Here is a 57,671-nt window from a genome sequence, read left to right as displayed (position 1 = left end):
AAATTAAAAGTTCATCTTCAAAGTGAAGATAATTTCTTATATCCTAATTTATTAAATAGTGGGGATTCAAAACTTAAAACTATTACACAATCCTATATAGATGAAATGGGAAATTTAAAATCAGTTTTTGAAGATTATAAAAACAATTTTAATACTAAAAATAAAATTTGTGCTGACATAAATGCCTTTAAAATAGAGACTAGTAAGATACTTAATGCTCTAAAAAATAGACTTAATAAAGAAGATAATAATTTATATACTTTATTAAAATAAAATGTTTTAGAATATTTAAAAATACTATAGAATCTTATTAAAGATTTATAAAACTAAAAAATAAAGTCCCCCTGAGCCATATGACTTATCGGGGACTTTTATCTTATTAAGAATTATTCTTTTCTTTTTTATTCATTTTTCTTAAACAAAAAGCTACTATAATTATGAAGATTATCATGTTAACTATATTTAAGTAAAAGGAAACACTACTTCCATTTAAATTATATTGATCAACATATACTCCTTCTTTCCAAACACTTAAGTTAGAAATGATTACAGAAAATAAGGAATTAATTAAAATTATAACAGCATCCATATTTCTTTTATTTGTTTTTAAAACTAAATAAAAGAGATTAAATATTAGAAAAAGTAATGATAAATTAATATATACCCCGAAATATTCCACACCATTCACCTCTTAATTATTAATTCTCTACTCCCTTAATGGTAAATTAATAGTCATCTTAGTCCCTTCATTTATCTTGCTTACAACATCTATACTCCCCCTATGCTCCATTACTATCCACTTAGCTATAGCAAGGCCAAGGCCTGTTCCTCCTGTCTCCTTAGTTCTAGACTTATCAGCACGATAGAACCTATTAAATATATTAGGTAAGTCCTCTGGAGCTATACCTATCCCTGTGTCTTCTATGGTTATATGTGCCTTATTTTCACTTGATATTGATCCTATGGTTATACTTCCTAAGGGTTTAGTATACTTTATGCTATTATCTATAAACACTCGCAATGCTTCCTTTAATAATTTAGCATCAGCAAATATTTCTATATCCTTATTCTCATGACAATTTATATTGTGTTTATCATCTATAAGCCTAGTTTCCTTTACTACCTCATCTATTAAAGTTTTTAAATTAAAAGTCTCCTTATTAACCTTTTGGGTATGCTTATCTCCTCTAGCAAGGAATAATAATTTTTCTACTAAGTCCTTCATATTTTCTGCCTCAGACTTTATGGCATCTATGGATTCTTTTAAAACCTCTTTGTCTTCCTTTCCCCATCTATCCAAAAGTCTTATATAACCCTGTATAACAGATATAGGGGTTCTAAGTTCATGAGAAGCATCTGATACGAACTGATTTTGTGACTCATAGGATTCTTGTATTCTATCTAACATCTCATTAAAGGTTATAGCTAAATCCTTAAGTTCATTTTGTGATCCTCCTATATTTAGCCTTGTATGAAGTTTATTGATTGTAATATTTTTTACTGTAGAATTCATATCAGCAATAGGCTTTAATATCTTTTTACTTCCTTTAGAAAGCTTTATCATTGATACTAATATAGATATAACTTCGAGAATGCCTATAACTAAAATAAGTATGGGTATTTTTTCTAATCTTTCTGATAGATTATCCCACACCTTAAGTGTTACCCCCTCTGAAGATAGATCTATATCCCTTTGGTATACGTAGTTCACATTAAATATATCTTGATTTATATTAACATTGTTAACATTCTTAGCTTTCTCAATATATGTATGATTCTCTATAGGAAATAACTCACTTAAAGTATAGTTCTTCTTATATTCACTATTTGATATATAAAGGATTTCTTTTTCTTTAGATAGAACTTCTACATTTAACCCACTTACCTTAGTTATTAAACTAAGATTATCTTCCTGTATATTTTCTACATTCTTAATACTATCAACTATTAAATCATAATTTCTTTTTATATTAATATCTGATGTATAACCCATATATACTATGCTAGATATTACTATAAATATATTTAAGGTTACCAATGTACCTATAATCCTCAATATATACATAATATTAAGTCTTAAAACTATGGAAAATCTTAATTTAGTTATAAAATTCTTATATGCTTTCTTTAAAAAACTAATTACTTCATTCCATATATATATAATAATCTTTTCTAAATATTTTATTATTTCTTTGAAATCAACTTGAGAGTTATTCATCTTTTATAACATACCCTACCCCTCTTATAGTATGAATTAGCTTTATACTATATTTATCATCAATCTTACTTCTTAAATATCTTATATATACATCCACCACATTTGTGTCTCCCAAATAATCATAGCCCCATACTTTTTCAACTATTTTCTCTCTAGACAATACGCGTCCCTTGTTTTCTAAAAGATAGTGTAATAAATCAAATTCACGTTTTGTAAGTTCTATTATTTCATTTTTAAATGTAACAATATATTTATCTAAATCTAATTTTAAGTCATTAATCTTAAGGATATTATTACTTATAACTTCACTTTTCTTTTTCTTAAGTGCTACTCTAATCCTTGCTAATAACTCCTCTATCTCAAAAGGCTTTGTTACATAATCATCAGCCCCCATATCAAGTCCTGTAACCTTATCCATAGTATCATCCTTAGCTGTAAGCATAATAACTGGAGTTTCTGAGGTCTCCCTAAATCTCCTTAACACCTCTATACCATTCATAGAAGGAAGCATTATATCAAGAAGTATCAAATCAAACTCTCCTTCTCTTGCCTTAGTAAGTCCCTCTCTTCCATCATGGACCTTAAAAGCTTCATATCCTTCATAATTTAGCTCTAATTCTAAAAACCTTGCTATTTTAACCTCATCCTCTATTATAAGTATTTTTCCTTTCATATACCCTTCCTCCAAACCTAAAAATAATTTTAATCTACTATCAAAGTATTCTATCCTTATTAAGAAAACTATTATCCGTACTTAAAACCTACAATAATCTATAAATATATATAAATTAATAATATCAAAAAACACACTATTTCTATATAAGAATTCTCTTATAATTAGTGTGCTTTTATACTTTTTTATACTCTTAAGTTTGTTAGGGTTTCTAGTTCTTCAATTAATTACTTTACAAACTCTTCTTTTATATGATCTGCTGTGTTAGACATTTTATTTAAAGTATCGTTTACCTTAGTATTATCAACATCTTCCCCATGAACTCTAAATTTATGGCCTGTAAATAAAGCTAATATTAATAATGGTATTGATATATATGGTGCTATTATAATAATTATTGCAGATATTGTTAAGGATAATTTTAATATAACATTATCTCTCTTTGTCACTGTTAAGTAATTTCTATTGCCTTTCTTTATCCATTTTTTACACCAACCTATAAAACCACAAGCTACCTTTGAAAAACTTTCTCCATTATCCTTATTTTCTTCTTCTTTTTTTATCTTTCCATTTTTCTCTAAATAAAGTATAGCCTCTAATATATCCTCATTACTATTTTCTAATGCTTCCTTCGCATCCTCATAACTTACATTAACTCTTTTTCTTAATTCATCAATTTGCTCTATTGTTATCATAATTAATACCTCCAAGTTTTAATTTTATTTTATCTCTTTAACTTAATTTAATTATAAACTCAGAAGATTATAGCCTTCTTAGTGAAACATTAGAATTTCATTAGAAAATAAAAAAGACTTTCTAATTTTTCTTAGAAAGCCTTTTTAATAAACTCTATATTTATTTAGTTTCTAAAAGGTCCTTATGAGGCCATGCCTTTTGTCCCTTTTCTAATATATATATTCTATCTTCTTTTATACCCTTTTCTTTTAAGTAAGCATGAGTTTTTTCTGCTCCACCAGCACCACCTGGACAAACTATAACTATAGGTGCAGTTGATTTTTCTAAATTAGGTATTTCTTTATCAAGTTTTTTCTTATCTTCATCAGTTTTTACTGGATACGCATATGTAGGAATTGCTCCCTTTATGTGATGTTTATTAAATTCATCCTCAACTTGAATATCTAAAAGTATCATATCCTTCTTTTTCTCTATGCTTTCTTTAACTTGATCTGCTGTGTAATACTGAAACCCTTTTCCTTCTTCCTTCTTTTCTTTAGATGAACATCCAACAAGTACTACTGATGTTACAAGTAGTAAACTCATAATTAATCCTAAAAATTTTTTCATTTTTCTTCCCCCATATATATGTAATTTTTAGTTTTTATACCAATGCTATTATAACATATATACTCTAAGATTCTTATTTGAATTATTAATAATAAGGAGCATGTCTATTATTATTTTATATATCTAATCTATATCTTAATATTTCTTCTATATATAGTTAATTTATATATCTTCCTAAATCAAAATGAATTATATGCTTTCTAAGTAAATACTTAACTTATTCATTGAAAATATGTTTGAGTTGCTTTGGGTTAAAAAATGTGTATAAATTAACCCAAAACCTATAACTCTTATTCATATATCCCTTATACCCTCTGTCCAAATAAAAAAGATTTACTACAATTATCATACATTTAGTAGTAAATCTTTTTATAGGCTATGATTCCTTTACATAACTATGTTCTTTTCTTCTCCATTTATCCATGAATATACATTATCAAACTCTATGTTAGCTCTCTTTATCATAGATTCCTCTGAAGCAAAAGCTACATGAGGTGTAACTAAGGTGTTTCTTGAACTGAATAAAGGATGGTTAGACTTAATAGGTGGTTCTATTTCAAAAACATCTATACCAGCCCCAGCTATATCCCCATTATTTAATGCTTCTGCAAGAGCTTCACTATCTACAACAGGGCCTCTCGCTACATTTATAAGTATTGCACTTTTCTTCATTAGTGATATTCTTTCTTTATTTATAAGCCCTTTAGTTGCATCATTTAATGGTACATGTAAAGAAACTATATCACTTTTTGAAAGAAGTTCTTCAAGAGTAACATACTCTATTCCTAACTCCTTTGCTCTCTCAGATTGTGATCTATTATACCCTAAAAGTTTACAGTTAAAGGCTTTTAAAATTTCGGCAGTTCTAAGTCCAATAGCTCCTGTTCCAACTATCCCAACTGTCTTTCCATTTAATTCGCTGCCTACAAGTCCTACCTTCGTTCCTTCTTTCCTTGTTACTTCATCACATTTTATAACATTCCTTAAAAGGGACAGTATCATTCCTATAGTTAATTCTGCTACCGCTTCAGTAGCGTAACCCTGAGCATTGGATACCTTTATTCCTCTTTCTTTGCATGCTTCTTTATCAACATGATCTACCCCTGTGAAAGCAACTGCTATGTATTTAAGATTTTCTACTGATCTTATAACATCTCCATTTAAAGGATTATTAGCAATCATAAGAATATCTGCATTCTCTGCTCTTTTTTTAAGAGCCTCAGTATCCTTTTCTACAGTATCATAAGCTATAAACTCATGTCCCATATCTTTAAGCTTACTAGCCAAACTATTTAATATTTCCTTACTTATTGCTAAAGGCTCTAATAAAACTATCTTCATATCACTTATCCTCCATATAATATAAAAAATATACTTCTACATATAATTATATCTCTTTTATAAAGGAATGCTAAGGGCTAAGTAAATATTTAACATAATAAAAATTTTAATATATACCTCCTAACTTATTAAGAATTTCTATATAATATAAGGTGAAAATAAATTTTTATTAACAAAGGAGCAATTGATGATTTTTTTAATGTCTTTACTAAGTTACTTAATAGGATCTATTCCTAGTGGTTATCTACTTACAAAGCACTATAAGGGAATAGATATTAGAAAACATGGAAGCGGCAATATAGGTGCCACTAATGTAACTAGAGTATCTGGATCAAAACTTGGAAACATAACAAAGGTTTGTGATATTTCCAAGGGACTTATTCCAATTTTAATAGGTGATATTCTTATAAGAACTAATGCAATAACTTATAATCGTGATATTCTTCTTAGCACCTTATGTATATGTGTAATCTTAGGTCATAACTACACAATATTCTTAGGATTCAAGGGAGGCAAGGGGGTAGCTACAACTATAGCTTCTTTTGCCTATGTTTTACCACTTGAAACACTTATAGCTCTTGGTTTTTTCTTTGGTCTTAAGGTAGTTACAAAAATTGTATCAGTTAGATCCATGGTTTTTGGATTTATTTTATTTATATCTACAGTGATTCTAAAAGGAAATTCAATATATTCTTATGTGACATTTATTGCTTTTATCTTAATCTTAATAAGACATAAAGCTAATATAATAAGGTTATTAAATGGAGAAGAAAAGTAAGGTAAAAATAGCCTGTACAATAATTTATATACAAGTTATTGTACAGGCTTCCTTTTTCTTTGTTTTAACCCTTATCTTTTAATTTCATCTTAACCCTTAAAGCTAAATCTCATTATATATATCCATAATCTAACATTAAATTATTCCTTAAATTTTTCTTCAGTAACTTTAGAAATCATGGTAAAAAATTTTTTGGATAAGTTTAGATTTTACTGTGGATATCTATATTAAATTTTTAGAAAGTATATTTTTTATTACAATATTATTTTAAGTTATAGACTTATTTAGTTCATGTTAGGGGTAAAGCTACAGTATCCTATTTCATCACACTTTGTTTTCATTTCATCCCATAAGCCTTCTTCCTTTATAGCCTCAATTGCTGAAGGGTAGAGAATATAATTTTCTTTAAATATATGATCTCTAAGATTAAAGATTATATATTTACTTAAATCATCTAATCTTTCTTTAAAACTTTCAAATCCTATATATTCTAAACATGATACTAGCTCCTTAAGCTCTCTTTTCTTTGCTCTTAAATCATCATGTTCCATTCTCATTATTCTAGTTGGTCCAGTAATTTCTCTCTTCTCCATTTCTAAGAAAAGTACATCCTCTTCTCTCTTATGGTGCTTTTCTGCATCTAGTATATTATCTGCTAACCCCTCTAATTCCTTAAATTCTTTTCTTTCTTTATCATAAGATTTCATATTTTGAATAATTGAATTTACCTCTTCTAAGTCTTTTAAAAATTCTAGTATTTTCTCATGCTCTTTTATCATAGTATCAACTACATGACCTGTCTTAACCTTATCTTTAACTTTAGTAAGTTCATCCTTCAACACTTCCATGTGAATATCACATAAATGTCTTAGGTCTTTTGGATCCATTCCATCATCTATTAGATTTTGCTCTGCTATTGAAAGCTCTATGGGATTTATATTACTAACTATATCTATTGCTTCCCTTTTAAGTTCTTCTGTAACTCCATGTATATTAAGCTTCTTAAGTACTAATGTTAATTCCTCTATTTTATCATTTCTCATAATTAATCCCTCCCAAATTAAACTCAATTACTATAAAAGTTATTTCTTTAAGTCCTTATGTTATTTTTAATTATATATATCTCCCTCTATTTTTTATGTGATTTAAATCAAATTTAGATAATTTATATAATATATCTTTAGGCATATTATTTCCTAGGCAAGTTAAATTCCAAGATTAAACTTATAAAGATTTTACCTCCCCCTTATGTTGAATACATACTAATTAAATTGAAGTTAGTTTTATTTAATTAATACTGACAGGTTTATGTCAGTATTACTATGATAGTATTTATTTAAAACTATCATAGGAGGTCTATTATGGATATTAAAGAAGCTATACTAACTAGAAGAAGTATTAGAAATTATGAGGATAAGGAGGTTTCTGATGAGTTAATAATAGAACTTTTAAAAGGAGCTATGGCATCTCCTTCCGCTAACAATAAACAACCTTGGGAATTCCTCGTGTTAAGGGATAGAGAAAAAATGGACAACATAATTGATATAAATCCTGAGGCTACTCCTCTTAAAACTGCTAATGTAGCAATTGTAGTTTGTGGAAACTTAGATGTGTATAAAGGTTATAAGAAAAACGTAGATTTTTGGATTCAAGATTGTGCAGCTGCAACACAAAATATTCTTTTAATGGCTCATGGGAAAGGTCTTGGTGCTGTATGGATAGGTATCTACCCTGCCACTCCAAGAACTGAAGATGTTAGCTTAATACTAAATCTTCCTGAAAATATTATTCCCTTGTCTATAATCTCTATTGGATATCCCCTAAATAAGGTTGAACCTTCTAATAGATATAACCAAAGTAAAATACATTATAATATTTGGTAAGCTATACTTTAATATTAGTTATTAATTCTAAGAATATATGCTCTGTAATTAGTTATCCATTAAATATGCTATAATAATCTTATTCTATGTGATATTTAACCATTAATTACATCTTATACTAATAATATTGGTTTATTTAGATTAATATAAACACTAAAAATATTTTTATAAATATATTAGCTACGACTTATGTATGGAGGGAAGATTATGAATAAAACTGAAAGATTAATGGCTATTATTCTAGCACTTAAGGACAAAGAAAAAATCACTGCAAAAGAGCTTTCTAGTATATTTGAGGTGGATATTAGGACAATCTATAGAGATATGGATGCTTTAGGTCAGATGAATATCCCCATAACCTCTAATACAGGTGCAGATGGTGGCTATACTCTTTTAGATCATTACTTTATCCCTCCTATAATGTTTAACAGGGAAGAAATTTTTGCACTACTTTTAGCTAAAAAAGCCATTGGGATAATAGATATCCCTGGATATAATGCTCATTGCAACTCAGCTTTTCTAAAGCTTGAAAGTTTAATTTCTGGTGAATTTAAAAAAGATCTCGAAAATATATATGAAAGAATAGTACTAGATATAAATTCTAAGGAAAGTTCTCTTAAAAGCTATAATATATTTGATTCTTTAGAAAAAGCTCTTAAGGAGAACTTCAAAGTCAAAGTATTTTTCCATATTGATATTACTATTCAAGGGAAATCCTATGAGGTTATTCATCCTTATGGAATCCTCTTTGAAAATAGTACATGGTATATTGTTGGTTTCTCAGAGTCTAATAACTCTGATATACTCCTAAGAATTGATAGTATAAAGGATATATGTGTACTAAATGATACTTTTATATTACCTAAAAATTTTAGTATGCAGGATTATTATAGTACCTGTTGCTTTAAAAATGCTACTAAAAACCCTAAAAGCGTCTCTATAAAACTAAAAGTTTGTAAAGATCTCTATAGTGAAATTAAGGATTTTGCCTTTATTAAATACGGTAATGTTGTTGAAGGCAACGATTGTTTTTATGTAACAGTTAAAACCAGTAACATAGATACATATATATCCTTAGCCTTTAAATTCTTTAAAGGTATAGAAATTATAGAACCCCTATGGGTTAGAGAAAAGTTTAAGGAACAACTTGTTATATTAAATAAGACCTATGAACTTTAACTTAACTATATTAAATATACTTTTTAAATATAGTTAAGGAGACAGGAATATGAATTTAAAAATTAATTCTCTTTACCAATCAATAGATAAAAATCAAACAATAATAAGTAAAAAAACAACAAATTGAAAACTTTAATTTAAAAACTGATGATAAAAAAATTAGTAAAGAAAAAGATGCAAAATTATACAATTTTGCATCTTCTTTATAATACCCATAACTTCTAATAGATTAAAGATAATAACCTAAGAAATAGTTATCTACTATTTAGTTTATTACAATACACTTCTATTCCTTGACTTAAAAAACTCGCAAGTCCTTCTCCAAACTTATCAATATTTTCAGTAAATCTTAGATCTGATATATATAATTCCCCTAATCCTCTAAAGATTTCTGGAGTACAATTATAGAAGTTTTCACTAATATGCATTCTCCACTTATGAATAAGTTCTTGAACTTTATCATCTTCTGGATCTTTATCCATTAAAGCTGCAAGCTCTCTATATATACTGTTCATATCTTCAGTAATTCTTTCCCAATCAGTTTTAGTATATTTAGACGTCTTCTCTTCACTTACTTTATAGGCATCAGTTCCACCATACTTTTTTCTCGCTTCCTCCTTATATTGTTTTTTATGATTTTCTACCTCACTTATGTCAAAGCCTTTAAACATTTCATTCTTACTCATTATAAACCCTCCTTCAATTGATTCTATGGTTTTATCTAGGGATTCTATTATTCCATCAAGTCTTTTTCTTTTATCTAATAGTAGTTTTTTATGAAGTGTTAAGGTATTCTTTCTATCATAATCCTTGCTATTTAATATATCTCTTATATCATTTAGGCTAAAGTCCAGCTCCTTAAAAAATAAAATTTCTTGTAGTTTTTGAAGCTCTTTTTCTGAATAAAGCCTATAACCTGATTCTGTAAAACTTTTTGGCTTTAGAATACCTATTTCATCATAATGATGAAGTGTACGTACACTTACTCCTGTTATATTAGATACTTCTTTAACCTTATATAGCATAAATAAAAATCCCTCCCTTACTTTCTTATAATAATCTATAACGTAATGTTAGAGTCAACACACTTTTATATTTTTATTCTAGTTATTGCTAAATGCCTATATAATAAAGCCTTGGTAATACTTTCATGAGTATTTTATGAAAATAAAGACACAATAATTACTGAAGCTAATTAATCTAAGAAAGAAGGTATTTATATGAAAGCAAAAGACTATGTAGATCAAGTACACGCTCAAATTAAAAGTGCTGAAACATCATTAAATCAAGCATATGAAAAAGCTGAAAAATCTGAGAATAAATCAGTAATACAAAACGCTTTATCTTCATTACAAACTGCTTGTGATAACTTAAATAAGTACAAAGATTAATAATCTTATGTATAAAATATGTTCTACAAACTATATGATATTATTTAAGCTATACTATCATATTTAAATGACGTTGGCCTCCCCTTAATTATTTCTTGAAAAATAAAAAAAGGTGTAACACTTTACCTAAGTGTTACACCTTTTGTGTATTTATTTCTAAGTATTTATTTCTAAAGTTTACTTAAAAGCTGCCTCTACTTCTTTAATCATCTCATTAGTTGACCCAAGTCCACCTGGGGATATATACCAGTATTCTGCATTTAAAGGTATAATTTTGCTATTTTTATATGCTGATGTAGTTTTTATCAGATCATTTTCCATAACCTTACTCATTGACTTTTCTCCACCTACAACAACTGCCCCTCTATCAACTACAAACATATAATCTGGATTCTTTTCAACTATATATTCAAAAGAAACTTTTTGTCCATGAGTAGCTGTGTCTATGCTTTCATCAGCTAGTGGGAATCCAAGCTCCTTATGTATAAGGCTAAATCTTGAATCCTTACCATATACACTTAAAGCACCATTGTTAACTAATGTTAATAATGCCTTTTTTCCACCTTCACTAGCCTTTTTGTTTATAGAGCTTATAGATTCATCTATCTTTTTAAGTTCTGATTTTACGAAATCTTCCTTAACAAAAATCTTTCCTAACTTTTCTAGGTTACTCTTGAAAGATTCCATATACTTTCCATCTTCTATATTAAGATATATTGTTGGAGCTATTTTATTAAGCTCTTCATATACCTTAGATTGTCTTCCTGATATAAATATTACATCTGGCTTAAGCTCATGTATTTTTTCAAAGTTTGGTTCAAAAAGTGTTCCTGCATCTAAATATTTATCATCCTTAAACTTTGAAAGAGATGCTGGAAGGTTTGACTTCGGAAGCCCTGCTATTTCTATTCCCATCTTATCTAAAGAATCCACAGTTCCATAGTCAAAAGCTACTATTTTTTCTGGTTTCTTGCTTAAAGTTGCTTCTCCTAATTCGTGAGTAATCTTCATTTCTGCAAACTTTGGCTCTTCCTTTTTATTATCTTTAAGTTTAAAGAACCCAACTCCTGCAATGATTACAGCTATTAAAATACCAACTATTATACCTGCTTTTTTATTCATTTCATTCACCTCAATAAATTTTTATTATTATAGTTTTATTAAACTTATAAATTATACTTTTACATATATTAAAGCCTTTAACTTAATTACTTGTACTAGGCTAAGTCTCTAATATTATAGAACCTTGACTCCAAGGATTATAATCTCACTAATATAATTTAACTACTTCAAAAAGTTGCTTAATTAATTACTAGAAGTAGATACAAATCTTTTGGCTATCTATATCTTCTATCCTAAAGTCCATTTCATATATGTCCCCTAGTATATTTTTATCAATAATACTACTTGTATCTCCCTCATTAGCTATTACTCCATCCTTTAAAGCAACTATATAATCTGAATAACAGGATGCAAAATTAATATCATGTATAACTAAGATTACAGTTTTATTAAGGTCCTCTACTAAGTTTCTTAAGACCCTCATTATCTGAACTGAATGTTTCATGTCTAAATTATTTAATGGTTCATCTAACAGTATATAATCTGTGTTCTGAGCCACTACCATAGCTATATATGCCCTTTGCCTTTGTCCTCCACTTAATTCATCTAGGTATTTATCCTCTATATCCTTAAGCTCCAAATATTCTATGGCCTCGTTAACATACTTCCAATCCTCATCTTTAAGATTTCCCTCGCAGTATGGAAACCTACCAAAGCTTACTAGTTCCTTAATTGTTAATCTTATATTTATGTGGTTTGATTGTTTAAGTATAGATATTTTCTTGGATAATTCCTTATTGTCCCATTGACTTAATTCCTTGTTATCTATAAAAACCTCACCCTGATCCTTATTAATAAGACGGCTTATAATAGATAATAAAGTACTCTTACCAGCACCATTGGGTCCAATAAAAGAAGTTATCCTTCCCTCCTGTATCTTTAGTGATACATTATCCACAACTTTTTTATCTCCATATTTTTTTACTATATTTTTTATCTCTATCATGCCTTACTCTCCTTTAACAGCAGATACATAAAGTAAAGTCCTCCAATGAAATTTATAATAACACTTAAGGTTGTACCAAAATTAAATAATCTTTCAGAAATAAGTTGTCCGCCTACCAAAGCAATAATACTTATTAAAATTGAAGTTATAATTAAATATTTATGCTTATAGGTTTTCATATACTCATAGGTTAAATTTACAACAAGTAACCCTAAAAATGTTATAGGACCGATTAAAGCTGTTGATATGGATATTAATATTGAAGTTACTATAAGCATCCTTTTTACAACTTTATCATATGAAACGCCCAAGTTTATTGCCTGCTCTCTTCCTAAAGATAATACGTCCAATACCTTAACATAATCATAAACATAAGCTATAACTATAAGTATTACTATGACAGAAATAAGTAGAATTTCTGTATGTATATTATTAAAACTAGCAAACATCTTATCCTGTATTATTAAAAACTTATTTGGATCAATAACCATCTCGATAAACGATGATAGGCTTTGAAATAAGGTTCTAAATATTACCCCTGTTAGTAATAAGAAAAAAATATTTTTCTCATCACCTTTAAACAATACTTTATATAAAATCATTGAAAAGATCACCATAATGCTAACGGATATAAGAAAATTAACATTATTATTCATCACAAATACATTACTAGCTCCAAATGTAAAAACTACAAAGGTTTGTACAAACAGATATAGGGAATCTAATCCTAATATACTTGGTGTTAATATTCTATTGTTAGTTATAGTTTGAAATATCATTGAAGAAAAGGCTATGGAGGTTGCTGTTAAAACTATAGCTAGTACCTTTAATGCCCTTCTAGGTAACACATAATCTAAATTATTTTTATTTACTCCTAAAAGCATAAATATTCCTATAAGTATTAATGAAATAACTATTAAAAAAACTATTTTTCTTTTATGCTTCATGTCCATTCCTCCTAATTAAAAGATAAAGGAATATGGCACTTCCTAATACCCCTACTATAAGTCCTATAGAAATTTCATAAGGGTAAATAACTAGTCTTCCTAATATGTCACAAGCTAAAAGAAAAACCGCTCCAAGTAAGGCTGTATCATAAAGACTATTCTTTAAATTATCTCCTTTATAAATAGTTACTATGTTAGGTATTATAAGTCCTAGGAATGGTATTTTTCCTACGGTTATAACTACAACAGATGATATTAATGAAACTATTATAAGTCCTATATTTACAACCTTATTGTAATTAAGCCCTAAGTTTTTAGAAAAATCCTCTCCCATACCTGCTACAGTAAATTTATTAGCATAAAAGAAAGCTACTATTACCAAAGGAATACTTAAATATAAAAGTTCATAATTTCCCTTAAGTACCATAGAGAAATCTCCTTGTAACCAAGTAGAAATACTTTGTATAAGGTTATGTTTATAAGCAAAAAATGTTGTAATTGAATCTATTATATTTCCAAACATTATCCCTACAAGAGGTATGAAAATTACATTCTTAAACTTTATTCTTTTTAAAATTCTCATGAATATGAATGTACCTGCTAATGAAAATACAAAGGATACTAACATCTTTTGAATAGGGCTAGCTGAAGAAAATAACATTAATGATACTAAAGCTCCTAGCTTAGCACTATCTATAGTAGCTGAGGTATCAGGAGATACAAACTTATTACGACTTATTTGCTGCATAATAAGACCTGCTATACTCATACTAACCCCTGCTACAATAATACTGATAAGCCTTGGTATTCTACTAATTATTAGAACCTTGCTCTTAGTATCATCAGGATTAAATATATCTAAAAAGTTCATTTCCTTTACTCCAATTAATATGGAACAAATGGATAAAATAATTAATGCCAAAATTAAATATCGCTTTTTCATAAGTCCTCCCCTGTATACGTAACCAATATTATGTTTGACACCTCCATCCATCCATTGATATAATCATTTACATAAGCAAATGCTTTTGATATTCATTATCATTTATATTCTACAATTTTATTTTTTAATTAATGTACACTATATTTATATCTTTATAACTATATTGGGATAAATTTAAAAGGAGTGATGGTAATTGTTTCGTTAATGATCATATCTCTTCCACCATGGAAAAATTCTTTCTATGTACTAATATTCCTATAAAAGCATTTAACTTTAATGGAGAATTAATCCACTCTATTGGATACAATAACTTTTTAGAAGACGTATTTGATAATAATGGTATTTATGAAAGTTTAAATATTAGAACTCTTAATTCCGAGGAACATTATGTAATAGACGTTCCCTCTCTAGAAGGTGTTAGCTTCACTAAGTTTGCTGTTTGTCCCAAGAATATTCACAGGGGGTTATATGTTATAGGTCCATATGCTTCATGTAGTGCACGCCACATAGGAATCTTGTACAAGCCTTCTTGTTGTATGCCCCACCTAATCTCTTTGCTAAGAAACATAGCCTGGGATAGTAATTATATGAAGCAAAAAAGACTTATATCTGAGCCACCTTATGGTTTATATGTTAAAAAGGCTCTATCCTTTATTGATGCTAGGTATAATGAGAATATAACCTTAAATGATGTAGCTGAATATCTTAACATAACCAAATGTTACTTTTGTACTATACTAAAAAAAGAAACTGGGAAGACATTCTCTAGGCTTATAAATGAAATTAGAATAGAAAAAAGCAAAGAATTACTAATAAAAGAAAACTTATCTATATTAGATATTTCTCTTTCTGTGGGATTTAATAATCAAAATTATTATAGTTCAATGTTTAAAAAGTTAAACAATAAAACTCCTATTGAATTTAGAAATGAAAGCTTAAATAGTGTAGTGTCTTAATTTTTTATATATATAATTGTAAAAAGAAATTATATATACATTATTCTTAGTAATATATCTATTAGCTGCAGCAATTATATTTTCATATATATAATTTCTTATATTTTTATCATAACTTTTATAGCTCCATAATAATAAATCCCTAAATGTAAAGAAAAAAGGCTTAACACCAATATAACTATAGTGTTAAACCTAAACCTTAAATTTATTAATCTATATTTAATTTGTATATATTATAATAAAATATTATTCTATAGGCCCATAAGTATCATTATCTAGGATTATTAAAGCCCTTGTAAGCTCCTCTACATGCTCCTTCTCATCTTTAGTTATGTCTTTTATAATTCTATTTATAACTTCATCTTCTATTATTTCTGTTAAACTATCATAAAGAATTATAGCCTCTAGCTCTGCCTTTATAGCATCTCTTATAAATACTAGTATGTCATGACTACTTGCCTTTTTCTTATTTTCTGTTTTGCATTTTAGCTTATTTTTTATTACAACATGCTCCTTAGCTTCTTGTTGCAGTTCTTCCTCTTCCTTATCAATTCTTCTTAAAGCTTCTAGAAACATGCCATAGTGCCTTTTCTCATCTTCCATTATATGATGAAATAACTCTCTAACATCTTTATTTTCAGTAACTCCTATAAAATAGCTATAATCATTTATCGCCACTACTTCGCCTATCATACCTTCCCTAAGTAGACTTTCAGTGGATTTAGATAATCCTTGGGGTTGCCTATTAGTTGTATAACTCATAATTATCTCCTATATTATTTATACACTATCATACTATTATAATTCACCTAGATGTGTTCTTTAATATATAACTTCTCTCTTTCAATGAAATTATAAATAAAAATTTCTTAACTTTTAACTGATTTATTATATATAAAATTAATTGAAAACTGTATACATTAATAATTTTAATTATTTTCTAAATGTTTTGACTTTTATTCTTTATTATTATAAAATGGTTTTGGATTCATTTTTGTTAAAGGGGAGTAACTACCATGGACTCATGGGAATAAGTCAACAACCGATTTTTAGAATCTGGTTTATTCTGAAAATGTGAGACCTTTAGCATAGCCTATTTAAGCTATGCTAAAGGTCCTTTTTATTAATAACAAATCAAAGGAGGATTTATTTTATGGATGTATTAATTCAAGGTATTACTTCTATTACTCTTGGAAATATTGCAATGTGGGCCCTAGGTGGTTTATTAATCTATCTAGCCATTGCAAAGGATTTCGAACCTGCACTACTTCTTCCAATGGGATTTGGTGCCATAATAGTTAATATACCAATGTCTGGAGCTATAACTCAAATTGTAGAAAATACTCCTGTAGAAGGAGTACTAAATGTGTTATTTAATGCTGGTATTGCTACTGAGTTATTCCCTCTACTAATATTTATTGGAATAGGAGCTATGATTGATTTTGGTCCAATTCTTCAAAACCCATTTATGTTACTTTTCGGAGCTGCAGCTCAATTTGGTATATTCTTTACTATATGTGTTGCTGGATTATTAGGCTTCCCTTTAAGAGAAGCCGCTGCTATCGGAATAATAGGTGCTGCTGATGGCCCAACGTCTATATATGTTGCAAATAAGTTTGCTAAAGAACTACTAGCTCCAATAGCTGTCGCTGCTTATTCTTATATGGCCTTAGTACCAATAATTCAACCCTTTGCCATAAAACTTGTTACAACTAAGGAAGAAAGAAAGATAAGAATGACTTATAAAGCTGAAAGCGTATCAAAGGCAACTAGAATAATATTCCCAATAACCTTAACTGTTTTAACTGGGCTTATTGCTCCAAACGCAGTTCCTTTAATAGGATTTTTAATGTTTGGTAACCTTCTTCGTGAATGTGGAGTTCTTGATAGATTATCTAATACTGCACAAAACGAACTTGTAAATATAGTAACTATACTTTTAGGTATAACCATTGCAACTACTATGGAAGCATCTAAATTTATTAATGTTCAAACCTTTATGATAATAGGTCTAGGACTTATAGCCTTTATATTTGATACCATAGGTGGAGTTTTATTTGCTAAATTAATAAACCTATTTAGAAAAGAAAAAATAAATCCTATGATAGGTGCTGCTGGTATATCTGCCTTTCCTATGTCCGCTAGAGTTATTCAAAAGATGGCTCAAAAGGAAGATAACCAAAACTTTATACTTATGTTTGCTGTAGGTGCTAACGTATCTGGTCAGATTGCATCTGTAATAGCTGGTGGGCTAATACTTATGCTAGTTAGATAGGAGGAATATATTATGAATTTTGATAGTTTACAAGAAACCCTTCCTTTAATGCTTCAAGGTATGGGTGGGATATTTATAGTTGTACTTCTTATATATATAATGATGAAAATTTTACTTAAGGTTTTTCCACCTAAGGCTTAGTCTTAATCATCTTTTATAAGGTTAAAATAAACACTATGAAACCCCATTGATTTTCAATGAGGCTTCATGGTGTTTTTTTGAAAACATTTTCTCTTCTTCCTAGTATTCTTATAAAAACTTTAATATAATAGCCTTATAGGGATATTTATTATTCAAATTTTTATATTTAGAGGGTTGATAAAATGTTTGAGAATTTATACAAAGAATTATTAGTAAAAATTAACCAGGGTAACCAGTGTGTAATGTTAACTTATCTTAATTTACATAGTGAGAAAAGTGGAGCTATAGAGAAAAAGCTTCTTTTAACAAGAGAAGAACTAGAAAATAAATCCATCTCTCTTGATCATAAGGTTTGTGATACTATATTTACTTCTTTAGATAATGGAAAAGTAAATACTATTAATACTGAAGAAAATAAATCTATTTTAGTTGAGCCTTTCTTCCCTAAGCCTCGCCTAATTGTATTTGGTGGAGGACATATAGCCAAGCCCTTAGTGGAGTTTAGTTCTAGAGTTGGATTTGCTGTGACTCTTATAGATGATAGACCAGCCTTTGCTAATAATGGACGTTTCCCTGAGGCTGAAAAAGTTATTTGCGAAAGCTTTGAGAAGTCCTTTGATTCAATTAGATTTAGAAAGTCTGATTTTGTAGTTATAATAACAAGGGGTCATAGGCATGATGGGGTTGTTCTACGTCATGTATTAAATCATGAACTTAGTTATGTTGGTATGATAGGATCTAAACGTAGAGTACGTGGTATGATGGATGAATTATTAGATGAAGGTTTTTCTAAAGAAAAATTAGACTTAGTTAACTCTCCTATTGGGCTTGATATAGGAGCTATTACTCCTGACGAAATAGCTATCTCCATAGTATCTCAGCTTATTAGCTTTAAGAATAAAGGAGTAATTGATAGACTAGGTAAAAATTTCTCATTCCCTGATTTTGATAAGGAAGTAGCTGAAAAGATAGCTGAGGACTCTGAAATGCCTAAAGCTCTTATAACCATATTATCTTCTAAGGGATCTGTACCTAGAAAACCTGGAGCTAAAATGATAGCATACTTTGATGGGAGGACCTTAGGAAGTATAGGTGGTGGTTGTAGTGAAGCTGCAGTACTAACTAATGCAAGAGGAGTTATGCTAGATAAAGGATTCTTTATTCAACATGTGGACATGACAGGAGATGTAGCAGAATCTCAAGGAATGGTCTGTGGTGGAGTTATGGATGTCCTTGTGGAATCTTTTTAAGAAGATTATACATTAGTTGTGTAATAATATTGTATTCTAAGTTAATATATGGTAATATATTTGGAAAGCTTAATAAATTTATAGGTGAAAGGAGAGATTATTTTATGCAAAAGTCATATGAGGTGATTTTAAAATAATTGCATATAGGTTCAAAGGCTTTCTAAAAAGGGACTTGTTATTCCCTCTGTTTATTGCGCCTTTTGAACACCTTTAATTTAACCCTTTAGCCTTAATAGTAGATTTAAGATACACGGTATAGGTTATCGTGTATTTTTTATGCTTAATTTTAAGTGTCCCACAGTAGGTTAATCTTACTGTGGGCTTTTTATATTCTTTTATTTAACCTCCATATGACTTTATTTAAGGCTCATATTAAGTTTTATAACAATATTTATTTTCCTAAGATTGGAATTCAATTTTTAAGTTCTATATCTAAAATTCTTATATAGTAAAAATAAATAATTTTAAAACTTAAAAAGAAAAGGAGATTTTATGAGTTTAGAAAATTTAGGTTGGGATAATTATTTCCAAGATAAATTTAAGTCTTATTTAGAAAAAGGTTTTGAGGCTGGAAGAGTGGTAAATCAACACAAAGGAAATTATATTGTATATTCAGAGAAAGGTAATTTCAGTGGTAAGTTAAGCGGAAAATTTATGCATAATGCAGATGTTAAAAAAGATTATCCCACTGTTGGTGATTGGGTCGTAATTAAAAATATTAATGATAAAGAAGTGGTAATACATGATATCCTACCAAGAAAAAGTTACTTTTCTCGTAAACTCTCAATTTCAGGGGGAAGAAAAGTGAAAAATGGTGTGCTGGTAGGTGGATATATAGAAGAGCAAATTATAGGATCAAATATAGATATCGCCTTTATTGTAATTGGTGCAGATGATAATTTTAATGTACAGAGAATTGAAAGATATATTACTCTAGTTCGCAGTAGCAAAATATTACCTGTAATACTTCTAAATAAATGTGATCTTTGCAATGATATATCTGAATATATAGAAAACATAAAGGCCGCTTCTCATGATATAGATATTCATGCCATAAGCATTCTAGATAAGATTAACTTGAATGTATTTAATGAATATTTATGCCTTGGTAAAACTCTTGTATTTCTTGGTTCTTCTGGAGTTGGAAAGTCTTCAATCATTAATTATCTATTTGGAGATGATATGCAAAGAACAAATTCAGTAAGTGATTCCAATAAAAAGGGTAAGCATACCACAACGAGTCCTAGGCTTTTCCTTCACCAATCTGGTTGCATGCTAATAGATACCCCTGGTATTCGAGAACTTCAGTTATGGGCAGATGAAGATATTCTTAAAGAAAGCTTTAAAGATGTTTATTCCCTAACTGAAAAATGTAAATATAGAGACTGCACCCATAAAAAAGAACCAGGTTGTGCAATTAAAATGGCTATAGACTCAGGAGAACTACCCATTAAAAGGTTTGAAAGCTATATATCTCAGTTAAAAGAGTTAAAATCATTAAAGGAAAGTAAAAATGCTTATTACAGTAATAGAAAGAATAATAAAAAAATATAAAGTGAGGTTATGTGTATTGTTAAAATTAAAATATTTATTTGATAATAAAGATTTGGCCCTAATGATACTTGAAAATTGGGATTATGATAAATCAGAGTCTGACCCCCTAAAATTCTTTAGAATTTCATCTAATGCTATTTATATATTTAAAAATAATGAAGAAAATATTTTTCTTAGATTTACTCCTTCTGAAGAAAAATCTAAGGATAGCATAATGGCTGAACTTGAATTCTTAAGTTATTTAAGAAATAATGGCTACCCTACCGTAGAAACTCTATTATCAAAAAGGGGAAATGAACTTGAAGTAGTAGATACTCCTTGGGGAGTATATTGTGCAGTAGCTTTTAAAGAAGTGCCTGGTAGGCCATTAAGTAGGATATCCTTAACGGAGGATATTATATTCCACTATGGTAAATCTTTAGGAAAATTGCATAAATTAAGTTGTGAGTATATCCCTTCTCAAAAACCACGTAAAGGTTGGATGGATACTCTAATATGGATGGAAGATATCTTATCTAACTTCCCTGATGAGTCTTCAGCTATAAATGAACTCCATATACTAAGAGAATATTTTTTAAATCTTCCCTCTACTAAAGAAAATTTTGGTCTTATTCATTATGACTTTGAAACAGATAATGTATTCTATAATAAAACTACAAACAGCTACCATCCTATAGATTTTGATGATGGCTTATATCATTGGTATACCATGGATGTAGTACAAGCAATAGAATCTATTAAAGACACTATTGAAGACGATAATATAGATTATTTTTTAGAGAAATTTATTTCTGGATACAATACAGAGTATAATACTTCACATGATATGATTAAGTTACTTCCTATTTTCAGAAGATATGCTGACCTATATAGTTATGTTCGTTTACTTCGTTCCCTAAAAGACACATGGAATAATGAGCCTGAATGGATGGTAGGTTTAAGAATTAAATTAAATAACTTCTTAAATATAACCAAAGATAACTTTGGTCGTCCTATTTAAGATAGATTAAATTTATATGTTACTCTAGTTAAGTATTTTTACTGTATTAAAATGTAATATTTCAAAATAATTAATTAAAGTTAATAAATTTAACCAGCATAACATGTAAGAATCCTATAGCTTATAAACTATAGGGTTTTTACATAAACACTTAACTTATTCCTTAAAAATATCATTGATTTATCTTTCTTTGGATAGATGTATAAATTAAGTTTAAAACTTAAAACCCTATAATAATATTTATATACTAAAATTTAATAATTCTATTTACTCCCTGTAATAGCCTAACAATATAAATATTCCAGATTCTATCAATGTATAAATTATAATCTAAGAGTAATAATAAACACATATTAAATTATAATTTACGAGGTGATATAAATGGCTCATACTTTACCAGATTTACCTTATGCATATAATGCTTTAGAGCCTCACTATGATGAGGCTACTTTAAAGATTCACCATGATCTTCATCATAAAGGTTATGTAGATGGATTAAATAGTGCAGAGGCTAAAGTTGAAGAATGTAGAAAAACAGGAGACTACTCCTTAATTAAACACTATGAAAGAGAATTAGCTTTCCACGGAGCAGGACACATATTACATACTTTATTTTGGGAAAATATGTCCCCTAACAGTGGAGAACCTAAAGAAGACTTACTAACTCAAATAAACAAAGACTTTGGAGACTATGAAACCTTCAAAAAACAATTTTCTGCAGCAGCTATTGCAGTAGAAGGCTCTGGCTGGTGTATTTTATGTTGGAATTGCTTATTTGAAAAGTTAGTAATATTAACAGCTGAAAAGCATCAAGACTTAACTCAATGGGCTGTTAAACCTTTATTAATCCTAGATGTTTGGGAGCATGCATATTACTTAAAATATCAAAATAAGAGAGCTGCCTTTGTGGAAGCCTGGTGGAACATAGTAAACTGGGATGTTGTAAGTGACAGATTTAAATGTGCTTCTAAAAAATAACTAATATAATATTAATAGAGTAGGAGAGAAACTTAATTTCTCTCCTACTCTATTATAAATTTTAAACTATATAAGGTCTTAATATAAAGAATTAACTTATTCATTAAAATATCCTTAATTTATAATGATTTAGACAAATGTATAAATTAACTTTTAAACTTAAATTCCTATATCTAGTTTTAAGCTTGAATTTTAACTTATACACTAATTAAAGCCTAATATATTGAAACTCATAGGTTTTAATTAGTGTATAAAATAAGTTTTATCCTTAAAACCTATATATATATCTATAACAGTATCATTTTAGTCTCCCCTCTGTTATACTTGTTTTCATACCAAAAGAATGAAAGAGGTGTTTTTTATAAATACAAATTACAAGAACATAGAAAATACGTATGAAATTAAAGGAGATACTGCTTTAATTTCATTATTAAAAAAGAATGGTTCAGAACTTACAGTGAAAATAGACTTTAATGATATAGAAAAGGTTAAAGCTATGGGAATTTGGTTTGCTGAATGGAATAAAGATTTTAACAACTATATAATTCAGAATATAAGTTTAACTAAAACTAATAAAAAAGGTAAACCATTAAAACAAAGCTTACAAAGTGTAATTTTAAACACTCATGCTAAAGCTCCTATTAGACACATAAATGGAGATACTTTAGATAACAGAAAATGTAACCTAGAAATAGTTGAAAGAAACACTAGAAATGATTATGAAATTATAGATGAGAACACAGTTTCTATAATTTTAAGAAATAAAACTGGTAAAGCTATATCTAAAGCTTTAATATCTAAGGAAGATTTACATAAAGTAATTACTGATGAATATAGTTGGGTAGAACATAGAATTCATGGAAATCTTTGTGTTGTAGCTAATACTCCTAGTGGAAGAATTCACTTAGATAGAATACTTATGAATCCTTCTGATAATGAAACTATTCATCATATTAATCTTAATCCATTAGATAATAGAAGAAACAACTTAGAGACTGTTGAAATTTAACCTTTTATCATAAAGAAAATAACACCAAAATACTAACTAAAGTTAGTCCTTTGGTGTTTTATTCACTAAATTTTACTTTATATAGGTAATTGTATTTTCTTTTCTTGATGGACCATTAGTTGAGGTTCCCTTTTTATATCCAAGAGATACTGCATGTATTTGTCTAAAACCTTCTGGTATTTGAAGTTCCTTAAGGAATCCTTTTCCCTCTTCACTATTTAATAAATACTCAATAAATCCAATCCAACAAGAGCCAACTCCTAAAGATTCCCCTGCTATTAACATGTTTTCTACTGCTGCTGCACAATCAATTGGAGAGTATCTATTAGTTTCATCTCCTGATACCAATATAACTGTAGGTGAGTTATAAAAAACATGGAAGTTTTCATTATTACCAAATTTTCTAAGATAATCATTATCTGACTTTTTAGCAAACTCTTTAAAGCTATAATTTAATCTATCTATAAGATCTTTATTCTGTACTACTGTAAAATGCCATGGTTGTTTATTTGTAGCACTTGGTGCATAAATCCCTGCATCTAGTATATTCTTTAAATCTGATTCTTTGATTTGATCCGGTAAGAAATTTCTTGTACTCCTTCTATCTCTTATAACCTTTAAAATTTCATTCATATTAAAATCCCCCTATACTCAATATATTCTATTAATATACTTACTCTAAGCCTTTTTAATTCATGTATAATATCTACTAAAAATTTAAATCTCTACTTAATAAGCTCAGGTACAGCATTAGGTGGAACTTCTCCTAATACTCCTTTAACAAGATTTTCAGCAGCTAACATAGCCATTTGAGAGCGAGTTCTTTCAGTTGCTGATCCTAAGTGAGGAAGAGTAACCACATTATCCATCTTAAGAAGTAGATTATCTATTTCTATTGGTTCACTTTCATAAACATCAAGACCTGCTCCTAAAATCTTTTTATTTTGTAATGCTTCAATTAGAGCCTTTTCATTTACTGTACTTCCTCTTGAAGCATTAATAAATATGGATGTGGTTTTCATCATATTAAACTCTTTAGAGTCTATAAGATGATATGTTTCATTATTAAGTGGTGTCATTAATAAAATAAAATCAGACTTTTTAAGCAGGTCTTCAAAATCACTATACTCTATTCCTAATTCCTCTTCTATTTCTAACTTTCTGTTTCTATTATAATATATTACATCCATATCGAAGCCAAGCTTTGCCCTTTTAGCTACAACCTCTCCTATCCTTCCCATGCCGATTATACCTAAAGTTGAGTTATGAACATCCACTCCAAATAAACTATTATCAGCTGGTGCTTTCCAATTGCCATCCTTTACGTACTTATCCATCTCTGTTATCCTACGTGCGGAAGCTAGAATCAATCCAAATATAAGATCTGCAACAGTATTATTTAATACATTAGGAGTATTAGTGCCTATAATATTTCTTGACTTCATAGCATCTAAGTTAAAGTTATTGTATCCAACTGTAGCATTACTAACTACTTTTAACTTAGGAGCTGCATCTATAAACTCCTCATCAACCTTAATCCCTGCTAAAAGTACCCCGTTTTTATCACTGATTTTATTAAATAGTTCATCTTTTCCTACTTCTTCATCCTTATCCCACTTTTCATAATCACAGTGCTTACCTATATACTCTTCCACCTCATATGGCACTTTATTTGCAATGTATACCTTTGGTCTCCCCATAATCTACTTCATCCCCTTTTTAAATTAAATATTATAAAATCTAAATAATTTATTATTTTATTCCTTTTTTAATTATTATACTGCTTTAAGGTTTTATATCAAGCTATTTAAAGCCTTATATGCCTTTCTTTAAATGTATAATTCCTGACTACAAAGTAATTAATGACTTAGAATTGGTATACATAGATCAGAATTCCTTTGATACTTCAAAGTTTGCAGGTAAGTCATCCAACTTCCCTGCAATTATTCATGTATTTCACCACTATCTTAAAACATAGCCATTCTATAAAATCCATGTATATAAAATAAATAGAACCATATATATTAAAATATATACAGCTCTATTTTTATATAAATTGACTTTAGAGTTAGTTTACTATTTTATTAAAATATATTAATTAGATAAGTGTGTTAGTAATCTATAAAATATACTTTAAACTTATATACTACTCCTCATCAATTTTATAATTATTTATATAGATAATACTTAGAAGCTTTTTCCCTAAAAGATTGAGTTTCAGTGTTCCACTTTTCTAATATATCCTTAGCACTTAACTCTTTCCCAAGGCTTTCTCTTAATATTTTAGTTCCTGAAATAGAATCTAAGAAAATTCCATAACCTTCACTTTCAATAAATTGAAGATCTCCCTTATCCATTTTTATTATAACTTCAAGTAAATGTAAGCCTACTTCTACTCCATTAACTTCTCTTGTATCTGTTATGTGTATTTGGACTCCTCCACACATCTTTCCTTCATGCTTTGAAAAGGTAGGAGTATAATATATAGGTCTAAATCTAACCCCTTTAATATTTTTCTCTTCCATAATCTCTGCTAACTTATATCCATCTATCCAAGGTGCTCCAACTATTTCAAAGGGTTTTGTTGTTCCTCTTCCTTCTGAAATATTTGTTCCCTCTAAGAGGCAAGTTCCATTATATAATAAGGATGTAGAAAGACTTGGCATATTAGGAGAAGGACTTATCCAAGGCAAATCTGTATCTTCATAAAGCATCCACCTTTCCCATTCTTTTATTTTAATAACCTCTAAATCACAACCTATATTAAATTCATTATTAAAATAATGGGCAAGTTCCCCTATGGTTAACCCATATCTTATAGGAATTGGATACATACCTACAAAGGTTTTAAATTCCTCTTCTAATATATTTCCTTCCACCTTTTCTCCACCAAGTATATTTATTCTATCTAGTACCAAAAGCTTTTTATTATTTTCCTTACATGCCTCTAAACAATACCCCATGGAATATATATATGTGTAGAATCTTGAGCCCACATCTCCTATATCGAATACTAATACATCTATACCTTCTAACATTTCTTTTGAAGGCTTTTTATTTTCTCCATAAAGGCTATAAACCTTTATTCCAGTTCTTTCATCAGTATAAGTACCTACCTCTTCCCCTGCTTGAAGGTTTCCCCTTATTCCATGCTCTGGAGAAAATAAAGCTACTAGATTAAAATTCTCATTAAATACATCTATTGTATACTTAAAATCCTTATTTATTCCACTAGGAGATGTTATAAGTCCAACCTTTTTATCTCCTAAGGCTTTCTTTATTTCATCTAAATTATCTATTCCATTTAGAACTTGGTGCCTCATCACTAATTCCTCCTAATTATACAAGTTTTAAAGTGGTGTAATCTTAAAAATCAAGGGTGACTCTTAGAGTCACCCTTTAAAACTTTTTTAAATTATACTTATATTTAGTTTGATTCAGCAGCTTGCATAGCTTCTAATTGCTCTGCTTCTTCCTTTAATAAGTTCTTTTCGTACATCTTGAAGAATGGATAGTATATAGCTAATGCTATCATAAAGTTAATTATTACAAGAACTGCTGCTCTCCAGTCATTTGTTGACATTGCTGCCTTAATTGGTGAAGGTAATACCCAAGGTGCCATTATTGATACCTTATTTACCCAACCTAATGTCATAGCTATATAAGTTATTGTACAGTTTATAACTGGTCCAACTATAAATGGTATTGCTATTATTGGGTTAAGAACTATTGGAGCACCAAATATAATTGGTTCATTTATATTAAATATTCCTGGTATAATAGAGAACTTACCAACTTGCTTTAAGTATGCTGATTTTGAGAATAAGAATAATACGCAAAGTGCTAATGTACCACCTGATCCTCCTATCCATACAAATAAGTCAAAGAACCCTTCTGTACCGATGTTTTGTGCAACATTTCCAGCAGCAGCTGCTGCCATATTTTCATCAAGTAAAACTAACCATATTGGTCTTAAAAGTGAACCTATAACTGATACACCGTGAACTCCTGATGCCCATAGTAAACATATAAATAAAGTTGGAAGTAATACTCCTAAATAACTGTTACCTGCAACACTTACTAAAGGACTAAATAATACTTTTATTATTTCGTTTACATCAACCTTGAACATAACTCTTACTAACCAGAATAAAGTTATTACTATAGCTCCTGGAATTAATGCTTCAAAGCTTCTCGCAACAGATGGTGGAACTTGATCCGGCATCTTTATTGTAATATTCTTAGTCTTACAGAATCTTAAAACTTCTACAGCTATAATCATACTTAAAATTGCAGTGAACATTCCTGCTCCACCAAGATACTCCATCTTAAGTACCCAGCCTAAAGCTTTATCTGTAGCTTTGTCTGTTACGTTTAGTGGTATATTTAAGCTTAAGAAAGCTGCCATTGAAAGTACTCCACCAGATATACCATCTAGTTTATATGACTTTGATAATGCATATCCCATACCATAACTAGCATACAGTGACATTAAGCCCATTGTAACTCTAAAAGGTAAAACAATATCTCCAGCATATGGAGCTATAAACTCTTTCCATGCTGTTATTGGTATATTAATCATTAATAAAAAGAAACATCCAACAAGTATTAAAGGAAGTGTTGATATAATTCCGTCTCTAATAGCTCTTAAGTGTTTTTGTTCTGCCATCTTTGCCATTGGTGGCATCATTTTTTCTTCCATAAGTCTCATAAGTTTTTCCATTAACCTGAGTCCCCCCTTAAATCATATAATTTATAAAATTATTATTTGGCATGTTTTTTAATGATATCGTTTAATACCTTTGGTGCTCCTATTGGAGTGTATCCCATTGGTGGAATTAACTCTACTGGTACATTTCTTCTTTCTCCAACTTCCTTGAAGAAATCAAGTCTGTGCTTTACTTGAGGAGCAACTATTACTAAGTCATATGAACCAGCTTCTAATTTTTCCTCATATTCTGGTGTACCTATAGCCATTATCTCTAGTGGGAAGTTTTGTTTTTTAGCTTCTCCCTCTATTGCTTTTACAACTATTGTTGAAGACATTCCTCCAGAACAAACCATTAATACATTCATTTATATTTCCTCCTTTATATTTATCTAGTATTTTATATATAATTTTAAATATTACCCTATTATTTAACTAAGAACATTCTCTCACTTGAAACTAAATCCATAGATTCACTTTCAATGTTTTCTACCTTGAAAAAGCCATTTCCTAGCTTAAGTTTTTCTATAAACTTTTCAATATTCTCTTCTTCTCCTTGAAGTTCTAAGTTTATTGCTCCTGCCTCTCCTCTTTTAGCAATACCAGTAAGTTTTAATGATGAAGCAGTCATTTGAGCAAAGTATCTTATTCCTCCATCTCCTATATTTCCTGTTATCATAAGCTTTTTTCTAATCATGTTTAATATCACTCCTAAAGTAAACCTTTAATCTAAAACCTTAAGTTTAAACTTTTGCCAAGGCTTTATATAATCTAATAGGAATAACTCTCCCTCTTCTATTCTACCTACAATGTTACTTTTACCTGAGTTTTCCATAGGCTTTAATGCCACTTGTAACTCACCAGCATAGTGTCCATAAAGAGATGTTTCAATTATTATGTCTCCTCTATTCATATCTGGTGTATTAAAAGGTTCAAAGTTATGTCCTCTATATTTAACCCTACTTTGAGTAGATCTTATAACGTATTCAGAAACATCTCCTCTATTGAAGTGGTATTCCTTTGAAACAATATCACCTTCAATAGTTGGAATATCATCTACTAAAGTACACTTAAGCTCTAGACAATAAGGATCTAACTTACTTAATGCCTTTAGTTCTTCCTCTGATGCAAAAGCATTGGCTATTATAACATCATCTATAAGATCTGTTGCCCATAAATGCTTAGCTTGCACATCTATCGGAAGGCTTCTATGACACTCTAATGTACATAACCCCTCTGATACTGGCCATGGTCCATATTTTGCAGTATTTGAGGAAACAAAAGCTGCTGTTCTTAAACCTTTTTCCTTAAATTGCTCTGAGCACTTTATAAAATGTTCAAAACTTAGTCCAGTATATCTATGAGGATAGAAGTTATGACATCCTAGAAGGTTTTCTTTATTTGGTAAATAACTTAAGATATTATCTATATATTTAGTTCCGTTACTCATATTAACTTCTATCTTCATTCCGTGTGGATTATAAGTCATTTGAGATTCTTCTATGCCATTGAACCCCATATCCAATCTTATGCCATAAAGCCCCATATCTTTGAAGAATCTAAGGTCTTTTATATCCAGTTCTAAGTCCTTAAAAACCTTAGGACTCACATCTGCAATAACTTCCATTCCGAAGGTATTAGCATGGGTAACTATATCTTTAAATTCATCTAAGATTCTTTCTTTTTCTCCTTCAACAGATAGAAGACAAGTAAATATTCTTTTAAATCCATACTTTCCAGCTAAAGATATATAATCTTTTATCTCTTCTCTTGAATTATGCATTGGATATATAGAAATTCCAAGTTTTCTCATGAGAGTCCCTCCTTAAATATTTATTTTAAGATCCTTAAGAGCCATATAATAGGCTCCCTTTGCTGATGAAACATCTTCATCAACCAATATATAATCTCCTATAAGATTGTTAAGTTCATTTATAAAACTCTCTTTGACTAAAGACACCTTTGTGAGTATACTTCCCTTAACAGCTATAGATACATTTTCTTTTAAATTCATAAGCTTATAGGTCTTGTAGGTGATTCTAGCTAAATGACTACCTGCTTCTTTTAAAATATGAGCTGCATTTTCATCTCCTGCATCTGCTGCCCTTACTACTACAGGAACTAGTGCAGCTATATCCCCTTTATTTGAGGAATACACAAACTTTATCATACTTGGGATATCCTTAATCTTAAGCTCTTCAAGGACTTTTTTTGATAAATAACTAACTTCTTTTCCATCATCATTATCATTTACCATTTTCTTTATAGCTTCTATTGCAATAAAATATCCACTACCTTCATCTCCCAGTATATTTCCCCAGCCTCCTGCTCTAAAGCTTTCCTTGCCTTTCTTTCCACAGCTTATGGAACCTGTACCTGATATGGTTAAAATTCCATCTTCCCCTTTAAGAAGGGCATTTATAGCAAGATCTGCATCACTTACAACTGTTACGCTCACAGGAAATCTTTCTTCAATATAGCTTTTTATTATCTCTTTATTATTTCCTGTTTCTGCTCCAGCAAGACCTGCATATATATGCAAACACTTACTTTCATCTAAATCCTTTATACACTTAAGTACAGATATCTCAATATTCTTAAGTCCTTCTTCCTTATTTACTAGGATATTACCAAAGCCTGAGATTCCCTCTGATATCTTATTGCCATTAAGGTCATAAGCTACAGCTTCTGTCTTAGTGCCTCCCCCATCAATACCTATGATATATTCAACATTCACTAATTCATTCACTATCTTTTTCATCCTATTTCTGCTCTTTATTACTTGAAAATAATTCTCTATATAATTCTCTAATTCATTTGTGAGCTTATTTTTTATTTCTTCCCCTTGAAATCCCTTAGTACTTAAATTCTCAGTTTTTGTTTTAAGAAATTTATCTATATTATTAGATATACTTTCCTTATCTTCTAAGCTTTTTACCTCGTACTCTATAGTACTTAAATCCACATAGTATAGAACTGGTCTTCCTTCCCTTCTATATATGAGATTCATTTCCATAAGCTTTTTAAACTGCTTTACTACATTGGGTCTATACATATTTAATTTTGCGGCTACTGTTTTTGCATCAATACCTTTTATCTCGCCTAAAACATATTGCTTTCTGCACTCATCTTTTATAACATCATAAACAGCTTCATGTCTCAAAATTCTCCCCACCTTACTTCTTACTTCACGCTTCTCCTTTTCTTTTTCCCTTTGCTTTTATCATCATTTTTTATATATTTTGAGTAATCTATTAAACCTTTTACCTGCTTATTATCTATCATCATTCTTGATAACTCGAAAAACATAACTACTGATTCAATAAAGAGAAATAATAATATCCCCCAAATAATACTTGGGATTTCCCCAAATATTATTTTAGGTACTATGAGAAACAGTGGAGAGACTCCCCCTATTATCCAACGATTTATTTTAATCTTTTTAACATTACACAAATAATGGGTTAACTTAACAGGAATCATTATACTTACTATGGCTGAAAATAAATATATTATCCCAGTAAATAAGTTATATAGCATTGTATCCACCTATTTACTTCTTATTTCTTTATACATCTCTATCATTTGAGATACTAAATATTGCTCTGACATTGCAGTCATTAACTGGTCTTGAGCATGAACCATAAGTAAGCTTACCTTTATTCCCCCATTTATTTCTTCTTGTATTAACTTAGTTTGAGTATTATGAGCTACTTTCATTTCCTCATCACATTTACCTATTAATTCTTTTGCCTTTTCAAAGTCTCCCTTTTGCGCTTCCTTAAGAGCATCAAATATATATCCTCTTGCTTCCCCTGTATGAGATATTATTTCAAAAATCATTTCTTCCATCATTTTTATTCCTCCTAAAATTTAAACTGCTTTAAGTGATCCTTATTTATTTCAAATAATTCCTCTAGTAATTTCTTTGCCACTTCTACAGATGGCACTAAAGGATGATTTGCCATAGCAAGGAATGCCTTATCCTTATCTCCCTTAACTGCCGCTTCTACAGCTGGTACCTCGTAAGCCTTAACAGCTTGTACTACTCCTAATGCTTCAATTGGTAACTCCTCTTTTAATGTTATTGGAGTTGCTCCTCTTCTATCTATTAAACAGTTTCTTTCTATTACACAATCAGCTGGTAAGTCTTTTATTGTTCCGTTATTCACAACATTTACAACGTGGACTTCCTTCTTATCATTATAGATGGCACTTATTAATGAAACTGCTGCTTCTGAGTAATAAGCTCCTCCTCTTTTTTCAAGTTCCTTAGGCTTTTCCTTAAGCTCTTCATCTTTATATAACTCAAATAATCTTGTTTCTACCTTCTTAACTACTTCTGCTCTTGTACCATCGCCCTCTGGTGATGCAGCTTTTTTCTCTTCTTCTAAAAGCTTATCACTCATTAGATAATATCTATGATATGGAGATGGAATACATCCTAAAGCTTTTAAATAATCTCTATCCCATGGCATTGGTGGAATGTTCTTCATAGACATTGTTTCTCCATCAGTCATTATGTCTATTAACTTCATTGTTACATCTTCACCTTTTAACCATACATTCTTAACCCAAACTAAATGATTAAGGCCTGCAAAATCAACATATAAGTCTTCTGGACTTACTTCTAATATTTCTGCAAAATTCATTTTCATATGAACTGGTACATTACATAATCCTATACACTTTACGTCAGTAAATTTATTAACTGCTTCTGTAACTAATCCAGATGGGTTTGTAAAGTTTATTAGGAAAGCATTTGGACAAAGTTCCTTTATATCCTTACATATATCCATCATAACTGGAATTGTTCTTAATGCCTTTGCAAAGCCTCCTGGTCCTGTAGTCTCTTGTCCAATAACATCATACTTAAGTGGAAATCTTTCATCCTTTGCTCTTGCTTCTAATCCACCTACTCTAAATTGAGTAACTACAAAGTCTGAATCCTTTAAGGCTTCTCTTCTATCTGTAGTAAGATTTATCTTTATATCAACTTCTGCTTTTTTCACCATTCTTTTAGCAAGGTTTCCTACAATCTCAAGCTTTTCTCTTCCTGCCTCTATATCTACTAGGTTTATCTCTGAAACTGGAAGTTCCTCTCTTCTTTTAATAAATCCTTCAATTATTTCTGGGGTATAACTACTACCTCCACCAATAACTGTGATTTTTAATTTACTCATTTAACTACCTCCTTATCCCTAATACCTATTTATGTAATAACGTTTACTTACAATATCAAGTAAACTTTTCTAATGTTTTTTCTAATGCGTTAATGTATTATTAGTATACTTTAATGATACATTGATATCGTTAACATGTCCACTTATTTGAAATAAAATTTCAATATTTATTACTTTATTAATTTACCACCACTTTTTTTAAATATAATTATTAAAAATAGGGTTATTTTAAATTTTTAATATTTTTTCTTCAAAATAAGTATACACTATTATATATATCTATAATTTTTCTTAAACTTATATGGAAAACTTTAGGTAAATAATTATATGAAAGTATACACTTTCTTATACTCTTTAGATACTTTTCTGCAAATTTCCACCTATTTACTCCATAATCTCCACTTACTGTATAAAGTAATTGTATACAATTATACTAATGATACTAATGTTTTTTATTAATAATGAAATATAGAAATAAAAACCACAATGATTCAAAATTCATTTCTTCTAATTGGAGAATATGATAAAACTCTCGCTTATTTTAAAGGTGAATAATAACTACATGCTTATTTAAAACTAATACTAGAAGGTAATATTATATATACCCACAGAAAATATTCTATAAAAAAAAATAGAACCACATATATATGTAATTCTATTTCTTCTTAATGAATTTTATTATAATTATATGCTATCATATCCAAAACAAGCCGGTGATCCATTGGTTTCATCAATGATAATTCTAGCATCAATATTAAATACTTCTTTTAATACAGGCTTTGTGATTACCTCTTCTGGTTTACCTATGGCCATTATTTCTCCACCCTTCATTGCTACAATGTTATGAGAAAATCTTGAAGCATGATTAATATCGTGAAGTACCATAACTACAGTACACTTTCTTTCCTTATTTAACTCTTCTACGATCTTAAGTACTTCTAGTTGGTGTGACATATCAAGATAGGTAGTTGGCTCATCAAGAAGTAAAACATCTGTTTCTTGAGCCAATGCCATAGCTAGCCATACCTTTTGCCTTTGCCCTCCTGATAAACAGCCTATTTCACGATCCTTAAATCCATTAACTTTTGTAACATTTATTGCCCACTCTATAATTTCTTTATCCCTAGTAGTTAATTTATTTATCTTCTTACAATGAGGAAACCTTCCATAAGAAATTAACTCTTCAACCTTTAACTCTGGAGGAGCTACAGGGTTTTGAGGAAGTAGTGCTAAAGTCTTTGCAATACTCTTAGTTTGTATTTTAGCAATGTTTTCTCCTCTTAAATAAACTTCTCCCCTACTAGGCTTTATTATACGGCCCATGGTTTTTAATAAAGTAGACTTTCCACATCCATTTGGTCCAATTATAGTTGTTATTTTACCCTCTTCTACTTTTAAATTTATATCCTTAAATACTACAAAGTTTTCATAGCACGTTTCTAACTTATTAACTTCTAATATACTCACCTTAATTCCCCCTATACTTTTGATCTTAATAATAAATATACAAAATAAGGTATACCAATTATAGAAATAACAATTCCAACAGACAATTCATTAGGGGCAAATATGGTTTTACCAATAAAGTCCGAAACTATAACTAATAGTGTTCCAATTAATCCAGCTACTGGAACAACCCTTCTGTGATGGATTCCAACAAGCCTCTTTGCAATATGAGGTGAAAGTAATCCTACAAATCCTATATTACCAGATACAGATACACAGGCACTGACAATTCCTATAGCTGCTAATAATAATATAGCCTTTTCTCTTTCAGTGGATATACCTAAACTTTTAACTGTATTCTCTTCTAACTGAAATAAGTCTAAAATAAATGATTTTCTTAAAATTACAGGAAATAATAAAATAACCCAAGGCATTATAGATATTATATATTTCCAGTTAGCATTCCAGATGCTTCCGTTTATCCATACAGTAGCCATTTCAAAATCTGAAGCATTCATTTTTAAAGATATAAATAAAGAAACTGCTCCTAATCCTGAACTTATTGCTATTCCTACTAGGATAAGCCTTTGTGTATCTAATCTACCATTCTTCCAGGCAAAGAGATAGATTAATACAGCTGATGTAAGTCCTCCTACTAGTCCAAATAAAGGCATGGATAGAGTTGATATCCAGCCTGCACCATCAAACTTTCCTTGAAATAAGAATATAAATAAAACAATTGCCATTCCAGCTCCTGCATTTATACCTAGGATTCCTGGATCTGCTAGGCCGTTTTTTGTTATTCCTTGAATTACTGTTCCTGCGATTCCAAATCCGAAACCAACTAAAGCCCCAATAACAATCCTAGGAAGACGAAACTCGAATATAACTAAGTCATTATTAGGATCAGGATTTATTCTAAATAGGGTGTCTACTATTTCTTTAATAGAAAGATCATATGTCCCATTGGTTATACTTATGTACATAAATACTAAAATTAAAATAATGGTTATAAAAACTACAGTACTATACCTTTTTAATGAATCCTTATCCATTTTTTTGCCCTCCTTTAGTTCTTGCTAAATATAAGAAGAAAGGCACTCCTATAAGGGAAGTTACAACTCCTATAGGTGTTTCAAAAGGATAGTTTAAGAATCTACTTACTATATCACAAAGTGCTAAAAATATAGCCCCAGTTACAGCAGAACATGGAATAATCCACTTATAATCACTTCCAACTAGAAACCTAACTGTATGGGGTATTATAAGCCCAATAAAAGCTATTTTTCCTGCTAAGGCTACTGATATACCTGTCAAGATAACAACAGTACTCATTGCAATAAACTTTATAACACCAGTTCTTTGTCCAAGGCTAATTGAAATATCTTCTCCCAAAGATAATATTGTTATAGATTTGGAGATTGCTATTGCAGCTATAATTCCTACTATAGCAAAAGGTATTATAATTTTTATTCTATCTGGAGTAATTTGATGAAGCTTAGAATTATACCAAAAGCTTATATTTTGTGAAACTTGAAAATATGTAGATAATGCTGCTGATACACTATTTAAAAACGCTCCTGTAATTGTTCCAATAATAGCAAGTCGTACTGGAGACATTCCATTAGGAACAAGGGATGCTAGTCCAAATGTCATCAATGCTCCAATAGCAGAACCTATAAAGGAACATATAATTAAAGTTAAAGAAGATGTTTCTGGAAAAAATATCATGAAAATTGTAACAACAAAAACAGATCCATCAGAAACCCCCATAATAGAGGGAGATGCAAGGTAATTCCTTGTAACCCCTTGCATCAATGCTCCTGATACTGCTAAAAATCCTCCTATTAAAAGAGCCCCTATTACCCTTGGTAATCGAGAATACATTATAATTTGATGATTCACATTAGTTGAATCAAAGCTTAAAAAAGCCTCTTTTACTATATTTATGTCAATGTCCTTCGCCCCATATAAAATTGATAACACTACTGTTAATATCATAAGTACTGGTGATATGAGTAAAATCAACATTGGCTTTGAAATCTTTTTTGACATAATACTATGTTCACTCCTAATTATTTAGATAACTCTGATACAGCCGCCTTTAGGAAGTTTGACTTACTCCAAGCAGTTCCTCCTTGAGCTAATGGATCAACAGTATTTACAAATACCTTATCATTCTTTACTGCATTAATACTATTCCATATAGGATTTTTCTTTAATTCTTCTAAAGCTTTAGGCTTGTCTGCATTTTCTGATTCAGAGAATTGAAGGAAGATATAATCTGGATTTAACTCTGAAAATTTCTCTAAGGAAGTAATTTCTTGAGCCTTTGCAGCCTTTACCGGTTCTGGAACTGTTAATCCTAGTTCATTATAAAGAACTGGATTAAAGAATACAGCCTCTGGATAAATAGCTATATTACCATTTCTTATTCTTATAGCAACAACCTTTTTGTCCTTCATCTTATCACCAAATTTTCCTTTGGCCTCTTTTACCTCATCCTTATAATTTTTAATAATTTCCTTAGCTTTATCTTCTTTTCCACTTATCTCTCCCATAAGCATAAGATTAGCTTCCCAATCGCTAGATATATGTGAAACTGGTATGGTTTCTTTTACTTTGTTTAACTTTTCTAAAGCTTCTGCTGGAAACTTAGTTGAGCCTAATATTATATCTGGTTTTAAAGATACTATGGCTTCAATATTTGGTTGGATCTTTTCTCCTATAGGTTTTGATTCACCTGTTATATCCTTAAAAATCTCTGGAAACTTTCCTCCTACAGTCATAGCCCCTACAGGTTTTATTCCTAAAATCAGTGCATCCTCCATAGATTCCATACTTCCTGCTATAACAACCTTTGGATCTTTGCCTTGTACTGTATATTCTTTTCCTAGATAGCTTACTTTTCTTTCCTTATTTTCTTGTTGTACTTCCTTTGTACCGTTAGTACCTTTATTTTCACTAGCATTCTTATTACCGCAACCAACTGCTCCTACTACCATTAATGCTGATAAAGTTAATACCAATAATCTTTTTTTCATTACTGACCCTCTCCTTTTAATATATTATATATATTTTTATGTATATAAACTTACGTAGTATATTTAATCGATTTATGATAATGAATATCATTGCCAATTATAATTATTAATGCTTACCTATGTCAACGGATTATCTGTTAATCTTGGAAATTTTATATATAATAGTGGTTTTTTATAAATTTAGTAAAACTATATAATTACTTGATATTTTCTGCTTTAGGGTGAAGAAGTTAAAATAATCATAAAATTTAGCTATTTATTAAATTGCCTATTTATAACTTAGGTGATATAATCCGCTTTGTTTATGATGAAAATCACTATACATTACCATATAAATATAATTTCTAAATTAATGCCTTTTATAATAAAAAAATATAAATTGTAAAAGAAAGGGTTATACTAATCTATATGGATTAGTACTTTAAAACTAAAACATATTTCCAATTTAGCTAAACCTATTTAGCTTTTAACTTATTTTATAATCCATTATAATTTTATCCTGTGATCCATATATTAGGACATATAATCATTACTTGAAGTAGGTGAAAAATAATGAACTATATAATATATGATTTAGAATTTAATCAAAAATATTTAAGTGATACTAGTGAAATACCTGAATCCCCATTAAAATTCCCTTTCGAAATCATTCAAATTGGTGCATTAAAGCTTAACGAAAACTTTGAAACAATTTCTACCTTTAATACCCTAATTAAACCTACGGTATATCCAGTTATACATCCCTATGTAGAAAACCTAACTAAGATAACAAATGATAAGCTTTTTTCCTGTGAAACTTTTCCTAAGGTATATAAGGACTTTATACAATTTATCGGAACTGATGAATGTGTATTTTGTGTTTGGGGACTTTCTGATATGAAAGAGCTTATAAGAAATGTAAAATTTCATAATCTATCTACTTCATTAATTCCTAAAAAATATATTGATGTGCAAAAATACGCTTCAAAGCGTTTTAATATTCCAAAAGGATTAAAAATCGGATTAAAAACCACTGTTGAACTTTTAAATATAGAATTTAATGACAACTTTCATGACGCCTATTATGATGCTTATTATACTAAGGAGATTTTTAAAATCATCTATATTCCTAATATGACTCCTAAAACATATAACTTTAATCCTATTAGAAGAACTTCCACTCCTAAAGAAAAGATTGATACTAAAGCATTAATTAATCAATTTGAGAAAATGTATAATAGAGAAATGTCTGAGGAAGAGAAGGCTATAATAAAACTTTCCTATATGATGGGTAAAACTAATCAATTTAAAATTAAACCTTAAGAAAACCACCATAATAACTTAGGGTGGTTTTCTTGTATATTGTAATAGTAAAAAATATAATATTATTTTACAAATGTCTTAAGTCCATTATTTACTTACTATATATTTATTCTTATATATAAGTTCTAATATTAAAACTACATTAGCTTCAGTTGAAACTTATTGAGTCATCAATCAGTTAAATGTAAAGTTCTTAATTTTATAAATTAATATTACTCTACTGAATTCATTAGATCATACTTACCAACAGGTGCTAAATAAACTGCAAACTCATCTTTTCCATCAACCATAATTAACTTATCTATTTCTTCTTGATTATAAGCTCCTATGGCACAAGTTCCAAGTCCAATAGCCTCACAAGCAATATATAAGTTTTCACATAAATGTCCTGCATCCAATAGCATATCTTTATGAGCTGATATATGATATCTCCACTCTGCCCTATAAGGTGTACAGCTCCATATAAAAGTAACTGCTCCACTACCTACGAATACTTGCTTAAGTGAAGCTTCTGAAACCTTCTCTCCTATATTATCATCCTCAAGTATTAAGACTAGCTTATGACTTAGAGCTAAGTAACGATAAATTCCCTTTTTTAATCCCTTTACTCTATTTATTATTAAATAAGTTTCAAAAGGATGCCTAGCCCCAGCTGATGGTACTGTTCTCACAGTTCTTATTGCTGTAGATGCATCATTAGTGGTAACCTTTTTCACTCCCTGTGTTGACCAAAGAAGGAATGATAATTCATCTAAAGTTAATTCCTCATCATTGTATTTTCTACGGCTTTTTCTAGAGTTAATAATATCTAATATACTACTTTTTATCACTAAATCTTCTTTTGCTTCTGGTAAGTCTATGACTTCTAAATTATTATCATAAGGCTTTTCTACAGGTGGTTGTGGTAGCTTTTTTTCTTGATCTGATTCTATATCTTCCCACTCTACAAAATTAGCCTTCATAAATTCACGTAATTGATTTAATTTTTCCATATAATCTTCCCCCAAGTTATAATATGAATCTGTTAAATTATATGAACATTGCTCTTCCCACCCTTAGGAAATATAATGAAGTTTGCAAGAATTAAAATATCCCCCTTAAAGGAGAGAAAAGCAATGAACAAAACTAATCTAAAATGTCCTCGTTTATCCTCTAATAAACTATACTTTTATAAAATTCTTATTCTTCCTTTATAAAAATTTTTTCAACTTCAGCTACATATAGTGTGTGATAATCTTTTTCAGGATACCACTTCTCATCATCATCCTTTGATATAAAGCACTTTGGGTCAAAATCCTGAGCGTATAACTTTTTACATATAACTGTAAGTTTACTTTCCTCAAAATGAGGTGTGTCTTCTAAATGGCTTATTGTTAGATTAGCCTTAGCAATCTTATCTTCATCTTTTCCAGATACAGTGCCTAAATACCCTAATTGTTTTTTAAAGCTTTCATTAAAAAATGTTAGAGAAAATTTAGAAGAGTTGTCTACAAATTCTTTAGTATAACGTTGAGGTCTTATAACAATATATGCTACATTTTTTCCCCACATAACACCAAAGCCGCCCCATGATGCAGTCATTGTATTTACTTTATTATCCTTTTCTGCTGTGATAAGCATCCATTCTTTACCTATAAGCTTAAATGGACTTTGATTTAATTCTTCAGGTTTGATTTCTATAAATTTGCTCATAATAGGTTCCCCCTTAATAATATAAGTTATTTTGCAAAGCATCTTTGTATATATTATTATATAACTAATATGAAAAAGATAGTATGCACTTTATTGTAAGATACTAACTTAAAGGAGAGTATGGCAATGGATGAAAAAATAGAAATTAACTCAGAACCCTTTGAATACACGCTATCTATTATAGGTGGAAAATGGAAAATGGTTATAATGTTCTGGTTATCTAAGTGTAAGGTTATGCGTTATGGAGAGTTAAAAAAGTCCGTTAAAGGAATTACCCACAAGATGTTAAGTAGTCAACTAAAGGAACTTGAATCTGATAATATTATAGTTCGTAAGGAATATCACCAAGTACCACCAAAGGTAGAATATTTTCTTTCAGAAAGAGGATGGTCTCTTATGCCTATTTTACATGAGATGTGTAAATGGGGTGGAGTAAGTCTTGAAGAAAATAGCTCTAAAGCATTAAATAGTTAACATAATTTTTACTATCAATATAAATAACTATATAATGCTATAAATTAATAAAATCTATATTCCATAAGGATTTATTAACTAAGATTATAAACGAGTCCTTTAATTATAATATGGAAAGCTAAAAAAATATGGTCATATTTTGAAAAGCATTCCTAGTATAGTATATACCTTTTTACTGAAATATCTATGTATTTGAATTCTTCTTATATAAATAAGCTAAGTATTTATAAGATAATGTTTAAAATAAAAATAGTTCATGAGGTTATTATTAAGAATCTCATGAACTTAATTTATAGGTTATCATAAAAAAACTTGCTATTTCTTTTTGTTTTTATAAAATCTAAATTTTAGCATCACTAATGTAAGCTTTAGTTTGGCATTAACTTATAAATAATATTTATATTATAGTTATTTTCTAAAACCCTTATGCTCTTCATTTCTTTTCCGCTTAAAAATACCCCATCATTTACCTTAGTTTTTTCCTCTCCATAACTTACATTACTTACTATAAGTTTATCAATTATTCCTTCACCTTCAGCAAATCTAACTACATCTTCAATACTTTTAAACAAAATCATATAGTTTGTTTCCTTCTCGTCCTCTATAAAAGTAGATTGCTTAATGGTTAAAAACTCTAATTCCACTTCATCTGAAGTGGCTATTTTAAAAAATAATTTTTTTAATTCATCCTCTACTAATTCATCATTAGCTACAAAAATCTTAGATATATTATAATATGTACACCAATAATTAATAGTTTGACCATGAACTAATCTCTCATCTACTCTAAATATTTTCCCCATTTAAACTACCCTCCACTTTTTCCTTATTTAATCTTTTTTCTATTAAATTAGAAATATTGATTATTCCTTCTTTTCCTTCTTTTTCTGCTATATAGGCTACTTCCTTTAAACTTCTATTATCTACAGGTAATATCTTAAGTACCATTGGTATATTGACTCCACTTATTATTTTAATGTTATCTTTACCTATTAATTTACTGGTTGCATTAAATGGCGTTCCTCCTAAAAAATCTACTAAAACAAGAAATTCCTTAAAATCACTATTTTTTATCTCCCTATCTAACCTGTCTGTAAGACTTTCCAAACTCTCTTCTTTATTTAAAGTTAATGCCTTTATATTATTATTCTTTCCTAAAATCATCTCTACTGAATTAATAACTTCAATTGCATAATTACCATGGGATACTATAATTAATTCAACCATATATCTATTCCTTCTTATTCCTATATTTATTTTCATCCATTATATTGCATATACTATTCTTATTCAATACCATAAAACTTCTCATCTCTCTAAGCTAATATATTATATAGCTAGAATAATAACTTATTTTAAGATACTTAAAACTTTTATATTCTATAAAATATAAGTTCTCCTAAATTTCATGACAGCTTTATATTTTAAAAGCCTTACATAAATCTTAGAAGAACTTATATAATAATTTATTTAGATATTTTATAATTTGTAAGTTTACTTGCTGCTCCATTATCTAAAAATATTTCAAGACTTTCCTCATTAGAAAGCAAGCTTGCAGGTATCTCTCTTGTCCTTTCACCTTCAACAACCATTTTAATAATGTCTGATTTCCTTTCTCCATTAGCCATTATTATTTTTACGTTACTACTAAAAATATGTTTCATCCCCACAGTTATTCCTTTTTTAAGTTCAACCTCTTCATTAAAATATTTTACTCCAACCTTGGTAGTTACTGTATCAAGGTCTACTACTGTGCAATATAAATCTGGATTAACATTAGGTTCATTAAACCCTAGATGCCCATTCATGCCTACACCTAATAGGATTAGATCAATTCCCTTATTATCAAAAATAAATTTATCTACTCTTTTACATTCTTCTTCTAAATCCTTAGAGAGTCCATCAAAGAAGCAAAGTTGTTTCTCTCTTAAACTTATCTTACTATAGAGATGTTTATTTAACATTTCTATACAACTTCCTTCTGTTTCATTTCCTAAACCTACCCACTCATCTAATCCTACGAACTTGCATCTTGAGAAATCCACCCTCTTATTGTTGTAAGCATCTACTAAATATTCATAAGCCTTAAGTGGAGTGTCCCCTCCAGCTAAACATAATAGAGCCTCTGGATTTTTATTTACTGTATCTATAATATATTCTGCAACCTTTTCTGACATTAGTTCATAATTTTCATATACATTTATATTCATTTTACTCCTCCTAATGTAATAAATATTTCTTCTAACCATTCTAAAGCTTACTTTTAACCTTTAAAATTTATTTAGTATAATAGGCTTAAGGTTTAACTAATAAAAAATGTTATTTTTGTATACTGTTTATATAAAAGAATGGGGCTGCCACATTAAGAAATCTAACTTCAATATGTTATCTTAGAATTTAAAAATCTAATACAATATATTATAGTTTTTATTCTTTGTGGGACTGCCCCATTTTTAGCCTTTATTTAAATTCCATCTTCATAATTTTCTTCTTCACTAGTAGCCTCACTAGTTTTATATCTACAAACGGAATTTTTTGTTTTCTCTACTAACTCATCAGTTAACTCCTCTAATTGGAAAGAGTCCTTCATCATAATTACTTCAAGTATTGCATTCATATTACATCCTGAAACAACCCTAACCCCTTCATGTTCTAGAGATATTTTAACCGCTGTATTAAAGGGAGTCCCTCCAAGAATATCACAGATAAATACTATGTTATTCCCCTTATTCTCTTCTACTACTTTTGTTGCCTTTTCCATAAGGGTTTCACTACTATATTCTTCTAGAAAGTCAATATAGTGTACCCCTTCTGTTGGTCCAGCTATTAACTTTATTGATGATCCAAGACCTGTTGCAAAGTTTCCATGTCCCATTAAAACAATTATATTACTCATATTATAATACTCCTAACAATGAACCTATTATTGCCAATGCAAATGTTGCTATTATAAGCACAGTTGGGCTTACCTTCTTTTTCTTTAAGAAATAGTACATTAAAAATGTATATGCTAATGGTAATATATTAGGTAATATTTTATCAAAGAAATCTTTTTGTAGAGATATTGAGTGCTCTGCATTTATCTTAATTTCACTTAAAACAGTAATATTTACATAAGTTGCGATTAATGCTCCTATTACAGTTACTCCTAATGTAGTTGCTCCTTTTGTTAAAGCTTTTGAACTTTCTTTAATCTTATCTATTGCCTTTGTACCAAGTTCATATCCAAACCTAGCTAAAAATATACGTGATAAGAATATTCCTAAGTAAACTATAAAGAATACTATTGGTCCTAAAAGGCTTCCTTGTTGTGCAAAGGATGCACATATTCCAGCTATTATAGGTAGCAAAGTAAACCATAATAATGCATCACCTATTCCTGCAAGTGGTCCAAATAAAGCAACCTTTAAACTATTTATTAGGTTTCTATCTTCTTTCTTCTCTTCTAATGATAATAAGAACCCCATTAAGAATGGTGATATTGTAGGGTTTGTATTTATAAACTCCATATTATCCTTCATTGCTACTGAAAGAGCTTCCTTATCATCTTTGTGTATCTTCTTTAGGTACGGCATCATTGAATATGCCCAACCTGCTCCTTGCATTCTTTCATAGTTAAAACAAGACTGTAGAAATATTGATCTTAATCCTAACTTGCCTATTTCTTTTTTAGTAAATAGATTCTTAGATTCCTTCATCAAACTCACCTCCATCAATGCTTATTTGGCTAACTGCTTCCTTAACCTGCTTGTCTCTTTCCTTATCATTAAAGTATTGGAATAGAGCTATTGCAGTTCCCACTAATGCTACTGGTAATAAGTTTGAGAAATTTAAGAAAGATGCTAGTATGAATCCTATTATTAAGAATGCCATATATTCTTTCTTAAGCATTATTCTTAATAGTAATCCAAATCCAACTGCTGGTAATATCCCCCCTGCTATTTCAAATCCATGAGATAACCATGTTGGCATAGCTTCCACTAAAGCTTTCATTGGCTCTTGAGCTACATATGTGCATAAAAATACAACGATTCCGTATGTTAATCCTACAATTAATATTGAAAGAATATTTATTCTAGCAAATGTCTTAGTATCTACTTCCTTAGAAGCTTTTGTTAATTTTGACATAAACATTGAAAAACTTGAATAATAGAATAAAATTATGTATTGCATTAAGAAACTAAATGGCAAAGCTAATCCTATAGTTGTTTTTACATCTGATCCAGTTGTATAAGCAATTACAGTTGTCATTACTCCTGCGAGTACCGGGTTTGGTGGTTGTGTACCTCCTACTGGTGTTAGTCCTGCGAAGGCTAGCTCTGTTAATCCACCAGCTATTAAGCCTGTTTGTATATCTCCTAAAATTACTCCTGTTAAAGTACATACTATAATGGGTCTAAAAATAAATAAACCTTCTAAAAATGCATCTATTCCCACTATAACTGACATTACAGTTAACAATAATCCTTGTGCTAATGTAATTTCATGCATGATTTTTCCCTCCTTGTTTTTATCTTTAAGTCTTCTAAACTAAATAGACTCTTTGTTCTTTATAATGATTTTTCATTTAATTTTATACTCTGCTCTTTAAATCCCCTGGTGTATCTTGTATATAAACATCTAGGCCCTTGCTCTCTATATACTTTAGATCCTCTACATCCTTATCATCCACAAAAACTTTTTTAGTAAGTTGTCTCTTTCCATCTGAGAAATGCATATTTCCAACGTTTACTTCTTTTAGAGGAACTCCTCCATCAACTAACTTTCTAACTGTTTCTGGTGTCTTACATACTAAGAATATCTTTTGTGATGGCGCTGCCTTTCCTATTACCTTTATTGTTTTTTCTATTGAAAAGAATCTTATTCCAACTCCTGAACTCTCTGCAGTCATAGTCATTAATTGTTGTTGTATTTTATCATTAGCTGCAATATCATCTACTACAACCAAAAGATTTGCTCCTATCGCTGTTGTCCATGTTACTCCAACTTGTCCATGTACAAGTCTGTTATCAATTCTTGTTAATAATATATTTGGTGTCATATATTCTTCCTCCTCTTATGCTTCTATGCCTATATTAAAAGCAAGAACCGTGCCAAAATAGTGTAATACCTATTTGACACGGTTCTTATTGTTATATTTATACTCTTAATAACTCTATAGTTAATTTAAATATAAGCACTTCTAACCTATATCCTAAATATTTATCTTTCTACTAATACTATCATAAATATAAGCAATTTCAGATACTGGAATCTCTATTTTATAGAAGTTCTCTATTACACTAAAGGCATTTTTAGCACATTTAATAAAGTGTCTATTACAGTATTCAAATTCTTGAATATTTTTATACTCTAACATAGGTTGTCTTATAACAAGCCTTTCTACCATACATGATACATGTATATAAATTCCTACCTTTAAGGAATTAGGTAATTTCACCTTTAAATTAAATTCTAACGTACTAATGGCATCTTGAACCTGGCCTAATATTTTGTCAGGGTTCAAAATTATTAGATGGTTAATAACATTTGTTAAGGTAAATTCCTTTAATATAGTATTACTTATATCCTCTATTGTTTCATTATCCATTATGCTACTTAAATTTTTAAGAATTTTTGTCTCATCCTTCTTCATAATCATATCTTCTAGGGATACATAGGGTACATTCTCTATTTTAGGGTTGCTTAATCCTATTATTAATTTCACCCTATACTCATTAAAAATATATTCATTTTCCCCACCAGCTTTTAACTTATTATAATCATAGGCTAGTATTGATATGTCCTTATCTTTTAAGCACTTTTCTAATAAGCTCTTAATCCTTTCAGCAGTACCAATACCTGTTTCACAAGTGGTTATTATAGCATCCTTTTTCTTATTTGTTGATGGAATATAATTATACTTTGTAACATTTTTATCTACTGCCTCTTTAATAATCTCTTGTATAGGCTTCTTATTCATGATCTTATTTCCAACATCTAGTGCTAGTAGACTTGAGAGATTATTTATAATTGCTATGTCTCCATTAAATTCTTCCTTTATACCTAGATAAATATCTTGCAAGGAACCCATATCAACTAGCAATATTAGTCCTCTCTTTGAATCTACATTTTTTATATACTCTCTAAGCTCTTTTACCATATATTCAGTAGAAACATCTATAGGCATATCGAAGGAATCATATATATACATTCCCAGCATATTATTTGCAACACTAGCTATACTACTTGCTGTAGATTTACCGTGGGCTATCATTACTGCATTAATTAGGTTGTATTCTGATTCCTTATTTACTAACTTTAGATTTGTTATAATATATGCTAAAACTATTCTGTTTACTTTTATATATAAGGTCTTCTCTACCTCTTCCACAACTTTCTTTGAAAGCTTATATAGCTTTCTATACTTATTCTGTAGGTACTGTAATGATTCTTCAATCTCTAACTCTTCATTTTCATCACATGAAGATACACAACAAATAGAATTAGTTATAATCTCTATACTATTGTTATAAGCCTTAATTCCATATTTGTCCTTAAATATATTTAAGTTGTTAGTTACAATCTTTCTAATAAACTCTACTGTTCCTTCCCCAAATTGGTATACTTTATTTTCATTAATATTTTTAATTAGTAAACTTCCAACATCTTTTATCTCTTCCCAAAATACTTTTTCAGTTATTCTATTATCCCTTATGTTCTTAATACTATTTATAAACTCTCTGTTTATATTACTGATCATTTCATATTGTATATTATTTATATTTTCATCTTTTTCATCCATTGATATTAATATAAAATTCTCATTGTCACCTAGCTCTACATTTGAATTAGCTATTAACTCTTTTGGAATATCTGATATATTTATTTCAAGTCTTGGATTCTTTGAGTATTTACTCTGTGAAAAAGCATTAGCACAGGTAATCTTTATTGTATTAATAAGCTTACCTATATTTCCACTCCATATGCTGCCTAGAATAATCTTAACAACATTTTCTTTTAATACTATATCCTTATTTATAGATATAGTTTCTTTTCTATATATGTTTTTTATTAATTCAAACTTCTCTACTATAGGTCTGGCATTAAAGTTAGGTATATTAGTTATTAGTGGAATTCTTCTTAAAAATGTCTTTAAAAAGAACTTCTCTGGATTCTCAGTGGTTGCAAATATTACTCTTACATTTGCCTTTCTCCATTTACCTGATTCCCCAACTCTCCTAAATACTCCCTTATCAAGGAATATAAAAAGTTTTTCCTGTCCCTCAGAAGAAAGCCTATGAATTTCATCTAAAAATAAATATCCTCCATCCGCTTCCTCAATTAATCCTTTTTTGTCACTATCTGCTCCTGTATAAGCTCCTTTACACGCCCCAAATAAGGCAGCCGAAAGAAGCTCAGGGTTATTTGCATACTCCGCACAGTTAAAAATTATAAACTTAGAGTTATCCTCTATTATCTTCTGTTCCATAGCATAATCAAATATTAATTGTGCTATATAACTCTTACCTACCCCTGAATCTCCTATTAATAATATAGGTAACCCATTAGGAGGATAATTAGTAGCAGACTTACATTGATCTACAACATTTCTTAAGCTACCATTATGTCCTACAAGTTTATTGAAAACATTAGTATTCTTTTCCTCATTAGAACTATCATTATCCTTTATGAAGTTATTTGCTAACTTAAACTTTGACTTATTATCTTCATATATACTCTTATGTATAAAATATACTGGTCTAGTATTTATCTTAATAACTTTTCCTTCTCTATGAAGTTCATTTAGGTAAAGACTCACCACATTTCTCTTTATTCCTAAAATATCAGAAATATCTTTTGCTGTTACCCCTACATTAGCATCTCCACTAAGATTTCTTGACTCTTCTTCTAGCTTAATTAGTACCCTTTCTTTATTAATCATCCTGCGACCTCTTATCTCTTGTATTTTAAAACTATTGTTATAATTCCTATTAAAATTCTTTTCTAAAATTAATATTAAGTATATCATAATTATTATTAATATAATATTTTATAATATTACGTCTTAAATTAAGCCACTAAATGTTATAACTCTTTAACTCAAAACTTATTTTATGCCATTACTAAATTCTAGAATTTCAATGGGTCAATACATGGATAAGTTAATATACTCCCTTAACTTATTCATTAAAACATCTTTGACTTATAAAAAAGGTAGCAAGAATATTGCTACCTTTTTTATAAATTAATTTAGGTCTTTATTTTTTACTACCTTATAAATCTTAATATTTTTAAACCAGTTATACTCATCCTCAATTTCCTTATTATTTTTATAAACATTCATTAATTTTCCTAGTTCAATAGAGAATTCAATAAATGCTTTTCCTATTGATGTTATACAATTTTTATCCCTAACAACATCATCATTAACTATAGTAGAATTCTTAAAGAATTCTTTATTATCTTCATCTATTTTGATTCCCTCACCATCACCAGTACATCTTTTATTATCAAGGACTCCATAGCTTGCCATAAGTTCAACACCACCACAAATACCTGCGATAAATTTATTTTTCTCATTTAATTCTGTAATAAACTCTTTTAGTTCCTCATTTTTATAAAGATGTGTTGGATTTCCCCCTGGGATAATAAGAAGGTCAATATTATCTGGATTTAATTCTTTTATTGTTTTATCTGGCAAATACTTTTGTTTTTCTTCACTTATATAAATACGATCTTCTAAAGAAGCTGAAAATATATTACCTTTAAACTTTGCAAAGTTTAGAACAACTTCAAACTCACAAAAACCATCATAATAAAGAACACATACATTCACTTTTTACCCTTCTTTCTCACATTATAATTTATTAAGTATTTTTCTTATTTCTTCAATAATAAAATTTGAACCATTGTTTTCTAATAACCTAAAATATAGGCTTCTTAAAAATTCTTTTACATTCACCTTTAAATGAAATCTATCCATATAGTCTAAATCTTTATTTTTAAATATAAAGCTTCTTAGCCAGTTTACCATCTCAATATTACTAATAATTTTTCTACCAATAATATTTTCTACTACTGTAACCATTCTTTCGCTCTCTTCATCTACATATACATAGTAACCTATGCATACCTTAGCTTTTATGGTGTTTAATATATCTAGTAAATCCTCCTTATTTAAACAATCACACTGAGCTAATTCATTTAGTGCATCTGCAGTATGAGCTGCTGAATGTGCCCATCCTTTTCCTTTAACATATCCCCTAACATCTTCTTCATTAATCATATATTCTATAAGTCTATCCTTTACTTCAAATAACACCTCATCTGATAAAAAATTCTCTTTTCTATGCTCATTTAAAATAAGTGCAACAATCAATACTGAAAATGCTCTCTTAAAAACAGCGTCTTCATCTTTATCCCTAAGTTTATGGATAATATTGGAACTTCCTAGACTTATATTTAGTAATTCATTGAGTTCATTAGAGTTAAATACTCCCCTTGAAATCCAATGGTATAGTACTCCATATATTAGTTCATCTCTAAGTTCAGAATCTAGTGAACCTATATTTTCTAGCATCTCTAGTGAAAGGATAAAATAATTATCATCATCTTGAAATAAATAATTATTATTTTTAATATTTCTTAAGCTTTCTTTTAAGATATTTTCTTCTAATTTCATACCCTCCTCCTTACTATCTAAGCTCTTTTTTATATTATAAAATACAATGACTGACACCTATGGGTCAGTCATTGTATTTGCTATATATGTTTTTTATATATTCTTTTATCTCTTTTCTTAAGTTTTCTGGAGCTAATACTTCCCCCTTATCTCCAAAACTCAAAATAAACTTTTTTAATCCCTCATCATTTGGGAATAATCCTTCTACTATATATGATCCATCTTCTGAAAGATTAATTTTATCCTTTGAAAAATACTCACTTAATTGTGCCCCTATACTATTGCAGAATTTTAACTTAACTAAAACACTATTTTTTTCATAACCTTTACTAAATATCTTTTTTATCTCCTCTTTTGAAAGAGAATTTTTTATAAAATTAATTCCTAATTTCATATTCCTTATTCTAACAAGCTTAAATCTTCTATAGTCCTTCCTTACTCTACAAAAGGCAATAATATACCAATGACCTTCCGTGAATTCTATCTGAATTGGTTCTACTATTCTTTTTGAATACTCCATTTTTCTATTTATATATTCAAATTCTAGTATTCTACTGTCTTCAATTGCTTTATTCATAAGGAATAGGTATTCCCTCAGTTCCTTCTCCATACTAAAATGAGACATATCTATACTAAACTTTTCCTCCTCTTGTGTTTCAGAACTTCGTAAAGTTTCAAACTTAAGTACTATATCATTAAATTTAGGATTATTACCAAATAAAATTTTTAAATTATCCATTACTGCAACTAATGGAGCAATTTCTTTTTTGTTTAAAAATAGGTTATTTAAATTATACTTTTCCATAATATAATAACCTCCACCTTTTCCACCAGTAGCTGCTATAGGAACTCCTGCCTCACTTATTTTTTCTATATCTCGATATATAGTTCTTAAGGATACCTCAAAGTGTTCGGCAAGTTCCTTTCCTGTCACTAATCCTTTTTGAGAAATTATTATTATAATTGCTAATAATCTATCTGCTCTCATAATATAAATAGGATTTTACTCCCATCTCCTCCCCTTATATAAATTTAACTTAATAAAATTCTACTATGATATTCATAGTTTATTACTTCTATAGTAATATATTAAAAATCTTATTGCTCTCTTTTTTTGAGTTTACTAAGATAGTAACCCAGTGATAAGTTAATTTTAGTAAATTTTTTAAAGGATTGTAAGACATTTTGTAGAATAATTATATAAAATATAATATTTAGTATTTTTTATATTTTATTACTATACTTAATTTTATTTACATCAAGGAGGTAATCTAATGTTAAAAGAAATCGTACCTGCTGGAATCTTAGGAATAGGTGCATATATTCCAGAGGAAGTTAGAAAAAATGATTTTTGGAAAGACACTAAAATAGTAAACCTACCTGAAGGTAGAAAAAGCCCTTTTGAAAGGATAGCTGAAAGAAGAATATTTCCATCTGATATGCTTCCTTCTGATGCAGAAGTTAAAGCAGCAGAAGTAGCTATTAAAGATTCAGGTATTTCAAAAGATGATATTGATCTTATTATGATACATTCTATGATTCAAGATGAAATTATTCCTAGTAATGCAAGTTTAGTTCAATATAAATTAGGATTAAAAAATGCTGGTGCTTGGCATATGGACAGTTGTTGTTCAAGCTTTGTTACAATGGTTACTACAGCATCTAATCTAATAGCAATGGGAGAATTTAAAAATATCCTAATTGTGACTTCTGTATTCCACTCAAGAATTATTGATACTTCAGATTATTTAAGTTTATATGTAGGCGACGGTGCTGGTGCCATAGTTATGGGGGAAGTTCCTGAGGGACACGGATATGTAGCATCTTGCTGTAATTCTGATGGTTTCTATCACGATGCATTCACTCTTTCTGAAAGAATGCCATTAGGTGAAAATAAAAGAAACTACTCTGAGAAATCTCCTCTAAGACCATTCCTTACAACTAATCCTGTTAAGACAAACATGATTGGAAAGAATTCTCTTAGTATAATGCAAGATATTCTTGAAAAAACCCTTAGGAAAGCTCATATGAAGTCAGATGATATTGACATGTTCTTCTCCCATCAACCTGCTGACTGGACTCATAGTGCCTGGAGAGATTCTATTAATATATCTAAGGAACGTTCCTATGAGACTTTCCATAAGTACGGAAATATAGCTTCATCGTCAATACCAGTAAACCTTTATGAGGCTAAGGAAAAAGGATTACTAAAAAAAGGTCAAACCCTACTACTTGCTTCATCTGGCGCTGGTGAAAACCATATTGCTGCAATAATAAAATTATAGATTTTAGAAGGTGAAAAGTATGTATGAAATATCTTATTCTAAGGAAAAGAATCGAATATATATTAAAATCTCTGAGGATTTATGTGATGCAGAAGAAAAAAAATATATTGATGATATGATACATTGCTTAAACAATGTTAGACCTAACTTTACTGTTTGTGCAAACCTTAAGAGTTGTGGTATATCTGTTTTACATAACAGTGGAAGCTTTGAAGTGGTTAGAAACTACGGTAGAGAAAAAAAGATTTATAAAGTAGCTATTGTTCTAAATAACGAAATCTTTAATGCTAATTTAGCAAATTCTTTTAATAAGTTAAATGATACCTTTAAAAATATAGAAGATGCCGAAAAGTATTTAGATAGTTAGGTCTTTTAATAATGGGACTGTCATATTAAGAAATCTAACTATAATATGTTGTCTTAGAATTTAAAAATCTAATACAATATATTATAGTTTTTATTCTTTATTTGACTCCCCATTATTAATTTTTTTATTTAGATTAATTATAAAATGAAATTGTACTAATAAAAAATTTAAAAAATTTCATAGTGGATTATTCCATGTTATGATTTAATCGCTAAACAAAAATATACACGGAGAGTAATCACTATGGACTAGCAACAATAGTTCTAAATTTTCTCATTTATCCACACTTGAAGCTGAAACTGATACAAAGTTATCTTTCACTCATCCATATCCATCTTTTGAAAAGGAGACTAATGATCATCATAGTGGACTTATAAGCCATTCTATCCCGAAAAAACATATATCTTACTATACTTCTTATGATATTTCTTTCTTATAGTAGAACTCCATTAATTAGATTTTTAATCATTAAAATTCTCTAATAAATCTTCATTATTATATTTTTCTCTAAATTCTTCTTCCAAAATACTCATAGTAATCATATTATAGTATTTATTATTAAAAAAACATCCATCTCTTCTAATTCCCTCTCTTACAAACCCTATCTTCTCATAAACATGAATTGCCCTTTCATTAAAAGAAAATGCTTCTAACTCAATCCTATGTAGGTTAAGCATACCAAAACCATAGTTTAATGATAAAATCATAGCTTCAGTGCCATAACCTTTATTAAAATCTTCTTTTCTATTTATTGAAACTCTTGTACTAGCACCTCTATTATTTCTATCTATATCATTAATAACAACTTCCCCTACTAATTTATTGGATTCTTTTGAGAATATTAAAAAGTCAATTCTACCTCTGTCCTTAGATATATGTTCTAAATATTCTTCAGTATCTGATTTACTAAATACTTGTTGAGTTCCTGTAAATATTGTTGATTCTATACTAGAGTTACTCAAGTTTTCCCAGTATTGTTCAAGATACTCCTTGTCTAGTTTTCTTAGATAAACTAAATCTCCCTTTAGCTCTAAGAAACTTCTTGCATTTATTCCCATATCCTATCCCCCTTAGTCCATCAATATCTTCAACATATACATTGAAGATATTACTTTTGAATATTCTAATTTTTAACATACTATTATTATATATTACTCTAAAGGTCTCTCTCAATTTTAAGTATAATTCTGTATTAACTTTGCCCATAACTTTTAAGTAGTATATAAATGCCTTTAAGTATCCTAATAAAATTTTTATCTTTAATAACAAGTTTTTTATCTTTAAGTTATATTTTTTAATAACCTGCTGCTAACAATGTAAATTTTAAAAATATAATTCTATGAAAGCATGTATCTTAGTTAAGGGATCAGTCTCCTATTATCTAACCATATAAATCTTCTATGAAATTTTAATTTTAAATACCTTTTAATATTTAAAATCTCCTTTTAACTAAATCCATATATACTTATAGATAGTAGCTTCTATAAGCATAAAATATGTTTTTAATGTTCTATATGTATCTTAATTCTTCCATTACTTGATATACGTCCTTAAATTTGGTATAATTATGCAGGATTTTATAACTTATATAATCTTTATGTAAAATTTCTTAGTGTTTAACTTATTTTTTTATATAATAATATTCACTCTTACTATATTTACTTAAATAAAAAAACTAATGACTTAATATTAACATATGATAATTTTAATGGAGGAGATATTAAATGAAAGATAAATTACTTTTAGATATTGCCAACTCAACAAATTTAAATTTTATTGATAATGAAAATGCTCTAGTAGGATTGCACAATGGATATAATATTACAATAAATTCAAGCCCTTATACATATTATATAACCTTTCCAGTAAAACTTACATCTGAGGTAGGACTGGACAATATGAATGCTTTTCTTCATGGTTTAACAACTGAATTTAAAAAACTTAATTACGCATCTTATAATGCTTCTAGCATTGAACTTCACTATACGCCTAAATATAGAAAGTATAGAAAGCCAGAAATAATACTATCTATAATTAATAAACTAATAGATTTTTCTATTACAAATAATTTAGTGACTTGTTGTGCATCTTGTGGTGAAGAAACAGAATTAAAACCATTTTTATTTAATAATATTATACTTCCTTGTTGTACAAACTGTCAGCTAGAGATTAATAATAAAATTGCTGAGCAACAAAATGCTTTTCAACATAAAAGTAATAATATAATTGGAGGAATTGTTGGTGGATTTATAGGAGCTTTGCTTGGTTCAGTAGTTTGGATAGGAATAGCCCAGATGAATTACATAGCTGCAATTGCTGGTCTTGCTATATCCATTTGTTGTATTAAAGGATATCAAATGTTTGGTGGAAAACTTAATTTATCAGGTATTGTAATTACTTCTATTATTACTATTATAATGGTTTATTTAGCTAATCACATTTCCCTTGCTATTGATATATACTCAGAATACAAAATAGATTATGATATAAATTTCTTTGATGCATTAAGAGCTGTTCCAGATTTTCTAAGAGAACCTTTAGTTAGAAAATCATTTATTGAAAATTTACTTATAGGCTACCTATTCACAGCTGCAGCTTCCTTCTCTTATATTAAAAAAGCATACTTAGAAGCTAACAATAAAATAAAATTTAAAGAAATAAATATGTAAATTAGTACAAAATAAATATAGTAAAAAAGATTAGTACTGTTTAAGTTCTAATCTTTTTTATTACAAAGTATTAAAGGCTTATATAATTTTTAACTATATCATATTTTTCTAAGTGCTTCTGTTATATCTTTTGCATAAACGCCTCCATGATAACATATAACCCTATCTATATCATAATTTAAAAGCTTTTTTATAGAGTTTTTAGCTTCCTTCATATCTAAGGTATACTGTGGCAATGCAATAACTAATTCTCCATCATCTATAACTAATGCATCTCCAGATATCAATGATTTACTTTCTTTATGATAAATAGATATATGTCCTGGCATGTGCCCTGGTGTAGATATTATTTCTATGCCTCCACAAAAATTTAAATATTCCTTGTCCTTTAAACATATATCTACATTACAATTTTCTATTGACTTAAGCATATTATGAAATTCGTTAGCTTTTTCTTTTTCTGATTCTGGAAGCAACCCATATATTTTTTCTGCCTGTCTTAATCTTAATGATTTTTTCTTTCCACTTACATAAGGCTCATCCTCTTTAGATGCTAGAACCTGTATATTAGGATATTCCTTCTTAAACTCTGCCAATGATCCCATATGATCAAAATCATGATGAGTTATAATTATTTGGGATAACTTTTTTATATTAATATCATTTTTTATAGCACATTCTTCAATTAATCCTATAAAATTAGGGTATCCACAATCAACTAAAACCATATTATTTTCATCTTCTAATATAACTGGATAAATAGCATCAACTTTTCCATTGAAATTAAAGTCTAATTTTAATAATTCTATTCTATTCATATTCCTTCTCCTAGTAAAATCTTATTTATCTTAAATATATCATTCCCATTAAAAACACAGTTAGTACATAAATATTTCTGCATTATTTATATACGTAAATAGTAGTTAAATTCATATATTTTAACTATAC

60 protein-coding genes (1 of these 60 only partly in view) are annotated in these 57,671 nt (G+C 29.0%); 18 read left to right on the top strand and 42 right to left on the bottom strand.

Features of this window, described 5'->3' with window-relative positions; genetic code table 11:
- Positions 1–273 carry the 3' portion of a hemerythrin domain-containing protein gene (locus BR69_RS0108675; RefSeq protein WP_027632837.1) on the top strand. The gene continues 138 nt to the left of window position 1, outside the view, so only the last 273 of its 411 coding nucleotides appear in the window; its start codon lies beyond the left edge, outside the window; its stop codon occupies positions 271–273.
- A 433-nt stretch (positions 274–706) separates the two neighbouring features.
- On the opposite strand, the gene BR69_RS0108665 is transcribed toward BR69_RS0108675, so the two are convergent.
- The 5 genes from BR69_RS0108665 to BR69_RS0108645 form a co-directional block, all read right to left on the bottom strand.
- Positions 707–2,218 carry a sensor histidine kinase gene (locus BR69_RS0108665; protein ID WP_027632835.1) on the bottom strand — a complete coding sequence of 504 codons (1,512 nt, stop codon included), beginning with the start codon at positions 2,216–2,218 and terminating at the stop codon, positions 707–709.
- Complete coding sequence (locus BR69_RS0108660; RefSeq protein ID WP_027632834.1) at positions 2,211–2,891, bottom strand: response regulator transcription factor; 681 nt, start codon at positions 2,889–2,891, stop codon at positions 2,211–2,213. Before BR69_RS0108660 ends, BR69_RS0108665 begins: the two co-directional genes overlap by 8 nt.
- Before the next feature lie 227 nt (positions 2,892–3,118).
- Complete coding sequence (locus BR69_RS0108655) at positions 3,119–3,586, bottom strand: DUF4342 domain-containing protein (RefSeq protein WP_034849582.1); 468 nt, start codon at positions 3,584–3,586, stop codon at positions 3,119–3,121.
- A 160-nt stretch (positions 3,587–3,746) separates the two neighbouring features.
- Positions 3,747–4,196, bottom strand: a complete 450-nt coding sequence (locus BR69_RS0108650) for a rhodanese-like domain-containing protein (protein WP_027632832.1) — start codon at positions 4,194–4,196, stop codon at positions 3,747–3,749.
- A gap of 387 nt (positions 4,197–4,583) precedes the next feature.
- Entirely contained in the window at positions 4,584–5,537 is a 954-nt protein-coding gene (locus tag BR69_RS0108645; protein ID WP_027632831.1) for a 2-hydroxyacid dehydrogenase, read from the bottom strand.
- Between the two features lie 187 nt (positions 5,538–5,724).
- Between BR69_RS0108645 and plsY the strand changes: the two genes are divergently transcribed.
- Positions 5,725–6,315: a glycerol-3-phosphate 1-O-acyltransferase PlsY gene (gene plsY / locus BR69_RS0108640; protein WP_084315375.1), complete on the top strand. Its 591-nt coding sequence runs from the start codon at positions 5,725–5,727 to the stop codon at positions 6,313–6,315.
- Between the two features lie 284 nt (positions 6,316–6,599).
- On the opposite strand, the gene BR69_RS0108635 is transcribed toward plsY, so the two are convergent.
- Positions 6,600–7,358: a DUF438 domain-containing protein gene (locus BR69_RS0108635; protein WP_027632829.1), complete on the bottom strand. Its 759-nt coding sequence runs from the start codon at positions 7,356–7,358 to the stop codon at positions 6,600–6,602.
- A 318-nt stretch (positions 7,359–7,676) separates the two neighbouring features.
- Between BR69_RS0108635 and BR69_RS0108630 the strand changes: the two genes are divergently transcribed.
- Positions 7,677–8,198: a nitroreductase family protein gene (locus BR69_RS0108630; protein WP_034849579.1), complete on the top strand. Its 522-nt coding sequence runs from the start codon at positions 7,677–7,679 to the stop codon at positions 8,196–8,198.
- 207 nt (positions 8,199–8,405) lie between these two features.
- On the top strand, positions 8,406–9,377 hold the full coding sequence (locus BR69_RS0108625; protein ID WP_027632827.1) for a helix-turn-helix transcriptional regulator: 972 nt from the start codon (positions 8,406–8,408) through the stop codon (positions 9,375–9,377).
- 254 nt (positions 9,378–9,631) lie between these two features.
- Here BR69_RS0108625 and BR69_RS0108620 read toward each other — a convergent pair whose 3' ends face one another.
- Positions 9,632–10,402 carry a MerR family transcriptional regulator gene (locus BR69_RS0108620; RefSeq protein ID WP_027632826.1) on the bottom strand — a complete coding sequence of 257 codons (771 nt, stop codon included), beginning with the start codon at positions 10,400–10,402 and terminating at the stop codon, positions 9,632–9,634.
- A 195-nt stretch (positions 10,403–10,597) separates the two neighbouring features.
- On the opposite strand from BR69_RS0108620, the gene BR69_RS21800 reads away from it, so the two are divergent.
- The gene (locus tag BR69_RS21800; protein ID WP_160169941.1) at positions 10,598–10,768 is read left to right on the top strand and encodes a hypothetical protein; all 171 of its coding nucleotides are present in this window, start codon (positions 10,598–10,600) and stop codon (positions 10,766–10,768) included.
- Positions 10,769–10,945: 177 nt separating this feature from the next.
- Here the strand turns inward: BR69_RS21800 and BR69_RS0108610 are convergent, their stop codons facing one another.
- The 4 genes from BR69_RS0108610 to BR69_RS0108595 form a co-directional block, all read right to left on the bottom strand.
- Complete coding sequence (locus BR69_RS0108610; protein ID WP_027632825.1) at positions 10,946–11,890, bottom strand: siderophore ABC transporter substrate-binding protein; 945 nt, start codon at positions 11,888–11,890, stop codon at positions 10,946–10,948.
- A 190-nt stretch (positions 11,891–12,080) separates the two neighbouring features.
- On the bottom strand, positions 12,081–12,836 hold the full coding sequence (locus tag BR69_RS0108605) for an iron ABC transporter ATP-binding protein (protein ID WP_027632824.1): 756 nt from the start codon (positions 12,834–12,836) through the stop codon (positions 12,081–12,083).
- Entirely contained in the window at positions 12,833–13,783 is a 951-nt protein-coding gene (locus tag BR69_RS0108600; protein WP_027632823.1) for an iron chelate uptake ABC transporter family permease subunit, read from the bottom strand. The genes BR69_RS0108605 and BR69_RS0108600 overlap by 4 nt, the downstream gene beginning before the upstream one ends.
- Positions 13,773–14,726, bottom strand: coding sequence for an ABC transporter permease (locus BR69_RS0108595; RefSeq protein ID WP_027632822.1), 954 nt, complete (start codon positions 14,724–14,726; stop codon positions 13,773–13,775). The genes BR69_RS0108600 and BR69_RS0108595 overlap by 11 nt, the downstream gene beginning before the upstream one ends.
- Before the next feature lie 224 nt (positions 14,727–14,950).
- On the opposite strand from BR69_RS0108595, the gene BR69_RS0108590 reads away from it, so the two are divergent.
- Positions 14,951–15,682 carry a helix-turn-helix transcriptional regulator gene (locus BR69_RS0108590; protein ID WP_034849577.1) on the top strand — a complete coding sequence of 244 codons (732 nt, stop codon included), beginning with the start codon at positions 14,951–14,953 and terminating at the stop codon, positions 15,680–15,682.
- 246 nt (positions 15,683–15,928) lie between these two features.
- Here the strand turns inward: BR69_RS0108590 and BR69_RS0108585 are convergent, their stop codons facing one another.
- Positions 15,929–16,444 (bottom strand): ferritin family protein, encoded by a 516-nt coding sequence (locus tag BR69_RS0108585; protein ID WP_027632820.1) that lies wholly within the window; start codon positions 16,442–16,444, stop codon positions 15,929–15,931.
- A gap of 391 nt (positions 16,445–16,835) precedes the next feature.
- On the opposite strand from BR69_RS0108585, the gene BR69_RS0108580 reads away from it, so the two are divergent.
- From BR69_RS0108580 to BR69_RS0108550, 7 genes are all read left to right on the top strand, one after another.
- Positions 16,836–17,957, top strand: a complete 1,122-nt coding sequence (locus tag BR69_RS0108580; protein ID WP_027632819.1) for a sodium ion-translocating decarboxylase subunit beta — start codon at positions 16,836–16,838, stop codon at positions 17,955–17,957.
- 12 nt (positions 17,958–17,969) lie between these two features.
- Positions 17,970–18,098, top strand: a complete 129-nt coding sequence (locus BR69_RS22285) for an OadG-related small transporter subunit (protein ID WP_278246090.1) — start codon at positions 17,970–17,972, stop codon at positions 18,096–18,098.
- 182 nt (positions 18,099–18,280) lie between these two features.
- On the top strand, positions 18,281–19,348 hold the full coding sequence (locus tag BR69_RS0108570) for an XdhC family protein (protein ID WP_027632818.1): 1,068 nt from the start codon (positions 18,281–18,283) through the stop codon (positions 19,346–19,348).
- Positions 19,349–19,840: 492 nt separating this feature from the next.
- Positions 19,841–20,902: a ribosome small subunit-dependent GTPase A gene (rsgA, locus tag BR69_RS0108565; RefSeq protein ID WP_027632817.1), complete on the top strand. Its 1,062-nt coding sequence runs from the start codon at positions 19,841–19,843 to the stop codon at positions 20,900–20,902.
- Between the two features lie 16 nt (positions 20,903–20,918).
- On the top strand, positions 20,919–21,902 hold the full coding sequence (locus tag BR69_RS0108560; RefSeq protein WP_027632816.1) for a phosphotransferase enzyme family protein: 984 nt from the start codon (positions 20,919–20,921) through the stop codon (positions 21,900–21,902).
- Positions 21,903–22,283: 381 nt separating this feature from the next.
- Complete coding sequence (locus BR69_RS0108555) at positions 22,284–22,880, top strand: superoxide dismutase (protein ID WP_027632815.1); 597 nt, start codon at positions 22,284–22,286, stop codon at positions 22,878–22,880.
- 343 nt (positions 22,881–23,223) lie between these two features.
- Positions 23,224–23,889, top strand: a complete 666-nt coding sequence (locus tag BR69_RS0108550; RefSeq protein WP_423219674.1) for a hypothetical protein — start codon at positions 23,224–23,226, stop codon at positions 23,887–23,889.
- A gap of 72 nt (positions 23,890–23,961) precedes the next feature.
- Here BR69_RS0108550 and BR69_RS0108545 read toward each other — a convergent pair whose 3' ends face one another.
- The 15 genes from BR69_RS0108545 to BR69_RS0108475 all read right to left on the bottom strand — a co-directional run bounded on the left by BR69_RS0108545 (position 23,962) and on the right by BR69_RS0108475 (position 38,270).
- Positions 23,962–24,522, bottom strand: a complete 561-nt coding sequence (locus tag BR69_RS0108545) for a nitroreductase family protein (RefSeq protein WP_027632813.1) — start codon at positions 24,520–24,522, stop codon at positions 23,962–23,964.
- Between the two features lie 92 nt (positions 24,523–24,614).
- On the bottom strand, positions 24,615–25,589 hold the full coding sequence (locus BR69_RS0108540) for a 2-hydroxyacid dehydrogenase (protein WP_027632812.1): 975 nt from the start codon (positions 25,587–25,589) through the stop codon (positions 24,615–24,617).
- A gap of 468 nt (positions 25,590–26,057) precedes the next feature.
- Positions 26,058–27,212 carry an exo-beta-N-acetylmuramidase NamZ family protein gene (locus tag BR69_RS0108535; protein WP_034849575.1) on the bottom strand — a complete coding sequence of 385 codons (1,155 nt, stop codon included), beginning with the start codon at positions 27,210–27,212 and terminating at the stop codon, positions 26,058–26,060.
- Between the two features lie 104 nt (positions 27,213–27,316).
- The gene (locus BR69_RS0108530; RefSeq protein WP_027632810.1) at positions 27,317–28,612 is read right to left on the bottom strand and encodes a PTS sugar transporter subunit IIC; all 1,296 of its coding nucleotides are present in this window, start codon (positions 28,610–28,612) and stop codon (positions 27,317–27,319) included.
- A 41-nt stretch (positions 28,613–28,653) separates the two neighbouring features.
- A complete protein-coding gene (locus tag BR69_RS0108525; RefSeq protein ID WP_027632809.1) occupies positions 28,654–28,965 on the bottom strand; it encodes a PTS sugar transporter subunit IIB in 312 nt (103 codons plus the stop codon).
- 59 nt (positions 28,966–29,024) lie between these two features.
- Positions 29,025–29,294 (bottom strand): acylphosphatase, encoded by a 270-nt coding sequence (locus BR69_RS0108520; RefSeq protein WP_034849573.1) that lies wholly within the window; start codon positions 29,292–29,294, stop codon positions 29,025–29,027.
- Between the two features lie 27 nt (positions 29,295–29,321).
- Positions 29,322–30,410 carry a DUF871 domain-containing protein gene (locus BR69_RS0108515; protein WP_027632807.1) on the bottom strand — a complete coding sequence of 363 codons (1,089 nt, stop codon included), beginning with the start codon at positions 30,408–30,410 and terminating at the stop codon, positions 29,322–29,324.
- Between the two features lie 12 nt (positions 30,411–30,422).
- Positions 30,423–31,760, bottom strand: a complete 1,338-nt coding sequence (locus tag BR69_RS0108510; protein ID WP_242840674.1) for an N-acetylglucosamine kinase — start codon at positions 31,758–31,760, stop codon at positions 30,423–30,425.
- Positions 31,761–31,780: 20 nt separating this feature from the next.
- Entirely contained in the window at positions 31,781–32,137 is a 357-nt protein-coding gene (locus BR69_RS0108505; protein ID WP_027632805.1) for a hypothetical protein, read from the bottom strand.
- 9 nt (positions 32,138–32,146) lie between these two features.
- Entirely contained in the window at positions 32,147–32,452 is a 306-nt protein-coding gene (locus tag BR69_RS0108500; protein ID WP_423219673.1) for a PTS lactose/cellobiose transporter subunit IIA, read from the bottom strand.
- Between the two features lie 11 nt (positions 32,453–32,463).
- The gene (locus BR69_RS0108495; RefSeq protein WP_027632803.1) at positions 32,464–33,780 is read right to left on the bottom strand and encodes a 6-phospho-beta-glucosidase; all 1,317 of its coding nucleotides are present in this window, start codon (positions 33,778–33,780) and stop codon (positions 32,464–32,466) included.
- A gap of 684 nt (positions 33,781–34,464) precedes the next feature.
- On the bottom strand, positions 34,465–35,247 hold the full coding sequence (locus tag BR69_RS20240) for an ABC transporter ATP-binding protein (RefSeq protein WP_034849572.1): 783 nt from the start codon (positions 35,245–35,247) through the stop codon (positions 34,465–34,467).
- Positions 35,248–35,258: 11 nt separating this feature from the next.
- Positions 35,259–36,281, bottom strand: coding sequence for a FecCD family ABC transporter permease (locus BR69_RS0108485; RefSeq protein ID WP_027632802.1), 1,023 nt, complete (start codon positions 36,279–36,281; stop codon positions 35,259–35,261).
- Positions 36,274–37,281, bottom strand: coding sequence for a FecCD family ABC transporter permease (locus BR69_RS0108480; RefSeq protein WP_027632801.1), 1,008 nt, complete (start codon positions 37,279–37,281; stop codon positions 36,274–36,276). The genes BR69_RS0108485 and BR69_RS0108480 overlap by 8 nt, the downstream gene beginning before the upstream one ends.
- A 20-nt stretch (positions 37,282–37,301) precedes the next feature.
- The gene (locus tag BR69_RS0108475) at positions 37,302–38,270 is read right to left on the bottom strand and encodes an ABC transporter substrate-binding protein (protein WP_027632800.1); all 969 of its coding nucleotides are present in this window, start codon (positions 38,268–38,270) and stop codon (positions 37,302–37,304) included.
- Between the two features lie 552 nt (positions 38,271–38,822).
- Here BR69_RS0108475 and BR69_RS0108470 point away from each other — a divergent pair.
- Positions 38,823–39,572 (top strand): 3'-5' exonuclease, encoded by a 750-nt coding sequence (locus BR69_RS0108470; protein ID WP_027632799.1) that lies wholly within the window; start codon positions 38,823–38,825, stop codon positions 39,570–39,572.
- Positions 39,573–39,784: 212 nt separating this feature from the next.
- On the opposite strand, the gene BR69_RS0108465 is transcribed toward BR69_RS0108470, so the two are convergent.
- Both BR69_RS0108465 and BR69_RS0108460 read right to left on the bottom strand, forming a co-directional pair.
- A complete protein-coding gene (locus tag BR69_RS0108465) occupies positions 39,785–40,564 on the bottom strand; it encodes a SagB/ThcOx family dehydrogenase (protein ID WP_027632798.1) in 780 nt (259 codons plus the stop codon).
- A gap of 187 nt (positions 40,565–40,751) precedes the next feature.
- Complete coding sequence (locus BR69_RS0108460) at positions 40,752–41,264, bottom strand: flavin reductase (RefSeq protein ID WP_027632797.1); 513 nt, start codon at positions 41,262–41,264, stop codon at positions 40,752–40,754.
- A 126-nt stretch (positions 41,265–41,390) separates the two neighbouring features.
- Here BR69_RS0108460 and BR69_RS0108455 point away from each other — a divergent pair, with 126 nt between their 5' ends.
- A complete protein-coding gene (locus tag BR69_RS0108455; protein WP_027632796.1) occupies positions 41,391–41,738 on the top strand; it encodes a winged helix-turn-helix transcriptional regulator in 348 nt (115 codons plus the stop codon).
- A gap of 368 nt (positions 41,739–42,106) precedes the next feature.
- Here BR69_RS0108455 and BR69_RS0108450 read toward each other — a convergent pair whose 3' ends face one another.
- The 11 genes from BR69_RS0108450 to BR69_RS0108400 all read right to left on the bottom strand — a co-directional run bounded on the left by BR69_RS0108450 (position 42,107) and on the right by BR69_RS0108400 (position 52,390).
- Entirely contained in the window at positions 42,107–42,541 is a 435-nt protein-coding gene (locus BR69_RS0108450; protein ID WP_027632795.1) for a PTS sugar transporter subunit IIB, read from the bottom strand.
- The gene (locus tag BR69_RS20235; protein WP_051623548.1) at positions 42,525–42,965 is read right to left on the bottom strand and encodes a PTS sugar transporter subunit IIA; all 441 of its coding nucleotides are present in this window, start codon (positions 42,963–42,965) and stop codon (positions 42,525–42,527) included. The genes BR69_RS0108450 and BR69_RS20235 overlap by 17 nt, the downstream gene beginning before the upstream one ends.
- Before the next feature lie 239 nt (positions 42,966–43,204).
- Complete coding sequence (locus BR69_RS0108440; RefSeq protein WP_027632794.1) at positions 43,205–43,948, bottom strand: glucosamine-6-phosphate deaminase; 744 nt, start codon at positions 43,946–43,948, stop codon at positions 43,205–43,207.
- A gap of 254 nt (positions 43,949–44,202) precedes the next feature.
- Complete coding sequence (locus BR69_RS0108435) at positions 44,203–44,634, bottom strand: PTS sugar transporter subunit IIA domain-containing protein (protein WP_027632793.1); 432 nt, start codon at positions 44,632–44,634, stop codon at positions 44,203–44,205.
- Position 44,635: 1 nt separating this feature from the next.
- Entirely contained in the window at positions 44,636–45,436 is an 801-nt protein-coding gene (gene agaD, locus BR69_RS0108430; protein WP_034849569.1) for a PTS galactosamine transporter subunit IID, read from the bottom strand.
- A complete protein-coding gene (agaC, locus tag BR69_RS0108425) occupies positions 45,423–46,229 on the bottom strand; it encodes a PTS galactosamine transporter subunit IIC (RefSeq protein ID WP_027632791.1) in 807 nt (268 codons plus the stop codon). Before agaC ends, agaD begins: the two co-directional genes overlap by 14 nt.
- A gap of 82 nt (positions 46,230–46,311) precedes the next feature.
- Positions 46,312–46,779 (bottom strand): PTS galactosamine transporter subunit IIB, encoded by a 468-nt coding sequence (gene agaB / locus BR69_RS0108420; protein WP_027632790.1) that lies wholly within the window; start codon positions 46,777–46,779, stop codon positions 46,312–46,314.
- A gap of 153 nt (positions 46,780–46,932) precedes the next feature.
- On the bottom strand, positions 46,933–49,662 hold the full coding sequence (locus BR69_RS0108415; RefSeq protein WP_027632789.1) for a sigma 54-interacting transcriptional regulator: 2,730 nt from the start codon (positions 49,660–49,662) through the stop codon (positions 46,933–46,935).
- 303 nt (positions 49,663–49,965) lie between these two features.
- Positions 49,966–50,556, bottom strand: coding sequence for a DJ-1/PfpI family protein (locus BR69_RS20230; protein WP_051623546.1), 591 nt, complete (start codon positions 50,554–50,556; stop codon positions 49,966–49,968).
- Positions 50,557–50,577: 21 nt separating this feature from the next.
- Positions 50,578–51,402: a DUF2785 domain-containing protein gene (locus BR69_RS0108405; protein WP_027632788.1), complete on the bottom strand. Its 825-nt coding sequence runs from the start codon at positions 51,400–51,402 to the stop codon at positions 50,578–50,580.
- Between the two features lie 64 nt (positions 51,403–51,466).
- The gene (locus tag BR69_RS0108400) at positions 51,467–52,390 is read right to left on the bottom strand and encodes a helix-turn-helix transcriptional regulator (protein WP_027632787.1); all 924 of its coding nucleotides are present in this window, start codon (positions 52,388–52,390) and stop codon (positions 51,467–51,469) included.
- Between the two features lie 286 nt (positions 52,391–52,676).
- On the opposite strand from BR69_RS0108400, the gene BR69_RS0108395 reads away from it, so the two are divergent.
- Both BR69_RS0108395 and BR69_RS0108390 read left to right on the top strand, forming a co-directional pair.
- Positions 52,677–53,687 carry a 3-oxoacyl-ACP synthase III family protein gene (locus BR69_RS0108395; protein WP_027632786.1) on the top strand — a complete coding sequence of 337 codons (1,011 nt, stop codon included), beginning with the start codon at positions 52,677–52,679 and terminating at the stop codon, positions 53,685–53,687.
- 19 nt (positions 53,688–53,706) lie between these two features.
- Positions 53,707–54,054, top strand: a complete 348-nt coding sequence (locus tag BR69_RS0108390) for a hypothetical protein (RefSeq protein WP_027632785.1) — start codon at positions 53,707–53,709, stop codon at positions 54,052–54,054.
- A gap of 461 nt (positions 54,055–54,515) precedes the next feature.
- Here BR69_RS0108390 and BR69_RS0108385 read toward each other — a convergent pair whose 3' ends face one another.
- Positions 54,516–55,112, bottom strand: coding sequence for a GNAT family N-acetyltransferase (locus BR69_RS0108385; protein WP_027632784.1), 597 nt, complete (start codon positions 55,110–55,112; stop codon positions 54,516–54,518).
- A gap of 666 nt (positions 55,113–55,778) precedes the next feature.
- Between BR69_RS0108385 and BR69_RS21145 the strand changes: the two genes are divergently transcribed.
- Positions 55,779–56,723, top strand: coding sequence for a hypothetical protein (locus tag BR69_RS21145; protein WP_027632783.1), 945 nt, complete (start codon positions 55,779–55,781; stop codon positions 56,721–56,723).
- 98 nt (positions 56,724–56,821) lie between these two features.
- Here the strand turns inward: BR69_RS21145 and BR69_RS0108375 are convergent, their stop codons facing one another.
- Positions 56,822–57,541: an MBL fold metallo-hydrolase gene (locus BR69_RS0108375; RefSeq protein WP_027632782.1), complete on the bottom strand. Its 720-nt coding sequence runs from the start codon at positions 57,539–57,541 to the stop codon at positions 56,822–56,824.
- Positions 57,542–57,671 lie beyond the last annotated feature (130 nt).

Source organism: Clostridium hydrogeniformans DSM 21757 (assembly GCF_000686705.1).
In the GTDB taxonomy this organism is placed as follows: domain Bacteria; phylum Bacillota; class Clostridia; order Clostridiales; family Clostridiaceae; genus Clostridium_Z; species Clostridium_Z hydrogeniformans.
Note: the sequence above shows the minus strand (reverse complement) of the source record. Positions and strands in the feature narration are given on the sequence as shown.

Excerpts from the sequence above, each read along its gene's own strand:
- BR69_RS0108390 (WP_027632785.1), top strand. The coding sequence starts at position 53,707 with ATGTATGAAATATCTTATTCTAAGGAAAAGAATCGAATATATATTAAA.
- agaD (WP_034849569.1), bottom strand. The coding sequence starts at position 45,436 with ATGAAGGAATCTAAGAATCTATTTACTAAAAAAGAAATAGGCAAGTTA.
- BR69_RS0108440 (WP_027632794.1), bottom strand. The coding sequence starts at position 43,948 with ATGAATATAAATGTATATGAAAATTATGAACTAATGTCAGAAAAGGTT.
- BR69_RS0108515 (WP_027632807.1), bottom strand. The coding sequence starts at position 30,410 with ATGAGAAAACTTGGAATTTCTATATATCCAATGCATAATTCAAGAGAA.
- BR69_RS0108625 (WP_027632827.1), top strand. The coding sequence starts at position 8,406 with ATGAATAAAACTGAAAGATTAATGGCTATTATTCTAGCACTTAAGGAC.
- BR69_RS0108525 (WP_027632809.1), bottom strand. The coding sequence starts at position 28,965 with ATGAATGTATTAATGGTTTGTTCTGGAGGAATGTCTTCAACAATAGTT.
- BR69_RS0108665 (WP_027632835.1), bottom strand. The coding sequence starts at position 2,218 with ATGAATAACTCTCAAGTTGATTTCAAAGAAATAATAAAATATTTAGAA.
- BR69_RS0108540 (WP_027632812.1), bottom strand. The coding sequence starts at position 25,589 with ATGGGGAGACCAAAGGTATACATTGCAAATAAAGTGCCATATGAGGTG.
- BR69_RS0108545 (WP_027632813.1), bottom strand. The coding sequence starts at position 24,522 with ATGAATGAAATTTTAAAGGTTATAAGAGATAGAAGGAGTACAAGAAAT.
- BR69_RS0108455 (WP_027632796.1), top strand. The coding sequence starts at position 41,391 with ATGGATGAAAAAATAGAAATTAACTCAGAACCCTTTGAATACACGCTA.
- BR69_RS0108395 (WP_027632786.1), top strand. The coding sequence starts at position 52,677 with ATGTTAAAAGAAATCGTACCTGCTGGAATCTTAGGAATAGGTGCATAT.
- BR69_RS0108470 (WP_027632799.1), top strand. The coding sequence starts at position 38,823 with ATGAACTATATAATATATGATTTAGAATTTAATCAAAAATATTTAAGT.
- BR69_RS21800 (WP_160169941.1), top strand. The coding sequence starts at position 10,598 with ATGAAAGCAAAAGACTATGTAGATCAAGTACACGCTCAAATTAAAAGT.
- BR69_RS0108590 (WP_034849577.1), top strand. The coding sequence starts at position 14,951 with ATGGAAAAATTCTTTCTATGTACTAATATTCCTATAAAAGCATTTAAC.
- BR69_RS0108645 (WP_027632831.1), bottom strand. The coding sequence starts at position 5,537 with ATGAAGATAGTTTTATTAGAGCCTTTAGCAATAAGTAAGGAAATATTA.
- BR69_RS0108460 (WP_027632797.1), bottom strand. The coding sequence starts at position 41,264 with ATGAGCAAATTTATAGAAATCAAACCTGAAGAATTAAATCAAAGTCCA.
- BR69_RS0108595 (WP_027632822.1), bottom strand. The coding sequence starts at position 14,726 with ATGAAAAAGCGATATTTAATTTTGGCATTAATTATTTTATCCATTTGT.
- BR69_RS0108505 (WP_027632805.1), bottom strand. The coding sequence starts at position 32,137 with ATGCTATATAACTTATTTACTGGGATAATATATTTATTTTCAGCCATA.
- BR69_RS0108605 (WP_027632824.1), bottom strand. The coding sequence starts at position 12,836 with ATGATAGAGATAAAAAATATAGTAAAAAAATATGGAGATAAAAAAGTT.
- BR69_RS0108660 (WP_027632834.1), bottom strand. The coding sequence starts at position 2,891 with ATGAAAGGAAAAATACTTATAATAGAGGATGAGGTTAAAATAGCAAGG.
- BR69_RS0108620 (WP_027632826.1), bottom strand. The coding sequence starts at position 10,402 with ATGCTATATAAGGTTAAAGAAGTATCTAATATAACAGGAGTAAGTGTA.
- BR69_RS0108400 (WP_027632787.1), bottom strand. The coding sequence starts at position 52,390 with ATGAGAGCAGATAGATTATTAGCAATTATAATAATAATTTCTCAAAAA.
- rsgA (WP_027632817.1), top strand. The coding sequence starts at position 19,841 with ATGAGTTTAGAAAATTTAGGTTGGGATAATTATTTCCAAGATAAATTT.
- BR69_RS0108600 (WP_027632823.1), bottom strand. The coding sequence starts at position 13,783 with ATGAAGCATAAAAGAAAAATAGTTTTTTTAATAGTTATTTCATTAATA.
- BR69_RS22285 (WP_278246090.1), top strand. The coding sequence starts at position 17,970 with ATGAATTTTGATAGTTTACAAGAAACCCTTCCTTTAATGCTTCAAGGT.
- BR69_RS0108480 (WP_027632801.1), bottom strand. The coding sequence starts at position 37,281 with ATGTCAAAAAAGATTTCAAAGCCAATGTTGATTTTACTCATATCACCA.
- BR69_RS0108375 (WP_027632782.1), bottom strand. The coding sequence starts at position 57,541 with ATGAATAGAATAGAATTATTAAAATTAGACTTTAATTTCAATGGAAAA.
- BR69_RS20235 (WP_051623548.1), bottom strand. The coding sequence starts at position 42,965 with ATGGTTGAATTAATTATAGTATCCCATGGTAATTATGCAATTGAAGTT.
- BR69_RS0108570 (WP_027632818.1), top strand. The coding sequence starts at position 18,281 with ATGTTTGAGAATTTATACAAAGAATTATTAGTAAAAATTAACCAGGGT.
- BR69_RS0108405 (WP_027632788.1), bottom strand. The coding sequence starts at position 51,402 with ATGAAATTAGAAGAAAATATCTTAAAAGAAAGCTTAAGAAATATTAAA.
- BR69_RS0108635 (WP_027632829.1), bottom strand. The coding sequence starts at position 7,358 with ATGAGAAATGATAAAATAGAGGAATTAACATTAGTACTTAAGAAGCTT.
- BR69_RS0108550 (WP_423219674.1), top strand. The coding sequence starts at position 23,224 with ATGAAAGAGGTGTTTTTTATAAATACAAATTACAAGAACATAGAAAAT.
- agaB (WP_027632790.1), bottom strand. The coding sequence starts at position 46,779 with ATGACACCAAATATATTATTAACAAGAATTGATAACAGACTTGTACAT.
- BR69_RS21145 (WP_027632783.1), top strand. The coding sequence starts at position 55,779 with ATGAAAGATAAATTACTTTTAGATATTGCCAACTCAACAAATTTAAAT.
- BR69_RS0108495 (WP_027632803.1), bottom strand. The coding sequence starts at position 33,780 with ATGAGTAAATTAAAAATCACAGTTATTGGTGGAGGTAGTAGTTATACC.
- BR69_RS0108650 (WP_027632832.1), bottom strand. The coding sequence starts at position 4,196 with ATGAAAAAATTTTTAGGATTAATTATGAGTTTACTACTTGTAACATCA.
- BR69_RS0108500 (WP_423219673.1), bottom strand. The coding sequence starts at position 32,452 with ATGATGGAAGAAATGATTTTTGAAATAATATCTCATACAGGGGAAGCA.
- BR69_RS0108535 (WP_034849575.1), bottom strand. The coding sequence starts at position 27,212 with ATGAGGCACCAAGTTCTAAATGGAATAGATAATTTAGATGAAATAAAG.
- BR69_RS0108520 (WP_034849573.1), bottom strand. The coding sequence starts at position 29,294 with ATGATTAGAAAAAAGCTTATGATAACAGGAAATATAGGAGATGGAGGA.
- BR69_RS0108555 (WP_027632815.1), top strand. The coding sequence starts at position 22,284 with ATGGCTCATACTTTACCAGATTTACCTTATGCATATAATGCTTTAGAG.
- BR69_RS0108385 (WP_027632784.1), bottom strand. The coding sequence starts at position 55,112 with ATGGGAATAAATGCAAGAAGTTTCTTAGAGCTAAAGGGAGATTTAGTT.
- BR69_RS0108580 (WP_027632819.1), top strand. The coding sequence starts at position 16,836 with ATGGATGTATTAATTCAAGGTATTACTTCTATTACTCTTGGAAATATT.
- BR69_RS0108415 (WP_027632789.1), bottom strand. The coding sequence starts at position 49,662 with ATGATTAATAAAGAAAGGGTACTAATTAAGCTAGAAGAAGAGTCAAGA.
- plsY (WP_084315375.1), top strand. The coding sequence starts at position 5,725 with ATGATTTTTTTAATGTCTTTACTAAGTTACTTAATAGGATCTATTCCT.
- BR69_RS0108585 (WP_027632820.1), bottom strand. The coding sequence starts at position 16,444 with ATGAGTTATACAACTAATAGGCAACCCCAAGGATTATCTAAATCCACT.
- BR69_RS0108610 (WP_027632825.1), bottom strand. The coding sequence starts at position 11,890 with ATGAATAAAAAAGCAGGTATAATAGTTGGTATTTTAATAGCTGTAATC.
- BR69_RS0108465 (WP_027632798.1), bottom strand. The coding sequence starts at position 40,564 with ATGGAAAAATTAAATCAATTACGTGAATTTATGAAGGCTAATTTTGTA.
- BR69_RS0108630 (WP_034849579.1), top strand. The coding sequence starts at position 7,677 with ATGGATATTAAAGAAGCTATACTAACTAGAAGAAGTATTAGAAATTAT.
- BR69_RS0108450 (WP_027632795.1), bottom strand. The coding sequence starts at position 42,541 with ATGGGGAAAATATTTAGAGTAGATGAGAGATTAGTTCATGGTCAAACT.
- BR69_RS0108485 (WP_027632802.1), bottom strand. The coding sequence starts at position 36,281 with ATGGATAAGGATTCATTAAAAAGGTATAGTACTGTAGTTTTTATAACC.
- BR69_RS0108475 (WP_027632800.1), bottom strand. The coding sequence starts at position 38,270 with ATGAAAAAAAGATTATTGGTATTAACTTTATCAGCATTAATGGTAGTA.
- BR69_RS0108655 (WP_034849582.1), bottom strand. The coding sequence starts at position 3,586 with ATGATAACAATAGAGCAAATTGATGAATTAAGAAAAAGAGTTAATGTA.
- agaC (WP_027632791.1), bottom strand. The coding sequence starts at position 46,229 with ATGCATGAAATTACATTAGCACAAGGATTATTGTTAACTGTAATGTCA.
- BR69_RS0108435 (WP_027632793.1), bottom strand. The coding sequence starts at position 44,634 with ATGAGTAATATAATTGTTTTAATGGGACATGGAAACTTTGCAACAGGT.
- BR69_RS0108530 (WP_027632810.1), bottom strand. The coding sequence starts at position 28,612 with ATGGAAAAACTTATGAGACTTATGGAAGAAAAAATGATGCCACCAATG.